General features: G+C 66.5%; 48 protein-coding genes (1 of these 48 running past the window's edge). 18 read left to right on the forward strand and 30 right to left on the reverse strand.

Annotation, left to right across the window (positions count from 1 at the left end; all coding sequences use genetic code 11):
- From J7I85_RS10410 to pgl, 6 genes are all read left to right on the forward strand, one after another.
- Positions 1-520 (forward strand): transketolase C-terminal domain-containing protein (locus tag J7I85_RS10410; protein WP_285289565.1); only part of this gene is annotated, 520 nt, incomplete at its 5' end.
- A 29-nt stretch (positions 521-549) separates the two neighbouring features.
- Positions 550-1,668 (forward strand): transaldolase, encoded by a 1,119-nt coding sequence (gene tal / locus J7I85_RS10415; RefSeq protein ID WP_214851392.1) that lies wholly within the window; start codon positions 550-552, stop codon positions 1,666-1,668.
- A 6-nt stretch (positions 1,669-1,674) separates the two neighbouring features.
- Positions 1,675-3,309: a glucose-6-phosphate isomerase gene (locus J7I85_RS10420; protein WP_214851394.1), complete on the forward strand. Its 1,635-nt coding sequence runs from the start codon at positions 1,675-1,677 to the stop codon at positions 3,307-3,309.
- A gap of 15 nt (positions 3,310-3,324) precedes the next feature.
- Positions 3,325-4,884, forward strand: coding sequence for a glucose-6-phosphate dehydrogenase (gene zwf / locus J7I85_RS10425; protein ID WP_214851396.1), 1,560 nt, complete (start codon positions 3,325-3,327; stop codon positions 4,882-4,884).
- On the forward strand, positions 4,881-5,822 hold the full coding sequence (locus tag J7I85_RS10430; protein ID WP_214851397.1) for a glucose-6-phosphate dehydrogenase assembly protein OpcA: 942 nt from the start codon (positions 4,881-4,883) through the stop codon (positions 5,820-5,822). Before zwf ends, J7I85_RS10430 begins: the two co-directional genes overlap by 4 nt.
- Positions 5,812-6,630 carry a 6-phosphogluconolactonase gene (gene pgl / locus J7I85_RS10435; protein ID WP_214851405.1) on the forward strand — a complete coding sequence of 273 codons (819 nt, stop codon included), beginning with the start codon at positions 5,812-5,814 and terminating at the stop codon, positions 6,628-6,630. The genes J7I85_RS10430 and pgl overlap by 11 nt, the downstream gene beginning before the upstream one ends.
- Here the strand turns inward: pgl and J7I85_RS10440 are convergent.
- The 17 genes from J7I85_RS10440 to J7I85_RS10520 form a co-directional block, all read right to left on the reverse strand.
- Positions 6,601-7,029, reverse strand: coding sequence for an RNA polymerase-binding protein RbpA (locus J7I85_RS10440; RefSeq protein WP_308159446.1), 429 nt, complete (start codon positions 7,027-7,029; stop codon positions 6,601-6,603). The genes pgl and J7I85_RS10440 overlap by 30 nt on opposite strands.
- 102 nt (positions 7,030-7,131) lie before the next feature.
- The gene (secG, locus tag J7I85_RS10445; RefSeq protein ID WP_003805565.1) at positions 7,132-7,389 is read right to left on the reverse strand and encodes a preprotein translocase subunit SecG; all 258 of its coding nucleotides are present in this window, start codon (positions 7,387-7,389) and stop codon (positions 7,132-7,134) included.
- A gap of 49 nt (positions 7,390-7,438) precedes the next feature.
- Positions 7,439-8,254, reverse strand: a complete 816-nt coding sequence (gene tpiA, locus J7I85_RS10450) for a triose-phosphate isomerase (protein ID WP_214851406.1) — start codon at positions 8,252-8,254, stop codon at positions 7,439-7,441.
- A gap of 96 nt (positions 8,255-8,350) precedes the next feature.
- A complete protein-coding gene (pgk, locus tag J7I85_RS10455) occupies positions 8,351-9,577 on the reverse strand; it encodes a phosphoglycerate kinase (protein ID WP_214851408.1) in 1,227 nt (408 codons plus the stop codon).
- 10 nt (positions 9,578-9,587) lie between these two features.
- A complete protein-coding gene (gene gap, locus J7I85_RS10460) occupies positions 9,588-10,598 on the reverse strand; it encodes a type I glyceraldehyde-3-phosphate dehydrogenase (RefSeq protein ID WP_214851416.1) in 1,011 nt (336 codons plus the stop codon).
- A 262-nt stretch (positions 10,599-10,860) separates the two neighbouring features.
- On the reverse strand, positions 10,861-11,484 hold the full coding sequence (locus J7I85_RS10465) for a superoxide dismutase (RefSeq protein ID WP_076803204.1): 624 nt from the start codon (positions 11,482-11,484) through the stop codon (positions 10,861-10,863).
- Between the two features lie 132 nt (positions 11,485-11,616).
- Positions 11,617-12,597 carry a DNA-binding protein WhiA gene (whiA, locus tag J7I85_RS10470; RefSeq protein ID WP_003805560.1) on the reverse strand — a complete coding sequence of 327 codons (981 nt, stop codon included), beginning with the start codon at positions 12,595-12,597 and terminating at the stop codon, positions 11,617-11,619.
- A gap of 10 nt (positions 12,598-12,607) precedes the next feature.
- Entirely contained in the window at positions 12,608-13,621 is a 1,014-nt protein-coding gene (yvcK, locus tag J7I85_RS10475; protein ID WP_214851424.1) for a uridine diphosphate-N-acetylglucosamine-binding protein YvcK, read from the reverse strand.
- Positions 13,621-14,544 (reverse strand): RNase adapter RapZ, encoded by a 924-nt coding sequence (rapZ, locus tag J7I85_RS10480; protein WP_214851427.1) that lies wholly within the window; start codon positions 14,542-14,544, stop codon positions 13,621-13,623. Before rapZ ends, yvcK begins: the two co-directional genes overlap by 1 nt.
- 113 nt (positions 14,545-14,657) lie before the next feature.
- Complete coding sequence (gene uvrC / locus J7I85_RS10485) at positions 14,658-16,751, reverse strand: excinuclease ABC subunit UvrC (protein ID WP_214851429.1); 2,094 nt, start codon at positions 16,749-16,751, stop codon at positions 14,658-14,660.
- 92 nt (positions 16,752-16,843) lie between these two features.
- Complete coding sequence (locus J7I85_RS10490) at positions 16,844-17,512, reverse strand: 1-acyl-sn-glycerol-3-phosphate acyltransferase (RefSeq protein WP_214851431.1); 669 nt, start codon at positions 17,510-17,512, stop codon at positions 16,844-16,846.
- Positions 17,499-18,215 carry an HAD hydrolase-like protein gene (locus J7I85_RS10495; protein WP_214851433.1) on the reverse strand — a complete coding sequence of 239 codons (717 nt, stop codon included), beginning with the start codon at positions 18,213-18,215 and terminating at the stop codon, positions 17,499-17,501. The genes J7I85_RS10490 and J7I85_RS10495 overlap by 14 nt, the downstream gene beginning before the upstream one ends.
- Positions 18,216-18,433: 218 nt before the next feature.
- Entirely contained in the window at positions 18,434-21,358 is a 2,925-nt protein-coding gene (uvrA, locus tag J7I85_RS10500; protein WP_214851435.1) for an excinuclease ABC subunit UvrA, read from the reverse strand.
- Positions 21,359-21,418: 60 nt separating this feature from the next.
- A complete protein-coding gene (locus tag J7I85_RS10505) occupies positions 21,419-21,796 on the reverse strand; it encodes a GntR family transcriptional regulator (RefSeq protein WP_214851437.1) in 378 nt (125 codons plus the stop codon).
- Positions 21,793-23,652, reverse strand: a complete 1,860-nt coding sequence (locus J7I85_RS10510) for an ABC transporter ATP-binding protein (RefSeq protein ID WP_214851627.1) — start codon at positions 23,650-23,652, stop codon at positions 21,793-21,795. Before J7I85_RS10510 ends, J7I85_RS10505 begins: the two co-directional genes overlap by 4 nt.
- A gap of 13 nt (positions 23,653-23,665) precedes the next feature.
- Positions 23,666-25,399, reverse strand: coding sequence for an ABC transporter ATP-binding protein (locus J7I85_RS10515; RefSeq protein ID WP_214851439.1), 1,734 nt, complete (start codon positions 25,397-25,399; stop codon positions 23,666-23,668).
- Between the two features lie 143 nt (positions 25,400-25,542).
- Positions 25,543-26,316 carry a trans-aconitate 2-methyltransferase gene (locus J7I85_RS10520; protein ID WP_214851441.1) on the reverse strand — a complete coding sequence of 258 codons (774 nt, stop codon included), beginning with the start codon at positions 26,314-26,316 and terminating at the stop codon, positions 25,543-25,545.
- Between the two features lie 117 nt (positions 26,317-26,433).
- Between J7I85_RS10520 and J7I85_RS10525 the strand changes: the two genes are divergently transcribed.
- Complete coding sequence (locus J7I85_RS10525; RefSeq protein ID WP_214851451.1) at positions 26,434-28,980, forward strand: RNA helicase; 2,547 nt, start codon at positions 26,434-26,436, stop codon at positions 28,978-28,980.
- Positions 28,981-29,027: 47 nt separating this feature from the next.
- Here J7I85_RS10525 and J7I85_RS10530 read toward each other — a convergent pair whose 3' ends face one another.
- Positions 29,028-29,834: a 4'-phosphopantetheinyl transferase superfamily protein gene (locus J7I85_RS10530; protein ID WP_214851460.1), complete on the reverse strand. Its 807-nt coding sequence runs from the start codon at positions 29,832-29,834 to the stop codon at positions 29,028-29,030.
- Between the two features lie 87 nt (positions 29,835-29,921).
- On the opposite strand from J7I85_RS10530, the gene J7I85_RS10535 reads away from it, so the two are divergent.
- Positions 29,922-30,422, forward strand: a complete 501-nt coding sequence (locus tag J7I85_RS10535) for a GNAT family N-acetyltransferase (protein WP_214851462.1) — start codon at positions 29,922-29,924, stop codon at positions 30,420-30,422.
- The gene (locus J7I85_RS10540; RefSeq protein WP_214851464.1) at positions 30,415-31,770 is read left to right on the forward strand and encodes an alpha/beta fold hydrolase; all 1,356 of its coding nucleotides are present in this window, start codon (positions 30,415-30,417) and stop codon (positions 31,768-31,770) included. The genes J7I85_RS10535 and J7I85_RS10540 overlap by 8 nt, the downstream gene beginning before the upstream one ends.
- An 84-nt stretch (positions 31,771-31,854) precedes the next feature.
- On the opposite strand, the gene J7I85_RS10545 is transcribed toward J7I85_RS10540, so the two are convergent.
- The 3 genes from J7I85_RS10545 to coaE form a co-directional block, all read right to left on the reverse strand.
- Complete coding sequence (locus J7I85_RS10545; protein ID WP_214851466.1) at positions 31,855-32,880, reverse strand: TerC family protein; 1,026 nt, start codon at positions 32,878-32,880, stop codon at positions 31,855-31,857.
- A 233-nt stretch (positions 32,881-33,113) separates the two neighbouring features.
- The gene (gene uvrB / locus J7I85_RS10550; protein WP_214851468.1) at positions 33,114-35,213 is read right to left on the reverse strand and encodes an excinuclease ABC subunit UvrB; all 2,100 of its coding nucleotides are present in this window, start codon (positions 35,211-35,213) and stop codon (positions 33,114-33,116) included.
- A gap of 62 nt (positions 35,214-35,275) precedes the next feature.
- Entirely contained in the window at positions 35,276-36,511 is a 1,236-nt protein-coding gene (gene coaE, locus J7I85_RS10555) for a dephospho-CoA kinase (RefSeq protein ID WP_214851475.1), read from the reverse strand.
- An 88-nt stretch (positions 36,512-36,599) separates the two neighbouring features.
- Between coaE and J7I85_RS10560 the strand changes: the two genes are divergently transcribed.
- Entirely contained in the window at positions 36,600-37,247 is a 648-nt protein-coding gene (locus tag J7I85_RS10560) for a YigZ family protein (protein ID WP_214851629.1), read from the forward strand.
- An 88-nt stretch (positions 37,248-37,335) separates the two neighbouring features.
- The gene (locus tag J7I85_RS10565) at positions 37,336-37,902 is read left to right on the forward strand and encodes a type 1 glutamine amidotransferase domain-containing protein (RefSeq protein WP_214851476.1); all 567 of its coding nucleotides are present in this window, start codon (positions 37,336-37,338) and stop codon (positions 37,900-37,902) included.
- A 109-nt stretch (positions 37,903-38,011) separates the two neighbouring features.
- Here J7I85_RS10565 and rpsA read toward each other — a convergent pair whose 3' ends face one another.
- The 3 genes from rpsA to polA all read right to left on the reverse strand — a co-directional run bounded on the left by rpsA (position 38,012) and on the right by polA (position 43,730).
- A complete protein-coding gene (gene rpsA, locus J7I85_RS10570) occupies positions 38,012-39,487 on the reverse strand; it encodes a 30S ribosomal protein S1 (protein ID WP_214851478.1) in 1,476 nt (491 codons plus the stop codon).
- Between the two features lie 188 nt (positions 39,488-39,675).
- On the reverse strand, positions 39,676-40,962 hold the full coding sequence (locus J7I85_RS10575; protein WP_214851631.1) for a GNAT family N-acetyltransferase: 1,287 nt from the start codon (positions 40,960-40,962) through the stop codon (positions 39,676-39,678).
- Positions 40,963-41,090: 128 nt separating this feature from the next.
- Complete coding sequence (gene polA / locus J7I85_RS10580) at positions 41,091-43,730, reverse strand: DNA polymerase I (RefSeq protein WP_251024217.1); 2,640 nt, start codon at positions 43,728-43,730, stop codon at positions 41,091-41,093.
- 178 nt (positions 43,731-43,908) lie between these two features.
- On the opposite strand from polA, the gene J7I85_RS10585 reads away from it, so the two are divergent.
- Positions 43,909-44,487 carry a hotdog fold thioesterase gene (locus J7I85_RS10585; protein ID WP_308159449.1) on the forward strand — a complete coding sequence of 193 codons (579 nt, stop codon included), beginning with the start codon at positions 43,909-43,911 and terminating at the stop codon, positions 44,485-44,487.
- A gap of 37 nt (positions 44,488-44,524) precedes the next feature.
- On the opposite strand, the gene J7I85_RS10590 is transcribed toward J7I85_RS10585, so the two are convergent.
- From J7I85_RS10590 to J7I85_RS10615, 6 genes are all read right to left on the reverse strand, one after another.
- Positions 44,525-45,073 carry a dihydrofolate reductase family protein gene (locus tag J7I85_RS10590; protein WP_214851482.1) on the reverse strand — a complete coding sequence of 183 codons (549 nt, stop codon included), beginning with the start codon at positions 45,071-45,073 and terminating at the stop codon, positions 44,525-44,527.
- A gap of 89 nt (positions 45,074-45,162) precedes the next feature.
- On the reverse strand, positions 45,163-45,384 hold the full coding sequence (locus J7I85_RS10595) for a hypothetical protein (RefSeq protein ID WP_214851484.1): 222 nt from the start codon (positions 45,382-45,384) through the stop codon (positions 45,163-45,165).
- Complete coding sequence (locus tag J7I85_RS10600) at positions 45,381-46,607, reverse strand: inorganic phosphate transporter (protein ID WP_214851486.1); 1,227 nt, start codon at positions 46,605-46,607, stop codon at positions 45,381-45,383. The genes J7I85_RS10595 and J7I85_RS10600 overlap by 4 nt, the downstream gene beginning before the upstream one ends.
- A gap of 187 nt (positions 46,608-46,794) precedes the next feature.
- Positions 46,795-47,358, reverse strand: coding sequence for an HAD domain-containing protein (locus J7I85_RS10605; protein ID WP_308159450.1), 564 nt, complete (start codon positions 47,356-47,358; stop codon positions 46,795-46,797).
- A gap of 121 nt (positions 47,359-47,479) precedes the next feature.
- Complete coding sequence (locus J7I85_RS10610) at positions 47,480-48,736, reverse strand: FAD-dependent oxidoreductase (protein ID WP_214851496.1); 1,257 nt, start codon at positions 48,734-48,736, stop codon at positions 47,480-47,482.
- On the reverse strand, positions 48,729-50,099 hold the full coding sequence (locus tag J7I85_RS10615) for an aromatic acid/H+ symport family MFS transporter (protein ID WP_214851498.1): 1,371 nt from the start codon (positions 50,097-50,099) through the stop codon (positions 48,729-48,731). The genes J7I85_RS10610 and J7I85_RS10615 overlap by 8 nt, the downstream gene beginning before the upstream one ends.
- Before the next feature lie 48 nt (positions 50,100-50,147).
- On the opposite strand from J7I85_RS10615, the gene J7I85_RS25725 reads away from it, so the two are divergent.
- From J7I85_RS25725 to J7I85_RS10645, 6 genes are all read left to right on the forward strand, one after another.
- Positions 50,148-50,969, forward strand: coding sequence for an IclR family transcriptional regulator (locus tag J7I85_RS25725; RefSeq protein ID WP_214851500.1), 822 nt, complete (start codon positions 50,148-50,150; stop codon positions 50,967-50,969).
- Between the two features lie 132 nt (positions 50,970-51,101).
- Positions 51,102-52,235 carry a cupin domain-containing protein gene (locus J7I85_RS10625; RefSeq protein WP_214851508.1) on the forward strand — a complete coding sequence of 378 codons (1,134 nt, stop codon included), beginning with the start codon at positions 51,102-51,104 and terminating at the stop codon, positions 52,233-52,235.
- Positions 52,232-53,068 carry a fumarylacetoacetate hydrolase family protein gene (locus tag J7I85_RS10630; protein ID WP_214851510.1) on the forward strand — a complete coding sequence of 279 codons (837 nt, stop codon included), beginning with the start codon at positions 52,232-52,234 and terminating at the stop codon, positions 53,066-53,068. The genes J7I85_RS10625 and J7I85_RS10630 overlap by 4 nt, the downstream gene beginning before the upstream one ends.
- Positions 53,068-53,832, forward strand: coding sequence for a maleylpyruvate isomerase family mycothiol-dependent enzyme (locus J7I85_RS10635; protein ID WP_214851512.1), 765 nt, complete (start codon positions 53,068-53,070; stop codon positions 53,830-53,832). The genes J7I85_RS10630 and J7I85_RS10635 overlap by 1 nt, the downstream gene beginning before the upstream one ends.
- Before the next feature lie 68 nt (positions 53,833-53,900).
- Entirely contained in the window at positions 53,901-56,336 is a 2,436-nt protein-coding gene (locus tag J7I85_RS10640) for a phosphoketolase (protein ID WP_214851514.1), read from the forward strand.
- A gap of 95 nt (positions 56,337-56,431) precedes the next feature.
- Positions 56,432-57,671, forward strand: the 5' portion of a protein-coding gene (locus J7I85_RS10645; RefSeq protein WP_214851516.1) for a helix-turn-helix transcriptional regulator. 401 nt of this gene lie beyond the right edge of the window; 1,240 of the gene's 1,641 nt are visible here — the first part of the coding sequence; its start codon is at positions 56,432-56,434; its stop codon lies off the right edge, out of view.

Raw genomic sequence — 57,671 nt, forward strand, 5'->3', positions numbered from 1 at the left:
CCACGAGAACCCGGCCGGCATTGTCCTGACCCGCCAGAACATCCCCACCTACGAGCGTGGCGAGGGCGCGGCCGAGGGTGACACCTTCGGCTCGACCGCAGGCGTCGCCAAGGGCGGATACATCCTGGCTGAGGCGTCCAAGGACGGCAAGACCGTGGACGCGCAGGTCATCCTGATCGGCACCGGCTCGGAAGTGCAGCTGGCCGTCCAGGCCCGCGAAGCACTGCAGGCCGAAGGCATCGCAGCCCGCGTGGTTTCCATGCCGTGTGTCGAGTGGTTCAACAAGCAGGACGCCGCCTACCGCGAGGCAGTCCTGCCTGCAGCGGTCAAGGCCCGCGTTTCAGTTGAAGCCGGCCTGTCGCAGGGCTGGCGCGAGTTCGTCGGCGACGCCGGCCGCTCCGTCAGCCTCGAGCACTACGGCGCATCCGCCGACTACAAGCGCCTGTTCCAGGAATTCGGCATCACGGCAGAGGCTGTTGCCGCCGCCGCCAAGGATTCCCTCGCCGGACTCCAGTCCTGACAGCACCCCACAGTTCAAGGAGATTAGAAATGACTAGCACTCCCACCCAGCAGCTTTCCGACGCCGGAGTTTCCATCTGGCTCGATGACCTCTCCCGGGGCCGTCTGAAGACCGGCACGCTGCAGAAGCTGATCGAAGAGAAGAACGTTGTGGGTGTCACCACGAACCCCAGCATCTTCCACGCCGCCATCACCTCCGGCACGGACTACGACGCCACCATCGCGGCTCAGGCAGCTGCCGGCGCCTCCATCGAAGAGACCATCTTCGAGATCACGACGACGGACGTCGCCGATGCCTGCGACCTCTTCGCCCCGGTCGCTGCGGCGACCAAGGGCGTGGACGGCCGCGTCTCCATCGAGGTGGACCCCCGCCTCGCCTGGGACACCGCAGGCACCATCGCTGAAGCAAAGCACCTTTACAAGAAGGTCAACCGCGACAACGTCCACATCAAGATCCCCGCCACCCTTGAGGGCCTGGAAGCCATCACGGCAACCCTGGCCGAGGGCATCAGCGTCAACGTGACTCTGATCTTCTCGCTGGAACGCTACCGCGCCGTCATCAACGCCTTCCAGAGCGGCCTGGAGCAGGCCAAGGACAACGGCCACGACCTGTCCACGATCCACTCCGTCGCCTCATTCTTCGTCTCCCGCGTGGACACCGAAATCGACAAGCGCCTGGACGCGATCGGCACCGACGAAGCCAGGGCCCTCAAGGGCAAGGCCGGCGTTGCCAACGCTCGCCTCGCCTACCAGGTTTACGAAGAGCTGTTCTCCACCGAGCGCTGGGCCGTGCTCGCCGAAGCCGGCGCGCTGCCGCAGCGTCCGCTCTGGGCTTCCACCGGTGTGAAGGACCCGGCTTACCCCGACACCCTCTACGTCACCGAGCTCGTTGCTCCGCACGTCGTGAACACCATGCCGGAGAAGACCCTGGACGCCACATTCGATCACGGCGTGGTCACGGGCGACACCGTCACCAACGGCTACGATGAAGCGAACGCCACCCTCAACGCCCTTGATGCCCTCGGTGTGTCCTACAACGAGGTGGTTGCCCTGCTGGAATCCGAAGGCCTGGACAAGTTTGTTGCCAGCTGGAAGGAACTCCTGGCAGACGTTGAAGGCGCCCTCGCCACCGCACGGAAGGCTTCCTAACCCAACATGAGCACACTCAGCTACGACGCCACCGGTTCCGCCCGGAAGGCTCTTGAGCAGCACCTGCCCGCCCTCGTGGAAGATCGCGTGGCCACCCGGATCTTCGCCAAGGACCACACCCTGTGGGGTCCCGATGCGGAAGCCGAGTCGGCAATCCGCCTTGGCTGGGTCGAGGCGGCCACCGTCTCCCGGCCCCTGGTGGACGGCATCCTGGAACTCCGCGATGCCCTGAAAGCGGAGGGTGTTACCCGCATTGCCCTCTGCGGCATGGGCGGCTCCTCGCTTGCTCCCGAAGTCATCGCCGGCACCGCTGGCGTCGAGCTGACTGTGCTGGACAGCACCGATCCCGAACAGATCGGTGCTGCCCTCGCGGACCGCCTCGCTGAAACCGCGATCGTGGTTTCCTCGAAATCCGGTTCAACCCTGGAAACCGATTCGCAGCGGCGGATCTTCGAACACGCCTTCACCGAGGCCGGTCTCGATGCGAAGAGCCGGATCATCGTGGTCACGGATCCCGGGTCCCCGCTGGACAAGGCCTCACGCGAGGCCGGCTACCGCGCAGTCTTTAACGCGGACCCGAACGTGGGCGGCCGCTACTCGGCGCTGACGGCCTTCGGGCTCGTCCCGTCCGGCCTGGCCGGCGTGGACATCGCGGCCCTGCTGGACGAGGCTGAAGAAGCCGCAGAGATCCTTAACGAGGACGCTCCCGAGAACATCGGGCTGGTCCTGGGCGCCGCCCTGGGCGGCACCAACCCGCTGCGCGACAAGATCGTCATCGCGGAGGACGGCTCCGGCATCGTGGGATTCGCTGACTGGGCCGAACAGCTCATCGCTGAATCCACGGGCAAGCTCGGCACCGGCGTCCTGCCGGTTGTGGCCGGCCCGGATGCCCCGGAAGTCACTTCCGGCGCTGAAGACATCCTGGTGGTCCGCCTCGTCAGCACGGATACCAACGTCGAACTGGGCGAGAACGAAGTTGCCATTGCCGGCGGCCTCGCCTCGCAGATGATGGTGTGGGAATTCGCCACCGCTGTGGCCGGGCGCCTCCTGGGCATCAACCCGTTTGACCAGCCCGACGTCGAAGCCGCCAAGGTGGCCGCCCGCGGACTGCTGGACGCCCAGCCGGAGCCGACGCCCGCCAATTTCACCGACGGTGCCATCGAGGTGCGCGGTGGCGAGTGGCTCGGCGACGCGACCACCGCAGCAGCCGCGGTCTCTGCACTGCTGGCACAGCTGGGCAGTGACGGGTACCTGAGCGTCCAGGCCTACTTCGACCGCCTGGCCTACGCACAGCTCGAGGGCGTCCGGGACGAACTCGCTGCCGTGAGCGGCCGACCGGTCACCTTCGGCTGGGGGCCCCGCTTCCTCCACTCCACCGGCCAGTTCCACAAGGGCGGCCCCGCCATCGGCGTATTCCTGCAGGTCACTGCGGCGTCGGCCCAGGACCTCGCTATTCCGGAGCGTCCGTTCACCTTCGGTGAGCTGATCGCCGCCCAAGCCGCCGGCGACGCCCAGGTGCTCAGCGAGCACGGCCGGCCCGTCCTGCGCCTGCACCTCACCGACCGCGCAGCGGGTGTCGCCCAGCTGCAGGAGATCGTTTCGTCGCTTGCCGGCAAGGCCGCGTCCGCCACTGAGAGCTAAGGCACTGAATAAACCATGCCAGATACTTTGAATGGCAGAAGGTCAGCGGTCCGGTCCGGGAATCCTTTGCGGGATCCGCGGGACCGGCGGTTGAACCGGATTGCCGGGCCGTCCTCGCTTGTGCTCTTCGGAGTCACGGGGGATCTGGCCCGTAAGAAGCTCATGCCTGCCGTGTATGACCTTGCCAACCGTGGCCTGTTGCCGCCGAGTTTCGCTTTGGTGGGTTTCGGCCGGCGGGACTGGGACAACGAGGATTTCGCGGCGGAGGTGAAGGACGCGGTGAAGTCCTATGCCAGGACGCCGTTTGATGAGGCGGTCTGGAACCAGCTCTCCGAGGGCATCCGCTTCGTGCAGGGCGCGTTCGACGACGATGCCGCGTTTGAGCGGCTCGGCGAGACGATCAGGGAACTCGACGGGAACCGCGGTACCCGCGGGAACCACGCGTTCTACCTCTCGATCCCGCCGAAGGCGTTCGAGCAGGTCTGCCGGCAGCTGTCCAAGCACGGCCTGGCGCAGGCCGAGGGTGAGAAGTGGCGCCGCGTGGTGATCGAGAAGCCGTTCGGGCACGACCTCGAGTCCGCCCGGCAGCTGAACGGCATCGTGGAGTCGGTGTTCCCGCAGGACGCGGTGTTCCGGATCGACCACTACCTGGGCAAGGAAACGGTGCAGAACATCCTGGCGCTGCGGTTCGCGAACCAGCTGTTCGAGCCGCTGTGGAACGCGAACTACGTGGACCACGTGCAGATCACCATGGCCGAGGACATCGGCACCGGCGGCCGGGCCGGGTATTACGACGGTGTGGGCGCGGCCCGGGACGTGATCCAGAACCACCTGCTGCAGCTGCTGGCGTTGACGGCGATGGAGGAGCCGATTTCCTTCAACGCCGATGACCTGCGGGCGGAGAAGGAAAAGGTCCTCGCCGCCGTGAGGCTCCCGGAGGACCTGTCCACGCATTCGGCCCGGGGGCAGTTCGCCGGCGGCTGGCAGGGCGGGGAGCAGGTGCAGGGGTACCTGGAGGAGGAGGGCATCCCGGCCGATTCCACCACCGAAACCTACGCCGCGATCCGGGTGGACATCAACACCCGCCGCTGGAACGGGGTGCCGTTCTACCTGCGCGCCGGGAAACGGCTGGGCCGGCGGGTCACGGAGATCGCGGTGGTGTTCAAGCGGGCACCGAACCTGCTCTTCCGTGACCACGGCGATGATGATTTCGGGCAGAACGCGGTGGTGATCCGGGTCCAGCCCGATGAAGGCGCGACGATCCGGTTCGGGTCCAAGGTCCCCGGCACCCAGATGGAAGTGAGGGACGTGACCATGGACTTCGGCTACGGGCACTCGTTCACCGAGTCCAGCCCCGAAGCCTACGAGCGGCTGATCCTGGACGTGCTCCTGGGTGAGCCGCCGCTGTTCCCGCGGCACGAGGAAGTGGAGCTGTCCTGGAAGATCCTGGACCCCTTCGAAGAGTACTGGGCCGGGCTGGGTGAACAGCCCGAGCCGTACGCGCCCGGCAGCTGGGGCCCGGCCTCGGCCGATGAGCTGCTAGCCCGCGACGGACGCACCTGGAGAAGGCCATGATCGTAGACCTGCCCAACACCACCACCTCCACCGTTTCCAAGAAGATCCAGTCCCTGCGCGAGCAGGGCGGGGTGATCGCGCTCGGCCGGGTCCTGACCCTCGTGGTGGTCACCAAATCCGGGCTCGAGGAAGAAGCGATCGAGGCCGCCAACGAGGCCAGCCGGGAACACCCCTGCCGGATCATCGTGCTCGCCGACGCCGGCTCAGCGGCGCCGAACCGGCTCGACGCGCAGATCCGGGTCGGCGGGGACGCCGGCGCCTCGGAGGTCATCGTGCTGCGCGGTTTCGGGGAACTCGCCGAGGAATCCGAGTCCCTCGTCGCCGCGCTGCTGCTGCCCGACGCCCCGATCGTGGCCTGGTGGCCGCACGGGGCACCCAAGAACGCGTCCGAAACCTCGATCGGACGGATCGCGCACCGCCGGATCACCGACTCGGCGAACGAGGCCGAACCCCAGGTCGCGCTGGAAAACATCCGCAACACCTACAAGGCCGGCGACACCGACCTCGCCTGGACCCGGCTGACGAACTGGCGCATCCAGCTCGCCGCCGTCCTGGACCAGGCCGACACCTCGCCCGTGACCGCCGTCGCGGTCGAAGGCGCCTCGGACTCGCCCAGCACCATCCTGCTCGCAGCCTGGCTGACTCTGTCCCTGGACGCCCCCGTCACGATCGTCGCGGACCCCGCAGGCACCGGCATCCGCCGGGTCCGGCTCACCCGGACCAGCGGCGACGTCCAGCTCTTCCGCCCCGGCCTCTCCATCGCCGAACTCACCCAGCCCGGCCAACCCGCACAACGCATCTCCCTCCCACGACGCAGCCTCCGCGACTGCCTCGCAGAAGAACTCCGCCGCCTCGACCCCGACGAGGTTTTCGGCGAAGTGATTACTATTGGACTGCCACGTACCAATCTAAGGAGTGTCCGTCCCAGTGAGCGCTGAGCCCAGAGTAAGCATCCATCCTGACTCTTCCGTCCTCATGGCCGCTATTGCGGCCCGACTGATCACCAAGCTCGTGGATGTGCAGGACCGATTCGGTGAAGCAACAGTGGTGCTTACCGGCGGCACGGTGGGCATCGGAACGCTGAAGGCAGTAGCCGACTCCCCTGCCGCCCCCGCGGTGGACTGGGCCAAAGTGAACTTCTGGTGGGGCGACGAACGCTTCGTCGGCTCCCAGGACCAGGACCGCAACGCGCTCCAGGCCCAGGAAGCACTCCTGAAGCACATCAACGTTGATCCCGAGCGCGTCCACGTGCCCGGCTCGACGGATGACTTTGAAACGCCGGAACAGGCTGCAGAGGACTACGCACAACGCCTCAGTGATGCGGCAGCGGCCGAGCATGCCGCGGATGCTTCGGACGACCGTCCCGAGGAGCCCGGCCGGCTTCCCCGGTTCGACGTCGTCCTGCTCGGTGTGGGCCCGGACGCGCACGTTGCGTCCCTGTTCCCGGAACAGGGCGGCATCCGCGAGAAGCAACTGACTGTGGTGGGGGTCCGCAACTCCCCCAAGCCGCCGCCCGGGCGCATTTCCCTGACCCTGCCGGCCATCAACACCTCCGCGGAGGTGTGGATGGTGGTCGCAGGCGAGGACAAGGCTGGCGCGGTGGGGCTGGCCCTGGCCGGGGCCAACCCCGTGCAGGTGCCCGCGGCCGGGCCAGCAGGCCGGTCCCGGACGCTGTGGCTAATCGACGAAAACGCAGCCTCGCGCGTGCCCGAGCAGCTAGTCAGGAAGGCGCCGGCTGGCTCTTAGCCGCCGCAACGCTCCAGCCAGGACGTCTTCGGCGTCCTGGCTGGAGCGTCTTTCTTTAACGTAATCCAGATGACTTTTGAAGCCTTCTTCCTGGGCTTCGCCGGGCACCCCGGCACCGGGGTTGCGCGACGACAGCCGACCGCACTGGCGGCAGTCCCACACGTTCGGAATCTGGTCGTCCGGCATCTTAAGAAAAACAGGCCGCGTCTCGTGTCCCATGGCGCACCAATAGGAGACACAAATACGCGGCAGGGGCTCCCCGAGAGGATCATCCCCCTGGTTTTTCAATCCGGCCCCTTGAATGACACCCACGCGGGTGCCGCGGAATCCTGAAGAGGAATGCAATATGGGAACTCCCTCGCTACTAATGGCGGCGCTGCCGTTAGATCCGGTAGCCACAGTCTAGTCCGCAGTTCCGCCTGGCGGCAGGAAAAAGCCCGGCCCAATCAGGAACGGATCCTGATCGGGCCGGGCTTTTCGTGGCACTTGGCTGCGACAGCGTTAGGAGTCAGCCACACCTGTGAAGCGCATCAGGAGGCCAAGGGCGATGATGACGACGCCCCAGGTGACACCGAGGATGATGGTGAACCTGTTGAGGTTGCGCTCAGCGACACCGGACGAGGACAGCCCTGAGCTCATTCCGCCGCCGAACATGTCCGACAGGCCGCCGCCGCGTCCCTTATGGAGCAGGATGAGCAGGGTCAGCAGAAGGCTGGTAATGCCCAGCAGGATCTGCAGAATCACATGAAGAACGTCCACGACGGCCTTTCCAAAGTTGGTGGATGCGGGAGCGTGCCAAATGAACGGACTAGTCCGTTACGAGGTGGCTCTCGAACTTCACAATATTAGCAAACTCAGCGGGATCAAGGCTGGCACCGCCCACCAGCACGCCATCGACGTCGCGTTCCTTGAGGATGGCGGCGGCGTTACTGGCCTTGACCGAACCGCCGTACAGCAGGCGGACCTTGCCGGCCACGTCGGCGTCGAACAGTTCGGTGAGTTCGGCACGGATAGCGGCGCACATTTCCTGGGCGTCCTCCGGGCCTGCCACCTCACCGGTGCCGATAGCCCAGACAGGCTCATAGGCGACGACGAGCTCGGCGGCCTGCTCGGCGGTGAGGCCTTCGACGTTGGCCCGGAGCTGGTCCAGGGTGTGCTGGACGTGGGTGCCGGCCTGGCGGATCTCCAGGCCTTCACCGACGCACAGGACGGGGATGACATTGTGGCGGTAGGCCGCCTTGACCTTGGCATTCAGGACTTCGTCCGACTCAGCGTGGATGGTCCGGCGTTCGCTGTGGCCAACGAGGACGTACTTGCAGCCGAGCTTGTTCAGGAACTGGCCGGAGATGTCGCCGGTGTACGCACCGGAGTCGAACTGGGACAGGTCCTGGCCGCCGTAGGCGATGTCGAGTTCGTCGCCCTGGACGAGGGTCTGCACGCCGCGGAGGTCGGTGAAAGGCGGGAAGACAGCGGCTTCCACGCGGCTGTAGTCGTGCTTGGCGTCGGACAGTGTCCAGGCCAGCTTCTGCAGGAGGGTGATGCCCTGGACGTGGTCCATGTTCATCTTCCAGTTGCCTGCGATCAAAGGCGTGCGGTCAAAGGTGCCGTTGGTTGACGTAGTCACGTGTTCTCCAAAACTGCCGGTCAAATGTGCTGATCATGTGAACAGCCGGCAGGGCGCCTTCGCGGTGCGAAAGGTGCCCTGCCGGCTGGTGTGTCTTTAGCGGTCCAGAACGCTCAGGCCGGGAAGTTCCTTGCCCTCAAGGTATTCCAGGCTGGCGCCGCCGCCGGTGGAAATATGTCCGAACTGGTCATCGGCGAAGCCGAGGGTGCGGACCGCAGCCGCGGAGTCACCACCGCCGACGACGGTGAACGCGTCCGTCTCCGTCAGCGCCTGGGCGATGGCCCGGGTGCCTGCGGAGAAGGCCTCGAACTCGAAGACGCCCATGGGACCGTTCCAGAACACCGTCTTGGCGCCCTTGATCTGCTCGGCGAACGCCCGGGCAGACTCGGGTCCGATGTCCAGGCCGATGCCCTGCGCACCGAAGCTGCTGCCTTCGATGGCCTCGGCGCTGACCGTTTCGTGGTCGGCGTCGGCGGCAAACTTGGCTGCCACCACGACGTCCGTGGGGATCACGAATTCGGTGCCGGCGTCGGCTGCGCGCTTGAGGTAGTCCTGGACGACCGGGATCTGGTCCTCTTCCAGCAGGCTGCCGGCCACCTTGTGGCCCTCGGCTGCCAGGAACGTGAACAGCATGCCGCCGCCGACCAGGATGGTGTCAGCCTTGCCGAGCAGGTTGTCGATGACTGCGAGCTTGTCCGAAACCTTCGAACCGCCGAGGACCACAACGTAGGGACGCTGGGTGTCTGCGGTCAGCTTGCGGAGGACTTCCACCTCGGTGCACACAAGGTCGCCGAGGTACGACGGGAGCCGGGTGGCGACGTCGTAAACGCTGGCGTGCTTACGGTGGACGGCGCCAAAGGCGTCGTTCACAAAAGCACCGTTTTCACCGGTGAGTCCCACCAGTTCGTCGGCGAACGCGCCACGCTCGGCCTCGTCCTTGCTGGTCTCGCGTGCGTCGAACCGCACATTCTCGAGCACCAGCACCTGGCCGTCCTGCAGCGCAGCTGCCTGCTCCTTGGCAGAGGACCCCACCGTGTCCTCCGCGAGGGAGACAGGGAAGGAAGCCAGCTCGGCCAGGCGGGCAACCGCCGGCTTGAGCGAGTACTTGTCTTCAGGGGCGCCCTTGGGGCGGCCGAGGTGGGCTGTTACCAGCACGCGGGCACCGGCGTCCGTGAGCTTTCCCAGCACTGGCAGTGAGGCCCGGATGCGGCCGTCGTCAGTCACTGTAGAGCCGTCGAGCGGCACATTCAGGTCACTTCGTACCAGAATGTACCGCCCGCGGACACCTTCAGCGATCAGTTCGTTGAGGGTGTGAGATGTCATGTAGCTAACCCTAGCCCAGCTTTGCCGCGACAAGCTCCGTGAGGTCCACGAGGCGGTTCGAGTAGCCCCATTCGTTGTCATACCACGAAACAACCTTGACCTGGTTGCCAATAACCTTGGTCAAACCGGAGTCAAAGATGGACGAGGCGGGGTCGCCGACGATGTCCGAGGAGACGATCGGGGCGTCGGTGTAGGTCAGGATGCCCTGCCACTCATCGGACTCTGCAGCCTTCTTGAGCGCGGCGTTGACCTCTTCCACGGTGGTCTCGCGGGAGACCGTGACGGTGAGGTCGGTGGCGGAACCCGTGGGGACCGGAACGCGGATGGCGTAGCCGTCCAGCTTGCCCTTGAGCTCCGGCAGGACCAGGCCGATGGCCTTGGCGGCACCGGTGGAGGTGGGAACCATGTTGATGGCGGCGGCACGTGCACGGCGGAGGTCGTTGTGCGGGCCGTCCTGCAGGTTCTGGTCGGCGGTGTACGCGTGAACAGTGGTCATCAGGCCACGCTCAATGCCGAAGGTGTCGTTGACAACCTTGGCCAGCGGGCCGAGGCAGTTGGTGGTGCAGGAAGCGTTGGAGATGATGTGGTGGTTCTCGGGGTCGTAGAGGCCGTCGTTGACGCCCATCACGATGGTGATGTCCTCGTCCGAGGCGGGGGCGGAGATCAGGACCTTCTTGGCGCCGGCCTCGATGTGCTTCTTGGCGGCAGCTGCCTTGGTGAAGAAACCGGTGGACTCGATGACGATGTCAACGCCCAGCTCCTTCCAGGGGAGGTTGGCGGGGTCGCGCTCGGCCAGGACCTTGATCGCGTTCCCGTTGACGACCAGGTTGCCTTCCTTGACCTCGATGGTTTCGGCCAGGCGTCCGCCTACGGAATCGTACTTGAGCAGGTGGGCCAGCGCCTCGGGGCTGGTGAGGTCGTTGACAGCAACGATCTCAAGGTCCGCACCCTGAGCAAGTGCAGCGCGGAAGTAGTTGCGGCCGATGCGGCCGAAGCCGTTAATACCAATACGGGTGGTCACTTTTTGTCTCCTTTGTGCCTTGGAAGCACAACTAGTTAAGCGGGCGTTCAAGCCAACTAACAGATCCCGCACGCCATTGGGCAGAGATATTTTTCAGATCGGAGGGCGACCAGCCTCATTGCTGAAGGCTAACCGCCTTCCGTGATCCATCTTACGTTTAAGTAGGTCTGCCCCCGCAAGTGCGGGGGCAGACCGTCCAGAATTCGGCCCTAAAGTGGCCGAATGTGAAGTTTGTTACTGCTTTATGTACGCGGGATCACACTTAGAGGGTAATGAGGCCCGTTGCGTTGGCGCGTGCCGCGGCGAAGCGTGCGGACACGTCGGCCCAGTTGACGATGTTCCAGAACGCCTTGACGTAGTCGGCCTTGACGTTGACGTAGTCCAGGTAAAAGGCGTGCTCCCACATGTCCAGCATCAGCAGCGGGGTGGTGCCCAGCGCGACGTTGCCCTGCTGGTCGTAGAGCTGCTCAATGACGAGGTTGCCACCGATGGGCTCGTAGGCCAGGAAGCCCCAGCCGGAACCCTGCAGGCCGAGTGCAGCTGCGGAGAACTGGGCGCGGAAGGCATCGAACGAACCGAAGGCGTCGTCGATGGCGGCGGCGAGCTCACCTTCAGGCTTGTCGCCTCCGTCCGGGGAGAGGTTGTTCCAGAACACGGAGTGGTTGACGTGGCCGCCGGTGTGGAAAGCCAGGTCCTTGGAAAGGCGGTTGATGTTGGCGAAGTCGCCCTTTTCGCGTGCCTCGGCCAGCTGGGCCAGCGCGTTGTTGGCGCCCGTCACGTACGCGGCGTGGTGCTTGCTGTGGTGCAGCTCCATGATCCGTGCAGAGATGTGGGGCTCGAGCGCTGCGTAGTCGTAGCTGAGTTCGGGCAGAACGTACTCGGTCACAAAATCCTCCAATGTCGTGGACAGTTTGTCCGGTTTTGCTAACTCTGGGATTGTGCATCCCGGATGACGGGTCATCCGGAAAACTCCGATGCCGGCAACAGCCGCCACCTGGTCTTGATTCTATGGGCGCCGTTACTCGTCCAGCATTTCCGGCGTCACATTGGCATCCGTGCCCGGGATGCCAAGATCCGAGGCGCGTTTGTCCGCCATGGCCAGCAGCCGGCGGATGCGTCCGGCGATGGCGTCTTTCGTCATGGGCGGATCGGCGAGCCGGCCAAGTTCGTCGAGGCTGGCCTGCTTGTGGGCCACCCGGAGTTCACCCGCATATTTGAGGTGGTCCGGAACGTCGTCGCCGAGGATCTCCAGGGCCCGGTCCACCCGGGCGCCGGCGGCCACGGCGGCTTGCGCGGACCGGCGGAGGTTGGCGTCATCGAAGTTGGCGAGGCGGTTCGCGGTGGCCCGCACTTCCTTGCGCATGCGCCGCTCTTCCCAGACCATGAGTGCGTCGTGGGCGCCCATCCGGGTGAGCAGCGCGGCGATGGTGTCGCCGTCGCGGATCACCACACGGTCCACTCCCCTGACTTCCCGGGCCTTGGCCTGTATCCCCAGCCGCCGGGCCGCGCCGACCAGCGCGAGGGCGGATTCCGGACCAGGGCAGGTGACCTCCATGGACGAGGACCGGCCGGGTTCCGTGAGAGAGCCGTGCGCCAGGAAGGCGCCCCGCCACACCGCCTCGGCGTCAGCGGCTGAGCCGTTGACGACGACGGACGGCAGCCCTCGCACGGGCCGTCCCCGGCCGTCAAGGAGGCCGGTCTGCCGCGCCAGTGCCTCGCCGTCGCGGACGACGCGGACCACGTAACGGCTGCCGCGGCGCAGTCCGCTGCCGGAGACGACGATGATCTCGCTCTGGTGCCCGTAGACCTCGGCTATTGCAGCGCGCAGGCGCCGGGCGGTGGAGGCAAGATCCACCTCGGCCTCGATGACGATCCGGCCCGAGATGATGTGCAGTCCCCCGGCGAAGCGGAGCATGGCCGAGACCTCAGCCTTGCGGACTGATGATTTCTTGATGTCCAGGCGGGAGAGTTCTTCCTTGACTGATGCTGTCAGTGCCATGGCACCTTTCCTAACTATTCCCGAAAATATCCTGGTAGGCCGTAGCCAGCCGCAAGGGGTCGTGGACCGGTCGCCGGCCCGAAGCCCCTACTCTACCCAAGACAACCTCGGCGCCGATCATCCCTGCTGCCCGTTCAAACTCGGCCAGGTCCGAAACGGAGGCCGGGTCCGCGAGCACCACGTCCGCGCTGAACTCGGGCGCGTAGTCGCGCAGGGTGTGAAGGTGGTCGGCGGCGGACATGCCGGAGGTTTCCTTGGTGTCCATGGCGAGGTTCATGGTGAGGCAGCGCTTGGCCGGCGTATCGCAGAGCGCCTGCCGCATTTCCGGAAGCAGCAGATGCGGGAGCACGGAGGTGTACCAGGAGCCGGGGCCCAGCACCACCCAGTCGGCAAGCTCGACGGCGGTCAGGGCCTCAACGCAGGCCGGAGCCTGCTCGGGAAGCAGCCGGACGCTCTCCAGCGAACCCGCAACGGCACAGCGCGCCTGGCCCGTGATGGTGGTGACCGTGCTGCTGCCGTCGGGGGCGGTCACGCGGACATCGCCCTCGATGGTAAGCGGAACGGTGGACATGGGCAGAACCTGTCCGCGGGCGCCGAGCAGCGCACCGGCCCATTTCAGGCCGGCCACCGCATCCCCCAGCAGTTCCCAGAGCGTGACGATCAGCAGGTTGCCCATGGCGTGCTCGTCCAGGGAAGCGCCGCCGCGGGCGGACCGGAACCGGTGCTGCATGACGTCGCGCCAGGTGCGGCCCCAGTCGGTGTCATCGCAGAGGGCGGAAAGGGCCATCCGGAGATCACCGGGCGGAAGGACGCCGTACTCCTCGCGGAGACGGCCGGAGGACCCGCCGTCGTCCGCCACGGTAACCACCGCTGTCAGTTCGGAAGTAAGCAGCCGCAGTGCCGAGAGGGAGGCCGAAAGGCCGTGGCCGCCGCCGAGCGCGACGACGGTGGGTCCCTTGGCCTGTTGGGAACCGGTCAGGCCGGCCGGCGGAATCAGGGGCAGCGGGCCGGTAAGAACGCCCATTACTCGCGGCCCAGGTCCCGGTGCGTCGTGGTCACGGTAACCCGCGGATATTGCGCGAGCCGCTTGGAGAGCTCCATGGCGACCGCCACCGAGCGGTGCTTTCCGCCGGTGCATCCGACGGCGATGGTGGCGTAGTGCTTGTTCTCCCGGCGGTAGCCCTCCATGACAGGTTCCAGGGCGAGGACATACCGTTCCACAAAGTTGGGCACACCCTCGGCCCCAAGGACGTACTCGCTGACGTCCTGGTCAAGGCCAGTGTGCGGCCGGAGCGCTGGCACCCAGTGCGGATTCGGGATGAACCTGACGTCAGCCACATAGTTGGCGTCAACGGGAAGACCGTATTTGAAGCCGAAGCTCATGATGTTCAGGCGGATCGCGATGGGACCGGTTTCGGTGAACAGTTCGGTGATCGCGGTGGCGAGCCCGTGCACGTTCAGGGACGATGTGTCCAAAACGAGGTCCGAGGAGTCGCGCAGCTCCTTGAGGAGCTCACGTTCGGCGGCGATGCCGTCCAGGATCCTGCCGCCGCCCTGCAGCGGGTGCGGGCGCCGGCCCTGTTCGAAGCGGCGGACCAGGACGTCGTCGCTGGCGTCGAGGAACAGCACACGGAAGGTGACGCCGCTGACTTCGAGGGCACGGAGCGCGGCGCGGATGTCGGCGAACAGCGCCTTGCTGCGCACGTCCATCACCACGGCAAGTTTGGGAATGGACTGCGGGGCGTGGGACACGAGTTCAGCCAGAGTCCCCAGCATCTGCGGCGGCAGGTTCTCGACGACGTACCAGCCGTGGTCCTCCAGCGCATCGGAGGCGGTGCTGCGGCCCGCGCCGGACATCCCGGTCACGATGAGCAGCTCCGCTTCGGCGGGCTTGACCGGTGTCAGGCCGTCCTCTTCCGTGCTGGACTCCGCCGTCGACTCTGCCATTGATTCCAGCCTCATTCCTGCTGTTGCTTCCCGCGTGCAGTTTCTGCGCGGGTTGCTGTTTGCGGCACACGCCGATTTCCCGTACTTACCCTAACCAAGTTTCGGGGCGCGGGCTAAGTTTCCAGCACTTCCCCGGTGGTCATGTTGATCGCCGGAACGGACTCGTCCGAGTCACCGCCTGCGCCGCCCGGACTGAAGTGGGTGACGATGGCCGCGGCCAGTGCCGGCCCGACACCCTTGGCCTCGGTCAGTTCCTCCGCCGATGCCGCCTTGATCTTCTTGACGGAGCCAAAGTGGGCGAGCAGGGCCTTCCGCTTGGAATCGCCCAGCCCGGGTACGCCGTCGAGGGCTGAGACGGTCATCGCCTTGCCGCGCTTTTGCCGGTGGAAGGAGATGGCGAAGCGGTGCGCCTCGTCTCGGATGCGCTGCAGCATGTAGAGGCCCTGCGAGGAGCGGGGCAGGATGACCGGAAAGTCGCTGTCCGGCAGCCAGACCTCCTCGAGGCGCTTGGCGAGCCCGACGACGTAGACGTCGTCGACGCCCAGCGCCTCGAGTGCCCGGGCAGCCGCGTTCACCTGGGGCTTGCCGCCGTCCACCACCACGAGGTTGGGCGGGTAGGCGAATTTCGCGCGCGGCGCCGGCGTGGTGGTGTCGGACAGTGCAGCGTCCGCCGTTGCGGCGCCTGGTGCCGCCCCGTTGGCACCGGAACCGGCTGGGGCCGCCCCGTTGGCACCGAAACCGGCCGCGGCCGCCGGGGCCGGGGCCGCCGGCGTCGCAACCAGTTCGGCGGCTTCAACCTGGGCCGTCTTGTCCACGAGGTAGTGCCGGAAGCGCCGCGTCAGGACGTCATGCATGGCGGCGGTATCGTCCGTGGCCGCGGCCCCGGTGATGGAGAACTTACGGTAATCGGATTTCTTGGGCAGCCCGTCCTCCACCACCACCATGGACGCCACCACGTTGGTGCCCTGGACGTGGGAGACGTCGTAGCATTCGATGCGCAACAGCGGAACGGGGAGCTCCAGCGCCTCCTGAAGTTCCTGCAGGGCCTGCGACCGCACGGTCAGGTCGCCGGCCCGGCGGGTTTTGTGGAGCCGGAGTGCGTGTTCGGCATTCTCACGGACCGTGGACATGAGGGCGGCCTTGTCCCCGCGCTGCGGAACGCGAATGTCTACCTTGGCGCCGCGGATGCCGCCGAGCCACACTGCCAGGTCCTGCGCATTGCTCGGCTCGACAGGCACCAGGACCTCGCGGGGAAGCCGGCCCTGGATCTCGGCGTCCTCGCCGTAGACCTGCTGCAGGAGGTGTTCGACGAGGTCGGGGGTGGTGAAGTCCTCCACCTTCTCGACCACCCAGCCGCGCTGGCCGCGGACCCGTCCGCCCCGGACGTGGAACACCTGGACGGCCGCTTCGAGCTCGTCCTCGTGCAGGGCGAAAACGTCGGCGTCCGTGTCCTCGGCGAGCACCACGGCGTTCCGCTCGAAGACCTTCCGGAGGGCGGTGATGTCGTCACGAAGCCTGGCGGCGCGTTCGTAGTCAAGGATGGCGACGGCGGCCCCCATCTCCTTTTCGAGCCGGGCGATGAACCGCTTGGCCTCGCCTCCCATGAAGGCGCAGAAGTCCTCGGCCAGGGCGCGGTGTTCCTCGGGGGTGACGCGCCCGACGCAGGGGGCCGAGCATTTGTCGATGTAGCCCAGCAGGCAGGGCCGGCCGCTGGCCTGGGCACGCTTCAGCACGCCCGCGCTGCAACTCCGTACGGGAAAGACCCGCAGCAGGGTGTCCATGGTCTCCCGGATGGCTCCGGCCGTGTAGGGGCCAAAGTACCGCGTGCCCTTCCGCCGCTCGCCGCGCATGACCTGCACGCGCGGCAGCTTCTCGCCCATGGTGACGGCGAGGTACGGATACGTCTTGTCGTCCCGGAAAACCACGTTGAACCGCGGCTTGAATTCCTTGATCCAGGTGAATTCCAACTGGAGGGATTCCAGCTCGCTGCCCACCACCGTCCACTCGACGCTGCTGGCCGCGTGCACCATGGCGTGGGTCTTGGGCAGCAGCCCTGCCGGGTTCGCGAAGTACGAATTCAGGCGTGACCGGAGGTTCTTGGCCTTGCCGACGTAGATAACCCGCCCATGGGGATCCCTGAACCTGTAAACACCCGGATTGGTCGGAATCTCGCCCGTCTGGGGTCTATAACTTGATGGATCTGCCACGATTCCAGTCTACTGAGCTGAGGGGCTGCGGATTGCCGCCAGCCGTTCCAAGGGAGCGGCTGAAGCGCCGGACCGGCTCGCGGGCGACCGGTCTACTCGATGACCTTGCTCTGGTTGTAGCTGGTGGAGCGTTCCTGGCCGCTGAGTTCGGCGATGGCGTCCATGATCCGGTCGGTCACCTGCCGCCGGGCGGGGAGGGAATGATCCGGGCCGGTCTTGTCGAAGTAGATCGGCTCGCCCACCTTCATGATGAAGTGCTGGGGTTTAACTGCGTTGCGGCCAGCGGGCTGCAGCTTCTCAGTGCCGATCAGTCCCACCGGGATCACCGGGGCGCCGGTGGTGAGGGCCAGCCAGCCGACGCCGGTCCGGCCGCGGTACAGGATTCCGTCGCGGGACCGGGTGCCCTCGGGGTAGATGCCGATGCCCCTGCCGTCCTCGAGGATGTCCAGCAGTGTCCTGAGGGCCTGCACGCTCGCGGCCTGTTCCCCGCGTTCGACCGGAATGGAACCGACTGCCTCGAAGAAGGACTTCATCACGCGGCCCTTGATGCCTTTGGTGGTGAAGTACTCCGCCTTGGCAAAGAACGCGACGGGCCGCGGCATGAGTGCCTGGACAATCACGCTGTCCAGAAAGGAGAGGTGGTTCGGTGCCACAATGAACGGCCCGTCCTTGGGAACATTCTCCAGCCCGATCACCGTGGGCCGGCAGCTGCCGGAGATGAGGGTCCGCGTCGTCCAGCGGACGCCGTCAAACAGCTCCATCGTTGCGCACCTCGCTCAGGGCTGCGGCCCGGACGTTCTCCAGCTCCTCGACTTTGGCACGCAGGCCGGCGGTGTCGTGCACCACCGCCACAGCTCCCGCTGCCTCCAATTCGCCGTCGGGCGCAAAACCCCAGCTGACGCCGATGCAGTCGAGTCCGTTGGCCAACGCTCCGGCCACATCCTGCGCACGGTCGCCCACCATCACGGCGTGCTGCGTGCCGAGGTCCGTCATGGCAGCGGCGATGATGCCGGTCTTGCCGACCGGACCGGCTGCAGCCGCGGTCTCGTCTGCGGCTGACCCCCTGATGGCGCGGAACCGGCCAGCAATCTTGTGGTGTTGAAGCACCAGCTGGGCAAGGCCTTCAGGCTTTTGCGTCGCCACAGCTACGGGCCGCCCTGCTTCCACGTAGCCATCCAGCAGGTCGACGATGCCCGGGTACAGGCGGCTCTGGGAGATGCCGAAGTCCAGGTAATGCATCCGGTACGTCCGAATGACAGCCTTGAGCATGGCTGGCGGAACAGCCGCGACATTCAGCAGGGAGTCGCTCAGCTTGGGACCCACCATCGCGTCTAGAAGGTCCTGGCTCGGGACAGGAAGGCCATGTTCCGTGAGGGCCGCGGCAATTCCGTCTGTTATCCCGCCGGCCGGATCGACAAGAGTGCCGTCCAGGTCGAAGATCACGGGCACTGTTGTTGAAGTCACCGGCTTAGTTTCTCACGATGGCACGCCTGCTCAAACTCGTATGCCCTCCGTGGAATACTTCCGCTCGTAATTGGAGTTTTTGTCCACGTGGCGTGACTTCCGAGGGGTTTAGCGCCCAATATCTGTACAAAAACTCCAATGAAACGCAGACGACGGCGGCCCGCCAGTTAATCTGGCGGGCCGCGTGGTGTGCTGGTTTGGCGTCGTGCCTTGACGCCCTAGCTGAGGATTTCGGCCAGGAACTTCGCGGTGTAGCTTTCCGAGGACTTGGAGACCTGCTCGGGTGTACCGGAGGCAATGATCCGGCCTCCGCCGGAGCCTCCGTCAGGGCCCAGGTCCACGATCCAGTCGGCGCTTTTGATGACGTCGAGGTTGTGCTCGATGGTGATGACCGTATTGCCCTTCTCCACGAGGCCCTGCAGCACCATGAGGAGCTTCCGGATGTCTTCGAAGTGCAGCCCGGTGGTGGGCTCGTCCAAAACGTAGACGCTGCGCCCGTTGGACCGCTTCTGGAGCTCGGCCGCCAGCTTGACGCGCTGCGCCTCGCCACCGGAGAGCGTGGTGGCGGGCTGGCCCAGCCGGACGTATCCGAGGCCCACGTCCACCAGTGTCTTGAGGTGGCGTGCAATCGGCGAGAAAGCGGCGAAGAACTCCGCGCCCTCCTCGATGGGCATGTTCAGCACGTCGGCGATGGTCTTGCCCTTGTAGTGCACCTCGAGGGTCTCGCGGTTGTACCGCGCACCGTGGCAGACCTCGCACGGAACGTAGACGTCCGGCAGGAAGTTCATCTCGATCTTCAGCGTGCCGTCGCCGGAGCAGGCTTCGCAGCGCCCGCCCTTGACGTTGAAGGAGAACCGTCCGGGGAGGTAGCCGCGGACCTTGGCCTCGGTGGTCTCGGCGAAGAGCTTCCGGATGTGATCGAAGACGCCGGTGTACGTGGCCGGGTTGGAGCGCGGCGTGCGGCCGATTGGGCTCTGGTCGACGTGCACCACCTTGTCCAGGTGCTCGAGGCCCTGGATAGAGCGGTGTCGCCCGGCCACCTGTTTGGCGCCGTTGAGCTTGTTGGCCAGCACCTTGTACAGGATCTCGTTGACCAGGGTGGACTTGCCTGAGCCGCTGACGCCGGTCACCGCGGTAAACAGGCCCAGCGGGAAGGCCGCATCAACGTTGACCAGGTTGTTCTCGCGGGCGCCGACCACCTTCAGCTCGCGCTTCTTGTCGTACTTGCGCCGCTTCTTGGGGATGCCGATGCTCTTCCTGCCGGAGAGGTAGTCCCCGGTGAGGGACTTCGTGTTCTCCAGGAGTGCTTTGTAGGACCCGGAGTGGACCACCTGTCCCCCGTGCTCGCCGGCCCCCGGGCCGATGTCCACGATCCAGTCCGCCTCGTGGATGGTGTCTTCGTCGTGTTCGACCACGATAAGGGTGTTGCCCAGGTCCCGGAGCCGGGTCAGGGTTTCGATCAGGCGCCGGTTGTCCCGCTGGTGCAGCCCGATGGAGGGCTCGTCCAGGACGTAGAGGACACCCACGAGGCCCGAGCCGATCTGGGTGGCCAGCCTGATGCGCTGGGCCTCGCCGCCGGAGAGCGTGCCGGAGGGGCGTTCGAGGTTCAGGTACTCCAGCCCCACGTCCAGCAGGAAGGTGAGGCGGGCCTGGATCTCCTTGAGGACCTGATGGGCGATCTGCGCCTCACGGCCGGTCAACACGAGGTTGTCCAGGAATGCCGCGCATTCGCGCATAGGCAGCCGAGCGACGTCGGCGATGGACTTGCCGTTGATCAGGACAGAGAGCGACGCCGGGTTCAGCCGGGCGCCGTTGCAGGCGGGGCAGGGGATCTGCCGCATGTATTCCTCGTAGCGGTCCCTGGCGGAGTCAGACTCGGTTTCCGTGTGCTTGCGGTGCACGTACTGCACCACGCCTTCGAAGCCCGTGCTGTACTTGCGCTCCCTGCCGAACCGGTTGCGGTACTGCACAACAACCTTGTGGTCCTTGCCGTGCAGGACGGTCTGCCGGACGTCTGCGGAAAGGTCCTGCCACGGCGTGGTCATGGAGAATCCGAGCTCCTTGGCGAGCCCCCCGAGCAGCCGGTTCCAGTACTCGGTGGTCGCGGTGCCCAGTGACCACGGCGCGATGGCCCCGTCCTCCAGCGCAAGCTCCGGGTTGGGAATGATCAGTTCCTCGTCGACTTCCAGCCGGGTGCCGATGCCGCTGCAGGCCGAGCAGGCACCGAACGGGTTGTTGAACGAGAAGGACCTGGGCTCGATCTCATCGATGGCCAGAGGATGCTCGTTGGGGCAGGCCAGGTTTTCCGAGAAGGCACGCGTGCGGTGGGGGTCGTCGGCGTCCAGGTCGACGAAGTCGGCCAGGACGCGCCCCTCGGCGAGGCCCAGCGCCGTTTCAATGGAGTCCGTCAGCCGCTGCCGGATGCCCTCCTTGACCACGAGCCGGTCCACCACCACCTCGATGGTGTGCTTGAACTGCTTGCCCAGCTTGGGCGGATCGCTCAGCTGGATGAGGTCCCCGTCCACCCGGGCGCGGGAATAGCCCTTCGCCGTCAGCTCCTTGAAGAGGTCGACGAACTCACCCTTGCGGCCGCGGACCACGGGAGCGAGGATCTGGAAGCGGGTCCCGTCCTCCAGTTCGAGAAGCTGGTCCACGATCTGCTGCGGGGTCTGCTTGATGACCGGTTCACCGCAGACGGGACAGTGCGGACGGCCCACACGCGCCCACAGGAGACGCATGTAGTCGTAAATTTCGGTGATGGTGCCCACGGTGGAGCGCGGGTTCTTGCTCGTGGACTTCTGGTCGATCGAGACCGCAGGCGACAGGCCCTCGATGAAGTCGACGTCGGGCTTGTCCACCTGGCCCAGGAACTGCCGGGCGTAGGCCGAGAGCGATTCGACGTAGCGGCGCTGGCCCTCGGCGAAAATGGTGTCGAAGGCGAGCGAGGACTTTCCGGAGCCGGACAGGCCAGTGAAGACGATCATGGCGTCGCGCGGCAGGTCGAGGTCGACGTTGCGGAGGTTGTGCTCACGGGCGCCCTTGACCACCAGCCGGGAAAGGTCCGGGCGCGCCGGTTTGGCGGGGCTCAGGGGTACGACGGCGGAGGGGGCAACAGCGGTTTCTTCAGCTACGGCTTTAGGCACCCACTAATGCTAGTCGAAAACTTCTTCGAATATCCACGCGGGTGTGCTACGCCACCTTCGCTACTCGGCGTCGTAGGCGGCCGCCAGCAGGTGGACGGCCTGGGCGAATGTTGCGCCCTGTGATTTGGCTGCCGCGGCATAATCTGAGGCTGCCTCGGACAACGCCCCCCAGCGTTCGTCGCGGGCGCAGACCACCGTCCCGTTGCGTCCCTTGGTGGCGACGACGCCAGCAGCTTCGAGCTCCTTGTACGCCCGTGCCACGGTGTGGGGTGCGACGCCGAGGATTCCGGCGAGGCTCCGCACCGCCGGCAGTCGCGTGCCGGGAGCAAGCTTTCCCTGATCCGCCTGCTCGATCACATGCAGCCTCAGCTGCTCGAAGAGGGCCACGGAGCTGCCGGTGTTCGGTTTCCACTGCCCCGGGAAGATATCGGCGGTCACAGGCCTGACTCCCGGTAACGCTGCTGGCCGGCGGCGTGCCTGCCGCCGTGCCGGCGGATGGCACCGAGTTCGCGGTCCACCCCGCGGAACTGGGCCTCATACAGGTGCCTGTAATGGCCGTCCACGGACAGCAGGCTACTGTGCGTCCCCTGTTCAACAATGCGTCCGTGATCCATGACCAGAATTAGATCAGCGTCACGCACGGTGGACAACCTGTGCGCAATGATGAAGCTTGTCTTGCCCTGCCGCAGCCTGTTCATTGCGAGCTTGATCTGCACCTCGGTCCGGGTGTCCACGGAGCTAGTTGCCTCGTCCAGAATAAGGACGCTGCGGTCAGCGAGCCGGGCACGGGCGATGGTGATCAGCTGCCGCTGGCCCTGACTCAGGGTATCGCCGTCGTCTCCCAGGACCGTGGCATATCCCGCCGGCAGCGACCGCACAAAGTGGTCCACGTGGCTGGCCTCGGCGGCCGCCAGGATCCGGTCATCATCAGCCCCCGGGGAGCCGTATTCGATGTTCTCGCGCACGGTGCCGCTGAACAGCCAGACGTTCTGCATGACCACGGCGAAATTGGACCGCAGCGAGTCCACGGGCACCGTGGCGATGTCCGTGCCATCGATCGTGATGCGGCCTGAATCCAGTTCGTAGAAGCGCATGAGGAGATTCACCACCGTGGTCTTACCGGCCCCGGTATGGCCCACGATGGCCACGGTCTGGCCCGGGAGGACGGAGAAGGACAGCCCGCTGACGGCCGGCGCCCCCGGGGTGTATGCGAAGGTGACGTCCTCGAATTCGATCCGGCCGCGCAGGTTTTCCTGGCGGGCCGGAACGCCGTCCTCGCTGGGAATCTCTGGCTCATCCAGGAGGGCGAAGACCCGTTCCGCGGAGGCCGCGCAGGACTGCATGAGGGTAAGCATGCCGCCAATCTGCCCCATAGGTTGGGTGAACAGACGGCTGAACTGGATGAACGCCTGGATGCCGCCGATCGTCATGGCTCCGGCCGCCACCTGCAGGCCGCCCACCACGGCAACGGCCACATAGTTGAGGTTGGCGACGAGGACCATGAGCGGCTGCACGGCTCCGGAGACGAACTGGGCTCGCGCACTGGCACGGGCCAGCCGGTCGTTGCCGCGTCCGAAGATGGCCGACGCGGTGTCCTGTTGCCCGAACGTCCTAATCACCTCGTGTCCGGTGATGCATTCCTCGATGTGGGCGTTCAGCTCGCCGGTGGAGGCCCACTGAGCCGCGAAATAGGCCTGGGACTGGCGCGCCATGTACACCGTTATCAGTGTTGAGACGGGAACGGACACGAGGGCGATGGCCGCCAGCAGCGGCGAGATCCACAGCATCATGGCCAGCGAACCGCACAGCATCAGAACGGACATGATCAGCTGCGTGAGCAGCTGGTTGAGCGCCTGTGAGATGTTGTCGACGTCGTTGGTGGCCCTGCTGAGCACATCTCCCCTGGCCTGCTCCTGGAAGTGTGATGAAGGCAGGCGGTGCAGTTTGTCCTCGACGGCGGCGCGGAGGCCGAAGACAAGCCGCTGCACTGCCTGGGCGGTCAGGGCCCCCTGAACCCAGTTGAAGATTGAGGTGCCGACGTACATCAGCGACACCGCGCCCAGCAGCGCGGCGAGCCTGCCGGCGTCGAGCGTGCCATGCATGAAACCGTCGACGACGACGTCGGTGGCGTCACCGAGGAGCTTGGGAGCAGCCACATTGAGGGCGGCGAAGCCGCAGGTTGCCGCGACGGCCAAGGCCATCCGCCGCCTCGACGGGCGCAGCAAGCCCAGGAGACGTGCGGCCGCCGGCAGGAAGCTGCCGGCCTTGCGTGCGGCTGCGTGTGTGCCCTTCATGGCTGCCCGCTGCTCACGGCTGCTCATCCATGGCCAGCTGGGACTCGGCAATCTCCCGGTAGGTGGGCGATGATCCCAGCAGTTCGGCGTGGGTTCCCTGGGCCACCAGCCGGCCGTCCTCGAGCACCAGGATCCGGTCCGCACCCATGACGGTGGGAATGCGTTCTGCCACCATGAGCACCGTTGCTGCTTCCAGCACGGGCGCCAGGGCCTGCCGGACGGCAGCCTCGGTGGCATAGTCCAGGGCGGAAAAACTGTCATCAAAGAGGTAAAGGTCCGCGGTGCGGAGCATGGCGCGGGCGATGCAGAGACGCTGCCGCTGTCCGCCCGAAAGCCCGGCCCCGCCCTGGGCGACGGCGGCATGGAGGCCGTCCGGGAGCTGGCGGACGAAGTCAGCGGCCTGCGCCAGCCGCAGGGCCTGCCACAGCTCGTCCTCGGTGGCTTCCGGCGCGGCCATCCGCAGGTTGCTCGCCACCGTGCCTGAGAACAGATAGGAGTGCTGCGGCACCACCGAAATACTTTCCCGCAGCCGGTCAGCGGGCAGGGTCCGGACGTCGGCTCCGCCCATCCGGACTTCACCGGACGTGGCGTTCAGGAACCGCGGGAGGAGATTCAGCAGCGTGGTTTTGCCGCTGCCGGTGGCACCGATGATGGCCGTAATGGTGCCGGGGGCGGCAGTGAATGTGATGTCGGCCAGGACCGGGGACTCCGCCCCAGGATAAGCGAACCAGACGTGGCTGAACTCTGCTCCCCCGCCATCCGGGATTGCGGGCTTCGCCGCGGCTGCGTCAGCCAGTGCCGGGGTCACGTCCAGCACGTCCTGGATCCGTTCGGCGCAGACGGCCGCGCGCGGTGCGGTGCTGAAGACGTACATGGCCATCATGATGGCAAGCAGGATCTGCAGGATGTAGGCAATGAAGGCTGTGAGCGCGCCCACCTCCATGTTGCCGCTGCTGATCAGGTGCCCGCCGAACCAGACCACGGCCACCGAGGAGAGGTTCACCACGATCATGATCATCGGAAGCATGCCGGCGACCAGGAGCGCGGACTGAAGGTTGTTCCGGGTCAGCCGCCGGTTCGCTTCCGCGAAACGGGCAGCCTCATGCTTTTGCCGGACGAACCCCCGGATGACGTCGGCACCGATGATCTGTTCGCGGAGGATCCGGGTGATGCCGTCGATGAGTGCCTGCCCCTGCCGGTAGAGCGGGATGAGGCGGCGCACGATCAGGTACATGATGAGCACCAGGAGCGGGACGATGACGATGACGACCGCGGACAGGACCGCATTCTGCTGGACGGCGAGGATAATTCCCCCTACGCCCATGACGGGCGCCGCTGCGAGCATGGTGAAGACCAGGACCGCGAAGGTCTGGATCTGCTGGACGTCATTGGTGGCCCTGGTGACGAGGCTGGGCGCGCCGAACGTCCCGATCTCCTGGGACGACATCGCCTGGACATGGGAGAACAGCTCCCGTCGCAGGCGGTGCCCAATCTTCATGGCGACGTCGGCCCCGAGGTAGCCGGCGCCTAGGGCGGCTGCGGCCTGCACAGCGGTGAGAACCATCATCCAGCCGCCCAGCCCCAGGATCACCCCGGGCTGGTTGGCGAGGATTCCGTCGTCGATGATGCTCGCGTTCAGCGTGGGCAGCAGCAGGCTGCCGGCCGTTTGCACCACCTGCAGCACAATGATCGCCCAGACGGCCCTCCGGTGTTCGCCGAGGAGGCGGAGCATTAGGCCCAACAGCACCGCGCGCCTCCTCTATAGCCAGGGCTGAACGGGGGCCTTCCATGGCGGGTCCCCAACAGCCGCTTGGCCATTGTAAGCCACATCACATCGGACCGGGCGGGAGGTCGGGCGGCTTGTTGCAGGCGGGCGAATTCCATGCTGCCCTAAAGCTTGCGGGCCACCGCGAAGATCCTGCGGAACGGGTAGACCGTTCCGTGGGGCGTTGCCGGGTAAGCCTCGGAAAGCCGGGCGCCGTATTCGGCTTCGAAGCCTGCGGCGTCGTCCGGCGACAGCGCGGCCAGCACGGGCCGCAGGCCGGCGCCGCGCACCCAGTCCAGCACCGGGTTTTCCCCGGTGAGCACCTGCTGGTAGGTGGTTTCCCACGCATCAGCGGTGCACCCGGCGTCGAGCATGATCTCCAGGTACCGTGCGGGGTGCGCCACCGCCTCATCGTGGCGCAGCACGCCGGCGAGCTTGCTGGCCCACTTCGGCGACTCGGCGACATCCCGCATCAGGGTGTGGGACGCGGAGGTGAAGTTGCCCGGCACTTGGATGGCGAACCACGCGCCCGGCTTCAGCGCCTCCAGCCAGGCGGCCAGCAGTTCAGGGTGCCCGGGCACCCACTGCAGCGCTGCGTTGCTCACCACCACGTCAGTGTCCTCGGAAGGCAGCCACGAAGCGATGTCCCCGAGGCTGAACTCCAGTCCCGGGGCGGACTGCCGGTGCTGTTCGGCCGTTGCCAGCATCTCGGCTGAGGAATCCAGGCCCACCACGCGCGCATCAGGCCAGCGTGCCGCGAGCGTGGCGGTAAGGTTTCCGGGGCCGCAGCCCAGGTCAACCACCTGCCGCGGGGTGTCGGCGAGGACGCGGCCGGTCAGGTCAAAGAACGGGCGCTGCCGGTAGTCCCCGAACTGCACGTATTTGGCGGGATCCCACACATGGCCTCCGGTTGTTCGTTGAAGGTTGGTCGTTGAAGTTTTGTCCTGGCAGAGCGAGCCTAGCGCCGGGCCGGCACGAAACCGTTCAGGGACGCGCTGGCACTAAGCTGGAAGGCAATGAAACTCGTTGAACAGCTCCCCGCCCCGTCCGCACGGATCACCACCGGAACCGGCGCGGACCCGGACACGCTGTACGAGCGCTTCGTGGAGTGGACAGAAAGCCGCGGCCTGCAGCTGTACCCGGCCCAGGACGAGGCGATCATGGAGCTGGCCTCCGGCGCCAATGTGATCCTCGCTACGCCCACCGGATCAGGCAAGTCCCTCGTTGCGGTTGCTGCCCACTTCCAGGCGATGGCCCGCGGCGAGCGTAGTTACTACACCGCCCCCATCAAGGCCCTGGTGTCCGAAAAGTTCTTCGCCCTTTGCGAGATCTTCGGGGCGGAGAACGTCGGCATGATCACTGGCGACTCCGGGGTGAACCAGGACGCCCCGATCATCTGCTGCACGGCCGAGATCCTGGCCAACAGCGCGCTGCGCGAAGGTGCGGCGGCCGACCTCGGCGCCGTCATCATGGACGAATTCCATTTTTACTCCGATCCGCAGCGGGGCTGGGCGTGGCAGGTTCCGCTGCTGGAACTTCCGCAGGCACAGTTCCTCCTGATGTCCGCCACGCTGGGCGACGTCAGCCGCTTCGAAGCGGGCATGACCGACCTCACGGGACGGCCGACAACCACCGTAAGCTCGGCCGAGCGGCCGATTCCGCTGCATTACTACTACCGCGAGACGCCGGTGCACGAGACCCTCGAAGAGCTGCTGGGCACCCGGGAAGTGCCGGTCTACGTGGTGCATTTCAGCCAGGCGGAAGCCATCGAGCGCGCCCAGACGCTGATGAGCATCAACGTGTGCACGCGCGAGGAGAAGGACAAGATCGCCGAGCTCATCGCGAACTTCCGCTTCGCAGCCGGCTTCGGAAAGACGCTGAACCGCCTGGTCCGGCACGGCATCGGCGTGCACCACGCGGGCATGCTGCCCAAGTACCGCCGGCTCGTGGAGCAGCTGGCCCAGGCCGGCCTGCTCAAGGTCATTTGCGGTACGGACACGCTGGGCGTCGGCATCAACGTGCCCATCCACACCGTTGCACTCACCGCGCTGAGCAAGTACGACGGCGTGCGCACCCGGCTGCTCAACTCCCGGGAGTTCCACCAGATTGCCGGAAGGGCCGGCCGGGCCGGCTACGACACGGCCGGCACCGTGGTGGTGCAGGCGCCCGAGCACGTGGTGGAGAACGTCAAGGCAATGGCCAAGGCCACCGCAAAGTTCGGTGATGACCAGCGGAAGCTGCGCCAGGTGGTCAAGAAAAAGCCGCCGGAGGGGTTCGTGTCCTGGGGTCAGCCCACCTACAACCGTCTGGTGGAGTCTGTCCCGGAGCCGCTGAATTCCAGCTTCACAGTGACCCATGCCATGCTCATGAACCTCATGGAGCGGCCGGGCGACCCTTTCGCCGCGGCACGCCGGCTCCTCACCGAGAACCATGAAACCCGGCCCTCGCAGCTGAAGCTCATGAAGAAGGCCCTGGGGATCTACCGGGAGCTGCTCGCCGCCGAGGTTGTGGAACGCATCCCGGCGGCAGAGCAGGGGGCAGACGGCCGCACGGTGCGCCTGACCGTCCACCTGCAGCCGAACTTTGCCCTCAACCAGCCGCTGTCCCCGTTTGCGCTGGCCGCGCTGGATCTGATGGATCCCGAGTCGCCGTCCTACGCCGTCGACGTGGTTTCCGTGATTGAAGCCACGCTGGAGAAGCCGCGGCAGATCCTGTCCGCGCAGCAGAAGAAGGCACGCGGCGAGGCGGTGGCGGCCATGAAGGCGGACGGCATCGAGTATGAGCAGCGGATGGCCATGCTCGACGAGGTCACCTATCCCCAGCCGCTCGCGGAAATCCTGGGCGAGGCCTTCGAGGTGTACCGCAAGGCTGCCCCGTGGGTGGGCGACTTTGAACTCGCCCCCAAGTCGATCATCCGGGACATGTATGAGCGCGCGATGAACTTCGGCGAGTTCGTGCAGTTCTACGGCCTGGCCCGCTCCGAGGGCATCGTGCTGCGCTACCTGGCGGACGGCTTCAAGGCACTCCGGCAGACCGTTCCGCAGGATGCCCTGCGGGAGGACCTCGAGGACCTGATCGCCTGGCTGGGCGAGCTGGTGCGGCAGGTGGATTCCAGCCTGCTGGACGAGTGGGAAGAACTGGCCTCCGGTGCCGCCCCGACGCCGCACGACGCTCCGCCGCCCCCGCCGCCGTCGCTCACGTCCAACATCCGGGCTTTCCGGGTGATGGTCCGGAACGAGATGTTCCGGCGCGTCGAACTCTTTGCAGACGAGGACGCCACCGCGCTTGGCGAGCTCGACGGCGACGCCGGCTGGGATGCCGACCGCTGGGAAAACGTCCTGGACGACTACTTCGACGAGCACGACGACATCGGCACCGGCCCCGACGCGCGCGGACCCGGGCTGCTCATCATCACCGAGGAGCCAGGCGTCTGGAAGGTCCGCCAGATCTTCGACGACCCGGCAGGGAACCACGACTGGGGGATCTCGGCCGAGGTGGATCTGGCCGCCTCCGACGAGACCGGCACCGCCGTGGTGCGGGTGACCGGAGCGAACCGGCTCTGACAGGCGGACCGGGCGCTCCGGACCGGGTCAGACCCTCGGTCCGCGAGCTACGGACCAGGCATCCTTTGAAGTGCGATAGCCGCAGTGAAGGAATCCGGCAGCCCCACTGACCCCGGATTCACGGCGTCGACCAGCCACCGATTTCCGCTGCCTTCCGGGCCCCCCGCCAGAGGCACGGCCGAAGGCGCGGCCGGTGCCTGCAGAAAGCCCGGCAGCAATGGAACGGGTCCGGCAACGTCCACCAGACACGGGTCGACGACGGCCAGCCCCCTGCCCAGCGCCTTGAGGACTGCCTCCTTGCGCGTCCACAGGAGTGTCTGGAACCTTGGCCGGAGTGCAGGCTCCACCCTCTGCAGGTGCTGCCGCTCGCGCTCCGAAAGGGCAACCAGCCCGAACCCGTCGAAGCCTGCGGCTGTGCTGTCCTCCAGGTCGACGCCGACTCCCAAGACCCCCGCGTCAGTTGTAGCAGCCAGCAGGCACCAGTCCCCCGCCCGGCTCAGGCTCGCCATAACGGCCGGGCCGGATGGACCGGCCTGGTACCGGGGCGTGCCGTGCACGCGGTCGTCCCTCGTGCACTCTTTGCATACGTAGTCTGCCCGGAGCTCTTCGGCGCCCATCCCTGCAGTTTCGGCGGCGTGGCGCCGCAACGCGATGCGTCCGGCCAGGAACCTGTCCCGCTCAATTCCGGAACCGAACGACGCTGCCCGCTGCCGCTCGCCGTCGTCCAATGTATGGGCCTGCCGGAGGTCGACGCTGGACAGCTTCACGCCAGCCAGAAGGACCCGGTCAGGTCCCGGCACTGCCGCCCTTTCCACAACGCCTCCGGAAGGTTTGCTGCACTGTTGATAGGTCATGGGAATCTACAGCCTATACGCCGGTGGCATCCTGCCCTGCGTGCTGCGGCCTGATCCAGCAAGCCCGGACCCAGTAAGCTCGGACTCATGAGTGTAATCCGTCCCGCCACACCCGCCGACGTTCCCGTTATCCTGCAGTTGATCCACGAGCTGGCTGTCTATGAAAAGGAGCCGGACGCCGTCCGGAACACCCCCGAGATGCTCACCGAGGTGCTTTTCGGCAGCAACCCGCGCGTGTACGCCAACATGGCCGAGAACGAGGCCGGCGACGTGCGTGGCTTCGCGCTCTGGTTCCTGAACTACTCAACGTGGGAGGGCGTGCACGGGATCTACCTGGAGGACCTTTACGTCACCCCGGAGGCGCGCGGCGAGGGCCATGGGAAGGCCCTTTTGCAGCATCTGGCAGCGACCGCCGTCGAACGCGGCTACGCGCGTGTGGAATGGAGCGTCCTGGACTGGAACGAACCGTCCATCAACTTCTACCGGAAGCTCGGGGCGTTCCCGATGGAGGAATGGTCCACGTTCCGGCTGACCGGAACGGCGCTGGCAGAGTTCGGCAGCCGCAGCGAGGCCGGTGTCCATGGCTGAAGCAGCGCTGGACGCCACTGTACATGCGGGCCCGGTTCATACAGTCCGCGCCCGGCATAACTTCCGCGGCATGCGCACGGCAGAACACTACTTCACACTGCCGCTGGACCATTTTGCCGGCCCCGGCGGGGAAGACGCGGCCGAGACCATCACAGTCTTCGCCCGCGAGTACGTGTCCGCCGAGCACACGGAGGCAGAAGCCGCCGAACTGCCATGGCTCCTGTATCTTCAGGGCGGTCCCGGCGGGCGCGGCAACCGCTTCGCGTCGCTGGGCGGCTGGAGCAAGGCAGCCGCCAAGGACTTCCGCATCCTGATGCTGGACCAGCGGGGCACCGGCCTCTCCTCCCCCATTGACCGCAACACCCTGCCCCTGCGCGGGGACGCGGCAGCGCAGGCGAGGTATCTTGAGCACTTCCGGGCCGATTCGATCATTGCGGACGCCGAGCTCATCCGCCAGGCTGTCGGCTCGGAGCCGTGGACTGTTTACGGGCAGAGCTACGGCGGCTTCTGTGCGCTCACGTACCTGTCGTTCGCACCCAACGGCCTGCGCGAGGTGCTGATCACCGGAGGACTCGCCCCGCTGACCGGTACCCCGGAGCGGGTCTACCGCGAGACCTTTAGACGGGTGGCCGCCCGCAACGCGGAGTACTTCGGCTGGTACCCCGAGGACCGGGAAGCTGTAGACCGCATCGCCAATCACCTCCGCAGCACGGCGGAGTACCTCCCGGACGGCTCTCCCCTCACGGTCGAGAGGTTCCAGATGGTGGGGTCCTTCCTCGGCGGGAACACCCGGGTGGACACCCTGCACAACCTGCTGGAGGACGCCTTCGTGGAGACGCCTGACGGTCCGCGGCTCTCGGATCCGTTCCTGGAGCAGGTCCGCCCCTTGGTCTCGCGGGCAGCCAATCCGCTGTACGCGCTGATGCATGAGTCCATCTACGGCCAGAACGCGGCCACGGGCTGGGCGGCCTGGCGGGTTCTCGAGGAGTTCCCCGAGTTCAGCCCGGACGCTGCCGAGCTACTCCTGACCGGCGAGATGGTCTACCCGTGGTACTTCGATCAGGACCCTGCCCTTCGCCCGCTGCAGGAAGTGGCGGAACTGCTGGCGGCCAAGGCTGACTGGAAGCCCTTGTATGATACCGCGCAGCTGGCTGCCAACATCGTGCCCGCGGCGGCCGCCGTCTACCGCGATGACATCTATGTGGACCACGGGCTCTCCATGGAGACCGCCGCCGCCGTCCGCAAGCTGAAGACGTGGGAAACCGGCGAGTTCCACCACGACGGCATCGCGGACGACGGTGAGGCCATCTTCGGCCGCCTGCTCGGCATGGTGCGCTCCGCCCGCTGAAGCCAGCCGGACCCTGCGCAAGACGAAGCAACCCCGGCCACCAGGTGGCCGGGGTTGCTTTCTGCTGGGACTGGCTGCGGAAGCCTAGTCGACGTCGCTCAGGCTCTTCCGGGAGTCCTCCTCGAGGCGGGCATCCAGCTTGGCCTTCTGTGCGCCGGAGCTCACCAGGCTGGCGATCACGGCGATGATGATGGTGCCGATGATGACCGCGAGGGACACGTACGTCGGGATCTCCGGGGCCCATTCGATGTGGTGCCCGCCGTTGATAAACGGCAGTTCGTTGACGTGCATGGCGTGCAGGATCAGCTTCACGCCGATGAACGCCAGGATGATGGACAGTGCGTGCTTCAGGTAGATGAGGCGGTTCATCAGGCCGCCGAGCAGGAAGTACAGCTGCCGCAGGCCCATCAGGGCGAAGATGTTCGCCGTGAAGACGATGAAGGCGCTCTGCGTCAGGCCGAAGATCGCGGGGATGGAATCGACCGCGAAGAGCAGGTCGGTCATGCCGATGGTGATGAAGACGATCACCATGGGGGTGAAGACCTTCTTGCCGTCCACCGTGGTGCGCAGCTTGCCGCCGTCGAACTTCTCGGACATGGGGATGACCTTGCGGAGCTTGCCGATGAGGGCGTTCTCCTGGTCCTCTTCGTCTTCGCCCTCGTCCTGCGCCTGCTTCCAGGCGGTCCAAAGGAGGAAGGCGCCGAAGACGTAGAAGACCCAGCTGAACTGCTCGATCACAATGGCGCCGAGCATGATGAAGATGCCGCGCAGGATCAGGGCGATGATGATGCCCACCATCAGCACTTCCTGCTGGTACTTACGGGGCACGGAGAAGCGGGCCATGATGATGATGAAGACAAACAGGTTGTCGATGCTGAGGCTGTACTCAGTCACCCAGCCGGCCACGAACTGGCTGCCGTACTCGGGTCCCGTGAACATGAACATGGCACCGGCGAACACGAGGGCCAGTGCCACATAGAAGGCCACCCAGAGGCCGGCTTCCTTCATGGAGGGCTCATGCGGACGGCGCACTACCAGAAGCAGGTCCATAAGGAGGATGATGCCGAGGACGACGAACGAGCCGACCTCGAACCAGACGGGAAGTTCCACAAAAATGCCTTTCGCAGGGTACAGAAAACCGGTGTAAGTCTCTCCGGCGAACCTGTGCACTTGGTGCTGATGTGGCTGCCCGCTACGCCCGGCAGGGCATCTGTGCCCTGCGTGTTGACGTTCGTAGCGCTTGGGATACTCCCCTACGTGACCTCAACTTTACCCTAGAGGCGCGGTCCCCCGCGCCATGTGACACCCCGGCGCCACCTGACCCCCGCGCCGCGTGACGGCGGCTAGGCGTGCCCGGCCGACTGCATCTGCCGCAGTTCCTTCTTGAGCTCGGAAACTTCGTCGCGGATCCGGGCGGCGACTTCGAACTGCAGCTCGGCGGCCGCTCCGTGCATCTGCTCGGTCAGCTGCTCGATCAGGCCCACCAGGTCCTCGGCGGGCGCCGCTGCCAGCCCGTCGGCGCGGATGGTGGCCGCCCCCTTGGCGGCGGACTTGCCGCGCTTGGCGCCCTTGGCCAACCGGTTGTTGTTGAGCAGCTCCTGGGTGTCCGCGTCTTCTTTGGCCAGCTGGTCGGTGATGTCGGCGATCTTCTTCCGCAGCGGTTGCGGATCGATTCCGTTTTCCGTGTTGTAGGCCACCTGGATGGCGCGGCGCCGGTTGGTTTCATCGATGGCGTGGGCCATGGAGTCCGTAATGCGGTCCGCGTACATGTGGACCTGGCCCGAGACGTTGCGGGCGGCACGGCCGATGGTCTGGATCAGGGACGTGGACGAACGCAGGAAGCCTTCCTTGTCCGCGTCCAGGATGCTCACCAGGGAGACCTCCGGCAGGTCAAGGCCTTCCCGGAGCAGGTTGATGCCAACCAGGACGTCGAACACACCCATCCGGAGTTCGCGGAGCAGCTCAACGCGACGAAGCGTGTCGACGTCGGAGTGCAGGTACTCCACCTTGATGCCATGGCCCAGGAGGTAGTCGGTGAGGTCCTCCGCCATCCGCTTGGTCAGCGTGGTGACCAGAACGCGTTCATTCTTCTCCGTGCGGGTCTTGATCTCACCCAGCAGGTCGTCGATCTGGCCTTTAGTGGGCTTGACCACCACCTCGGGGTCGATCAGGCCGGTGGGCCGGATGATCTGCTGGACGAAGCCGTCCGCCTTGCCCAATTCGTACTTGCCGGGCGTGGCGGACAAGTAGACGGTCTGGCCTGTTCGCTCCAGGAACTCGTCCCATTTCAACGGACGATTATCCATGGCGGACGGCAGCCGGAAGCCGAAGTCCACAAGGTTCCGCTTGCGGGACATATCGCCCTCGTACATGGCCCCGATCTGCGGGATGGTCACGTGGGATTCGTCCACCACCAGCAGGAAGTCGTCCGGGAAGTAGTCAAGGAGGCAATGCGGGGCGGTTCCGCGGGCGCGGCCGTCAATGTGCGATGAGTAGTTCTCGATGCCGTTGCAGAAACCCATCTGCTGCATCATCTCGAGGTCGTATGTGGTGCGCATCCGCAGCCGCTGGGCTTCCACGAGCTTGTTCTGGCTTTCCAGGACCTGGAGCCGGTCGGCGAGTTCGTCCTCGATCCGCTTGATGGCACGCGCCATCCGCTCGGGTCCGGCCACATAGTGCGAGGCCGGGAACACGTACATCTCCTCTTCGTCCCGGATCACCTCTCCGGTCAGCGGATGCAGGGTATGGATGTTCTCAATCTCATCCCCGAAAAACTCGATCCGGATGGCCAGTTCCTCATACATGGGAATGATTTCCACGGTGTCACCGCGGACCCGGAACGTGCCGCGGTGGAAGTCCATGTCATTGCGGGCGTATTGCATGGAGACAAATTTGCGCAGCAGGTCATCACGGTTCATTTCGGCGCCCTTGCGCAGCGTCACCATGCCGGCGATGTACTCTTCCGGAGTGCCCAGACCGTAGATGCAGGACACGGTTGCCACCACAATCACGTCGCGGCGGGTGAGGAGCGCGTTGGTGGCGGAGTGCCGGAGCCGCTCCACTTCCTCGTTGATGGAGGAGTCCTTCTCGATGAACGTGTCCGTCTGCGCCACGTACGCTTCGGGCTGGTAGTAGTCGTAGTAGGACACGAAGTACTCCACCGCATTGTTCGGCAGGAGTTCGCGGAACTCGTTGGCCAGCTGCGCCGCGAGGGTCTTGTTCTGAACCATCACCAGGGTGGGCCGCTGGACCTGCTCGATCAGCCAGGCCGTGGTGGCGCTCTTGCCGGTACCGGTGGCACCGAGCAGCACCACGTCCTTTTCGCCGTTCCTGATGCGCTCCGTCAGCTCGGCGATGGCCGCCGGCTGGTCACCGGCCGGCTGGAACTCGCTGATGACCTCGAAGGGCGCAACGACGCGGTTGACTTCCTGCGCAAGACTCATGTACCTAATCTACAGGCGGCCACTGACAGGAACTCCTGATTCAGCTTTGGGCTGTACCGGGTTCAGCCGCGGCTCGTGTTGGCGGAGCTGGAAACGTACGACGGCGGCTGCCAGCCGCTGCTTTCGGCCCACCGTTCCATTCCGGGAGCCCCGACGTCGCGGAACCACGCCTCCTTGTCGTCGGCGTAGCCGGACGTGTTGGCGTCGGAGGCATGCAGGGCGGCCAGCCGGCGCTTCTCCGCTGCATATTGCTCCCGTGCGGCCGGAACGGCGCGAAGCCAGTCCCGGAAGCAAAGGGCAAAGCGCCAACCCGCAGAACCGGCCACCCGGACATGGAGATTGACCGGACGCGCGGGATCGGCGTTGCCGTGCAGGCGCTTGGACCAGGCAGCGGGGTCGGGGCGCCCGCGGGGGCTGTCCATCAGGATGCCCGGCCAGAGCGGGAACCCCGCGGCACCAAGCAGGGCCGCAATCCGGTCTGCCGTCATGAGATCAGAGACCGCGAGCTGCAGGTCGATGACGTCCTTCGCCTCGAGCCCGGGGACCGACGTCGACCCGATGTGGTCCACGGCCAGCACGCCCTCCGGGACGGCGGTCTTCAGCCGCTCGGCCAGACAGGCGGCCTGGCGCGGCCAATCGGAGTCCGGTGACGCCAGAACGGGCGCGCCGCTGCGGCCAGCCACCGCGGCCTGGCTGATGTTCCGCGCGAAGGGCACGAGCCGCTCCTCCCACAGCCGGTCCACCGAGGCCAGCAGCTCCTCGCGCGTGCCGGAATTGGGAAGGACCACGTCCGCTGCGGCGAGCCGGTCCTCGCGGGACGCCTGGGCGGCCATCCGTGCACGGGCGTCCGCTTCCGTCATTCCGCGGTGCCCGGTCATGCGCTGCAGCCGGACATCCTCGGGCGCATCCACCACCAGCACGAGGTGAAAGTTCTTCTGCTGTCCGGTTTCCACCAGGAGCGGAATGTCCTGCACCACCACCGCGTCACCCGGCGCGGCCGCAATCACCACCGCGGCGCGTTCGCGCACCAGCGGATGGACGATGCCATTGAGCTCGGCGCGCCGTCCCGGCTCCTGGAACACGATGGCCCCGAGGCGTGGCCGGTCTAGCCGCCCCTCGCCGTCGAGGATCTCCGGGCCGAACGCGGACACGACCGCGGCCAGCCCCGGAGTGCCCGGTTCCACCACTTCACGGGCGATCGCATCGGCATCGACGAGCACTGCCCCCAGTTCTTCCAGGCGCGTTGCCACCAGGGACTTCCCTGAAGCGATGCCGCCCGTCAACCCAATCTTCAGCACTCCCCAAGACTAGACTGAACCGGTGGCAGAAGAGGCAGTTCCAACGCAGACCGAGGCGACACAAAGCAGGCGGTCCGCGTACACCACGCTGGCTGCCGGAGACGGCTTCCGCCATGAGATCGAGATCAAGCGCTCCCGGTTCATCACCGTCCTGCGCCGCGCGGGGACCGAAGAGGATGCCCGCGCGCTGGTGTCTGAACTTCGCCGCGAGTTCCATGACGCCCGGCACCACTGCTCCGCCTTCGTGCTGGGGCCGGACCGGGATATCCAGCGTTCCAGCGACGACGGCGAACCCTCCGGAACCGCCGGGATCCCCATGCTGGAGGCCCTTCTCCGGCGTGAAACCATCCCGGGGGTGACGGATCTCAGCGACGTGAGTGCCGTCGTCGTGCGATACTTCGGCGGGATCCTGCTGGGTGCCGGCGGGCTGGTGCGCGCGTACTCCGATTCAGTCTCGACGGCCTTGGAACTCGCTCCGCTGGTGCGGCGCCGGCGGCTGCGCATCTGTGCCGTGCGGGTACCGCACGCTGCGGCAGGCCGTCTCGAGAACGACCTGCGCAGCGCGGGCTATGCGATGGCGCAGACCGGCTACGAAGCCCAGTCCACGGTGCTGCGCCTCGCGCTGCCGGATGCGCCGGATGACCTGGCGGCGGCGGCCGACCGGCTGGCCGCCATGACCGCCGGAAGTGCGGCCCTCCAGCGCGAGGACACGGAGTGGATTGACGTTCCGCACTGACGGCTGGCCGAAAGAATCATCAGCTTGCTTGTGACTTTCGGCTTTTCTAGGGTGGACCTGTAAGGCACCACACGGAAAAGGAGGACGCATGTCAGAGCACGACATCACCGGCAAGAGGGTCGCCTTCCTGCTGACAGACGGCGTGGAGCAGGTTGAACTGACCAGCCCCTGGGACGCGGTCAAGAACGCCGGCGGCGAGCCTGTCCTGGTGGCTCCGAAGAGCGGAAAGCTCCAGGGTTTTGAGGGCGTCGAGAAAGGCGACACCTTCGACGTCGACCTGACCCTGAAGGAGGCCAACGCGGCTGACTTCCACGCCCTGGTGATTCCGGGCGGGGTGGTGAACGCCGACCACCTCAGGGTAGACAAGGACGCTCAGGCGTTTGCCCGCAGCTTCTTTGAGCAGCACAAGCCGGTAGCGGCCATCTGCCACGGCCCGTGGCTGCTCATCGATGCGGGCGTCGTCAAGGGCAGGAACCTCACCTCCTACCACACGCTGGCCACAGACCTGCGGAATGCGGGCGCCAACTGGAGCGACCAGGAAGTCGTGGTGGACCAGGGCTTCGTGACCAGCAGGAAGCCGGGCGACCTCCCCGCATTCAACAACAAGGTGCTGGAGGAGATCGCCGAGGGCGAGCACGCCGGGCAGACCGCCTGACACTGCCAATTCAGGCATCCGGCGCCACAACCGGCCGGAACGACAAAAGGTGGCCGCCCCCTCTCGGGGACGGCCACCTTTTCAGTGGCAATTAGCTAATGCCGGGCAATTAGTTGCCGGTCAGCTTCTCGCGCAGAGCGGCAAGTGCCTCGTCCGAAGCAAGCGTGCCTGCACCGGAATCGGTGGCAGCCGGCTCGGAGGAGTAGCTGGTGGTGCCGGAGTCGCTCTCACCGGACGTTGCAGCTGCAGCGTCGTCGGCGGCGTGCTGGGTAACCTGCTTCTTGTGTGCTTCCCAGCGGGTCTGGGCGTCAGCGTACTGCTGCTCCCAGGCGGCGCGCTGGTTCTCGTAGCCTTCAAGCCACTCGTTGGACTCCGGGTCGAAGCCCTCCGGGTACTTGTAGTTGCCCTCTTCGTCGTACTCTGCGGCCATGCCGTACAGAGCGGGATCGAACTCGGTGCTGTCGGCGTCAACGCCCTCGTTAGCCTGCTTGAGGGAGAGGGAGATGCGGCGGCGCTCGAGGTCGATGTCGATGACCTTGACGAACAGTTCGTCGCCAACGGAGACAACCTGCTCAGCCAGCTCAACGTGGCGGACAGCCAGTTCGGAGATGTGAACGAGGCCTTCGATGCCGTCTTCGACGCGGACGAACGCACCGAACGGAACGAGCTTGGTGACCTTACCCGGAACAACCTGGCCGAGGGCGTGGGTGCGGGCGAAGGTCTGCCACGGATCTTCCTGCGTAGCCTTGAGCGACAGGGAGACACGCTCGCGGTCCAGATCCACTTCGAGGACCTCGACGGTGACTTCCTGGCCAACCTCGACAACCTCGGACGGGTGGTCGATGTGCTTCCAGGACAGCTCGGAAACGTGAACCAGGCCGTCTACGCCGCCCAGGTCCACGAAGGCACCGAAGTTGACGATGGAGGAAACGACGCCGGGACGGACCTGGCCCTTTTCCAGCTTGTTGAGGAACGTGGAGCGGACCTCGGACTGGGTCTGCTCGAGCCATGCACGGCGGGACAGCACAACGTTGTTGCGGTTCTTGTCCAGCTCGATGATCTTGGCTTCGATCTGCTGACCGATGTACGGAGCCAGGTCGCGCACACGGCGCATCTCGACGAGGGATGCGGGCAGGAAGCCGCGCAGACCGATGTCGAGGATAAGACCACCCTTGACAACCTCGATGACGGTACCGGTGACAACACCGTCTTCTTCCTTGACCTTCTCGATGTCGCCCCAGGCACGCTCGTACTGAGCACGCTTCTTGGAGAGGATCAGGCGGCCTTCTTTGTCTTCCTTGGTGAGCACCAGGGCTTCGACCTGATCGCCAACGGAGACGACGTCTCCGGGGTCAACGTCGTGCTTGATGGAAAGCTCGCGGGAGGGAATGACACCTTCGGTCTTGTAACCGATGTCGAGCAGAACTTCGTCGCGGTCGACCTTGACGACGGTACCTTCGACGAGGTCTCCGTCGTTGAAGTACTTGATAGTGGCGTCGACAGCTGCGAGGAAGTCCTCAGCGGTACCGATGTCGTTGATCGCGACTACGGGGGTACCGGGCTTCTCGGTGGAGGTGATGGTCATGTAGTAGGGGCTCCGTTGTGGATAGTTAGTCGGTCAGGCAAACCGCCGCGCCTGCGTTATGGAACGCAGGCGCAGGTGCGGGCACTCCGCAGGGAAGTGCCTGGTCATCCTGATTTTGTGGATTAAAAAGCGTGCACGTAGTACACGCCCGTTTATTCTAGTGGCAAGCGCCAACCGGGGTCAAAGCGCTAGAAGTGTGTCAGGCAGTGCGGCGGACGTTCGACGGCGAACATGCGGGCGGCGCGGAACGCCGCGCCCGGCGTGTGCTCCAGAATGCGGCCCGACGCCGCCAGGGTCACCGGGCTGACCCCGCCGAGGTAGATCGCGGACAGCGCCGCGACATCCAGCTCGAGGTCCGGCGCGCCGCTGCCTCCGGCCGTGACCGCTGCGCCGCTGCCGTCAACGTCCAAGGTGAAGGTGCCGCCGGTCAGGCCAAGGGAGTCGGCGACTTTCAACACCAGCCGCCCGTCGGCCGGGTAGTGGCGGGCTTCCAGGGCCTGCTTCGCGTCGAGGATCCGCAGCCAGAGCATGTCCCGCGCCGCCGAGGCCTCCACGCAGCGGGCGTCCTCGAGGGCCCACCGCAGCGGGTCGTCCACCGGCGCTTCCTCCCAGGTGACGCGTTCCACCAGGTCGATGGCGGCAAGGTACTGCCATAGCTCGAGGTACGCCGCTCCGGTTGCCGCGACCAGATCCACGACTTCCATGGTGTACGGAGTACTGGACCAGCCGGCGAACCTGTAGGAGACGTAGCCGTCCACGTCTCCGCCGGGCCCGTAGTGCAGCGCCACCTTGACCTTCGGGTCCTCGCCCCCGTCGCGGCTAACGGACCCGGAAGCGAACTGCCGGTAGAACTCATGCCGGCCGATGGATCCGGGCGTGATGCGGTGCAGGCGGCCGAAGACTTCGGGGGCCAGCTCCAGCAGAACCCTGGGGTCGGCCACCTCGACGCTGCCCACCGGAGTGTGGTTGAGCCTGAAGCGCGCCGTGGTATCCACCTTCACGGACTGCTCGGACGTTGCCACGCCAAACCCGAACCGGCCATAGATCGAGGCCTCGGACGCCGTGAGGGCTGCCATCGCAAGGCCTTCCTCCCGGGCCAGGGCGAGGTCCTCCCCCATCATGCGGCGCAGCAGGCCGCGGCGCCGGTGCGAGGTGCGGACCGTCACGGCGGTCACCAGCCGGGCGTCCAGCAACCGGCCAAAACCGATGTTCAGTGTCTTGGTCATGGTCCCGAAGGTGGCAACGGGCACGTCGGCTCCGAGCGAGTGACAGGCAACCGTTCCTGCCTGGTACACGCCGGTCATGACGCGCCGGTCCGTGCGCTGCAGCTCAATGCTCTTGTCCACGCGCTCGTCGCTGCGGCGGGCATCGTGGAACCCGAAGGCTACCGCCTGCATCCACGCAACCGACTCCGCATACGCAGGATCATCCTTGGCCGCCGCTTGGAACCGGCGGATTTCATAGTCCACGCTCAGATTAGACACAACGCCGAGCCTAGCCAATGGTCCCGCCGGCCCGCCATAGGAAACGCCGCCCGCCCGCCACCGGCACGCTGAAGTGCCGGCGGCGGGACGGGAAACACGGGCGACTCAAGCCGGGGTGGCTAGTGGCCGGCGTCGTACCAGCTGGTGCCGACGCCGATCTGGACTTCCAGCGGAACGCTGAGTTCCGCAGCGGCGGCCATCTGCTCCGTGACGAGCTTTTCGACTGCCTCCCGTTCGCCGTTGGCCACTTCCAGCACCAGTTCGTCGTGGACCTGCAGCAGCATGCGTGACTTGAGGCCCTGTGCGGCCAGTTCCGCGTGCACGCCCAGCATGGCGCGCTTGATGATGTCCGCCGCGGAGCCCTGGATTGGCGAGTTCAGGGCGATGCGTTCGGCGTTCTCCCGCAGCTGCCGGTCCGTGCTGGTGAGGTCCGGCAGGTAGCGGCGCCGGCCCTCGATCGTGGCGGTGAAGCCGTCCACCCTTGCCTGGTCCACCACGCCGCGGAGGTAGTCCCGCACGGCACCGAACCGGTCGAAATAGTCCTTCATGAGGTTCCTGGCCTCGTCCACCGAGATCTCAAGCTGCTTGGACAGCCCGAAGGACGTCAGCCCGTAGGCCAGGCCGTAGGACATGGCCTTGACCTTGGAGCGCATCGCGCTGGTGACCTCCGCCGGCGGCACGTGGAAGATGGACGAGCCGACGAAGCGGTGCAGGTCCTCCCCCTCGCGGTAGGCCTCGATCAGGCCGGCGTCCCCGGACAGGTGCGCCATGATGCGCATCTCGATCTGCGAGTAGTCCGCGGACAGCAGGCACTCGTAGCCGTCGCTGACCACGAAGATGCCGCGCACGCGGCGGCCCTCCTCGCTGCGGATCGGGATGTTCTGCAGGTTGGGGTTGTTGGACGAGATGCGCCCGGTGGCGGCCACGTTCTGTGCGTAGGTGGTGTGGATGCGCCCGTCCTCCGCCACAGACTTCTTCAGCGTTTCCACCATCTGCCGCAGCTTCGCCGACTCACGGTGGGCCATGAGCTGGACCAGGAATTCATGCCCGGTCTTCTCCAGCAGGTTCTTCAGCGATGCGGCGTCCGTGGTGTAGCCGGACTTGATCTTCTTGGTCTTGGGCAGTTGCAGCTCCTCGAAGAGGACCGTCTGCAGCTGCTTCGGCGAACCGAGGTTCACCTCGTGGCCGATTGCGGCGAACGCCCGTTCCTGGGCGTCGTCGATCACCCTGGCCAGATCCGCCAGCTGTTCGTCCATCAGCTCCATGGAGACGGCGATGCCGGTCCTCTCCATGTCAGCGAGCACGCGGGCCACCGGCAGCTCCAGCGTGGCCAGCAGGTCCTCGGCCTTGCGGTCCTTCAGTTCCGATTCGAAGAACCGGCTCAGTTTATGGACCACGGCGGCAACCTGGACCAGCGCGCCGGACACCGCGGCGTTGTCGTCGTCGAACGACAGCTCCAGCTGGCCGGCCTTGGCGGCCTCGGGCGTGATGTGGATGTTCAGGTGGAACTGGGCCAGTTCTGCCAGTTCATAGGTGCGGCGGTCGGGCTGGATGAGGTAGCCGGAAATGGAGGTGTCATCCACCACGCCCTCCAGGTCAAAGCCACGGTTGGCCAGCGCCTTCAGCGCCGCCTTGTAGCCGTGCATCACCTTCGGGGATTCCCCGTCCCGGAGCCACTGGGCCAGCACGTTTTCCGCGTCGGCGTCCAGCGCGGTGAGGTCCACGTAGGCGGCGGCATCGTCCCGCACGATGGCGACGGCATCCGCGTCCTCGCCGATCCGGCCCTGCAGCACATCCACAGCGAGGGCGGGCCGGTGTCCTGCCCCTGCCGCGAGGAAGGCCCCGAGCGCATCCGAGTCCGTGATCATGGCGAAGTCCCTGGTCTCCAGGGGCTCGCGCTCCGGCGCAGGCGCCTCGCTCGCGTACAGATCAAAGAGCCGGGTGCGGATGGTCTTGAATTCGAGCTCGTCGAAGAGCTCCTCGACAGCCTTCTGGTCCGGCCGCGGATCAGCCAGCTCGTCCAGCGTCACCGGGAGGTCAAGGTCGGTGTGGAGCTGGTTCAGCTTGCGGTTGCGCTTGACCGCGTCCACGTTGTCCCGCAGCGCGTCCCCCACCTTCCCGCCGATGGCATCGAGGTGTTCCAGCACGCCTTCGAGGCCGCCGTAGAGATTGATCCACTTGGCGGCCGTCTTGGGTCCGACACCGGGGACGCCCGGCAGGTTGTCAGCGGTCTCCCCCACCAGGGCGGCGAGGTCCGAATACCGGGAGGGGCTGACGAAGTACTTCGCCTCGATGGCGGCGGCGTCCATGCGCGGGATGTCGCTGACGCCCTTCCTCGGGTAAAGCACGAACACGTTGTCCGTGATGAGCTGGAAGGCGTCACGGTCGCCGGACACGAGCAGGACCTCGTAACCGGCCTTTTCCCCCATGGCTGCGAGCGTGGCCAGGATGTCGTCCGCCTCGTAACCGGGCATCTTGATGGTCTTGATGCCCCACGCGCCCATGACCTGGTCGATGAGGTCGATCTGGCCGCTCATTTCGCGGGGCGTCTCGTTGCGGCCGCCCTTGTAGTCGCTGTACTCGGCCTTGCGGTGGGTGGTGTCGTCCGAGACGTCGAAGGCGACCGCGACGTGGGTGGGCTTTTGTTCCTTGATCAGGTTGATGAGCATGGACGTGAAGCCGTGGATCGCGTTGGTGTGCTGGCCCCGGGCGGTGGAGAACTTGTCGGCCGGGAGGGCAAAGAAGGCCCGGAAGGCCATGGAGTGCCCGTCCAGCACCAGAAGCCGGGGCTGCTCCGTCAGGGGAACTACGGGGGCCTCGGTGGCCGACACCGACGGGGCGTCAGGCGAGGACACCGCGATGTCCTGAAGGGTCTGGGTTGTGGACGGAATTGGGGCCGGTTTGGTTGTTTCACTCACAGGTGCCAGCCTAGTTGCCATGATGGACAATTTCACGCCCAGCCCTGCCGGTGAGGCCAGTCCCACAGAGGCAAGCGCGGCGGCGGAAGCACGCTCTGCCGTCGAAACGCCTGCCGCGGTTGAGGCGCCCGACGCGGTGGAAGCCGCGGCCGAAGCCGACTTCAGGGAAGAGCTGTCTGAGGCGGGCGTCCCCGAACACCTGCACGACTGGCTCGCCGAGTACGGCATCGGCGCCCTCGTGGTGAAGATGGGGATCCGGTTCCTGGAGATGAGCCCTGAACGGTGCGTTGCCACGATGCCGGTGGAGGGGAACACGCAGGTGGCCGGGATCCTGCACGGCGGCGCGCACGTGGTGCTGGCCGAGACCCTGGGATCGTTTGCCGCCGGGATGCACGCCGGTCCCGGCCGCCAGGCGCTGGGCATCGAGGTCGGCGCCACGCACCACCGTGCCGTTTCGGCGGGCACGGTGACCGGAACGTGCACGGCCATCCACCTGGGCCGCACGCTGACCACGCACGAAATCGTGATGACCGACGAGCAGGGGCGCCGGCTGTCCACGGCGCGCATCACCAACCTCATCCGTGACATCGGCCGGTAGGCCGTCCGCTGAGCAGCGCCGGTAGCGGCAGAAGAAGCTAGCGCCCGGGCCAGCGGTACCGGAGCTCCACGATCCCCCGCCCCTGGGGACGCGCCTCCTGCAACTCAAGTGGCGCCGTCGGGCCCTGGACGAGGGGAAGCAGCCGCTTTCCCGCGCCGAGCACCACGGGAATGATCGATACGATCAGCTCGTCCAGAAGGCCGGCGCCGGCGAACTGGGCGGCGAGGTCGCCGCCGCCCACGACCCAGATGTTTTTGCCGGCGGTGTCGCGCCAGAGGTCGTCAATGAATTCGGTCACCTCGCCGCGGACGAACGTGATGTCGGCCCCCGGTGGGGCGCTGAACTCGTGGTGCGTGAAGATCCAGCAGGGTGTGCCGGGGTAGGGCCAGTTGCCGGGTTCGTGCTCCATCAGCCACTCGTAGGTGGTCCCGCCCATGACGATGCAGCCGACGCCGGACATGAAGGCGTCGTAGCTTTCCTTGCCGCCTTCGAAGCCGTCGAACTGCAGCAGCCAGGCAAGATCGTCGTCTGCCGTGGCAATGAAGCCGTCGAGGGAGGACGCAACGTAATACTGGACACTGGCCATGGGCCCAGCCTAGCCACTCCGGTTCAGCGTTCCCAGAGCGGCACAGGGCGGCGCCGTTCCACAGGCGGTCCGTCGCCGGACGGGCCCGGTTAGCCGCTGAAGTACGGAATGATCAGGTAAAGCCCGAACAGCACGGCGATGCCACTTAGCCCGAAGCATGCATAGGCGAGGTACCGGACCCATCCGGGCGCAGCCACCTGGCGGTCACCGGCGATGGCCGTAAGCCGAACGCCGAGGGAATAGAGGACCACAAGGGTCACAGCGGCTACCAGCGTGGCGCCGGCTACGGTGAGGAGTTCCAACCACTTCATCGCTGCGGGTCCTTCGGGTTGTTCTTGGCGCGCTCGGCGGCGCGTGCCCTGGCGAGGGCCTTCTTCTTGGCCCAGCGGACTGCCTGCCCGGCCTCTTCGACCTCCACGGCGTTGTGATGGCCCACCTCGGATTTTCGGGATACCAGGAACATGTACAGCACGGCCCCGGTGCCGGCGACGGCTGCGATCACCACACCGACGATCCCGGTCTTGACCAGCAGCGCCGTCAAGGCACCAACGATGCCGGCGGCCGGCAGCGTGAAGAGCCAGCCGAGGGCGATCCGTCCCACCATGCCCCAGCGAACGGTCGTGCCCCGGCGGCCCATGCCGGAGCCGATCACGGATCCGGAGGCCACCTGCGTGGTGGACAGGGCAAAGCCCAGGTGCGAGGACGCAAGAATGGCGGACGCGGTGCTCGATTCGGCCGCAAAGCCCTGGGCGGGCTTCACCTCGGTGAGTCCGGCACCCATGGTCCTGATGATTCGCCAGCCACCGGCGTAGGTTCCGATGGCAATGGCCAACGCGCAGGCCGCGATCACCCAGAGCTGCGGACCCGAACCGGGCTCCTGCGTTCCGGCCGAGATCAGCACAAGGGTGATAATGCCCATGGTCTTCTGGGCGTCGTTCGTACCGTGGGCCAGCGCCACCAGGCTGGACGTGAAGATCTGGCCGGTCCGGAAGCCGCCGCGCTTCTGCGTAAGCTTGCTGCCCGTCTCCGGATCATGCCGTGACGTGAGTGCGTAGGCGATGCGGGTGCAGATGTAGGCCACAAGTCCGGCAATGACGGGGGCGAAGACAGCGGGAAGAATGACTTTTTGCAGCAGTGTTTCCAGATTGACGGAGTGGAAGCCGATGCCGGCGATCGCCGCGCCGATTAGACCTCCGAAGAGCGCATGGGATGAGCTGGACGGCAGACCCTTCAGCCACGTGATCATGTTCCACAGGACGGCGCCCATGAGGCCGGCGAAAATTATGTCCGGAGTGATCTGTATTCCGCCGGACCCTTCGCGGATGATACCGCCCGAGACCGTTTTGGCAACTTCCGTGGACAGAAAGGCGCCAACCAGGTTCAGGACCGCGGCTAGTGCAACCGCAGTCTTGGGCTTGATGGCACCGGTGGCAATGGGCGTGGCCATCGCGTTTGCGGTGTCATGGAACCCGTTCGTGAAGTCGAAAAATAGTGCCAGCGCAATGACCAGCGCCACCATGAAGGTGATGTCCACCTGTTGCCCAATCTGCAGAGTCTACGTACAGCAGTTCCACTTCCCCTGCCTGCACTGCACAGCATAGTTCACCCGCTGTTTAAGAAAACGTCTGGGGGTGGGGTAGCGGAGTTGCAGAGCGGGCTTGAAACCTTATCGATGGTACGCGTCCTGCAGACGAGGTCAAACCTGCAAGGCCCAGACTCTGTCACACCTGCCGGTCCGGGGGCCGGGAGAAGGCGCGGATGGCCTCCAGATGACGCGGCGACAGTCCGGTCCGGGGGTCCGGCGAGACCAGCAAGGCACGGCGGCCAAGGATCCGCGCCCAAGCCTGGGCACGGCCCTCGAAGGCGAGCTGGTCGTCCACCCAGATGATCCGCTCCGGCGTGTTCCTGCCCACATCCGCCTGGATGGCTTCCAGCTTCCACCATTCCGCGCCGCTTCCCGCCCCGTCCGCGGTAAGCACCGGCCACGAGCTTCCCTCCAGTCCGGTGACCGGGCAGAGTACGGCGGGCGCCAGCTCCTCCCAGCTGGTGAGCCAGACGCAGCGGAGTCCGGGCCGCAGTGACAGCCGGTTCAGGGCCGCCACCAGCTCCGCCGCGTAGGCAACTTCCAGCATCCCGGCGTAGGCGTAACGCCAGGCCGAGCCCCACGGCGTAGTGCCCGTGGGGCCGAACGGGCAGACCACGCCGTCGACATCCAGGTAGAGGGTCACCCTGTTCCCGGTGCCTCCACTCAGCGCGGTGTCTTCATTCCGCGCGGCATTTCCCACGGCATTCCTCCAACGCCTGCAACCGGCGCTGAACCTAACGCTACGGAACGCCCGCAGGGCGGGGCAATGCCCCCAGACTCCAGGCTCTGCTAGGACGCCGCTGCGCTACAGCGCCGCCCGGTTACGCCGGAACCTTCGCCCCCACGGTCGACGCCGGCACGGCAGCGGCGGGCACGCCGTCGCCGTCCTGGCCGTACAGCCAGTCGTTGTACTGGAAGTCGTTGTCCTTCCGGCTCTTGAAGAGCAGGTTGCGCAGGGTGCGTGCCAGCCCCGAGACGTGCCAGGTCTCGCCCCAGATCCGCGCGGTGCGCTGGACCCGGGCGGTGCGGCCTGCGCGGAGGTTGTTGAATTCCTGGATTGCATCGTCCCAGGCTGCCGGGTTGACGCCGTCCGGGGTGAACACAGTGCCGTTGCTGACGTCCTGCAGCGCGGCTGCGTCCTCCAGAGCCTGGCAGGCCCCCTGGGCGAGGTACTGGAGCATCGGATGCGCCGCGTCGCCCATCAGCACCATCCGGCCGGCGACCCAGCTTTCGATCGGGTCGCGGTCGTACATGGGCCAGCGCATGCTGGTACCCAGGTTCTTCAGCGCTTCCTGGACGGCGGGGACGCAATCCTTGTACGCGGCCTCCAGCTCGTCCACTCCCCCGTACTGCTCTTCGCCGCGTTCGAAGGAGGGTGATTTGAAGACGGCCACAGTGTTCAGCAGCTCGCCTTTGCGCAGCGGATACTGCACGAGGTGGCAGTCCGGTCCGAGGTAGACGATAACGTCCTCCAGGTCGGCCTTGGGAGTATTTTCGGTGATCGGCACGGTGCCGCGGTAGGCAACGTAGGCCGATGAGACCGGTTCGTCGCTGGCCACGAGCGGACGCAGGGTGGACTTGAGTCCGTCGGCACCGATCACGACGTCGGCCTCGTAGTCCACGCCGGCGGCGGTGTGGGCCACGCCGCGGCCGTTCACGGTTTCAACGCTCTCGACCATGACGTCGTTGACAAGCTTGACCCCCGCCGCCTCACAGCCTTCGAGGAGGACCCGGTGCAGATCGCTGCGGTGGATCACGACGTACGGCGCACCGTAGCGTTCGGCGAATTCCCCGCCAAGGGACTGCCGGGTGAGTTCCTCGCCGGTGACGGCATCGCGGAACACCAGGTGCTTGGGCTGGACACCTATCTCAAGCGCCTTTTCCAGCAGGCCCCAGCGCCGGAGGACGCGGGCGGCGTTGGGGGCCATCTGCAGCCCCGCGCCGACCTCACCGAATTCAGGGGCCCGCTCCACGAGGGTGACGTTGGCGCCGTTTTCACGCAGCGCGAGGGCGCCGGCCAATCCGGCCATTCCCCCTCCGATGACGAGGACATCGGTGGACGAGGCGTGCTCAGACATTGTTTGCTCCTGTTGGTGAGGGGGAAATTGAGAGTTTTGACTTGAGTTTGAGACCGACGGCGGCCAGCAGGACCGCGGCGATGGCGGCTGCACGGGCGAAGGCCAGGAAATTGGAATTGACGCCCAAACCGGCGGCAAGCAGTAGGCCGCCCACCTGCGGTGCGGCGACGGCGCCGATCCGGCCCGTCCCCAGAGCCCAGCCCAGCGCGGTCCCCCGCAGATGCCCGGGATAGTGGCTCGCGACGGCGGCGATGATGAGGCACTGCGTGCCATGCGTGCCGACGCCGGCAAGGACCAGCATGCAGTAGACGACGCCGACGGGGGGCCCGGTCACGAGGACCACGAGCGCTCCGGCAGCGACGGCGGCAGCGGCGATCGCCGTCGGAACCGGACCGAAGCGGGTCCCGGCCCAGGCCGTGATGACCGAGCCGGCCACCGCCCCGAGATTGAGGGCCAGGGCGAAAGTCAGGGCGGAGCCCAGGTTGTAACCGGCCAGTTGCATGAGGTTGGGCAGCCAGGTGCCCAACCCGTACCAGGCAAAGAGCGTGGCAATCGTGGCCACGGCGAACAGCACGCTGGCTCCCAGGTAGGGGGCACGGAGCAGCGATTTGAAGCCGGATGGTTCCTTGACCGTGCCGCCACTGCCGGCTGCCTTTCCGGTCGCGTTGCGGGCCGCCTTGGCTGCGGCAACATCCATGGCGCTTAGCGGGGCCAGCGTCTCCGGAAGGTATTTCAGGCCGAGCGGCACCACGACTACCAGGGCAAGCACGGCCACCAGGAACATTGACTCCCAGCCGAAGGCGGGGATTATCTGAATGCCGACGAGGGCTGCGATGGATCCGCCGATCGGGACGCCGGACATCATCAGGGTGGCGACTGTGGACCGCCATTTGGCGGGCACCAGCTCGGCAACGAGGGCGTTCGCTGACGGCACCAGGCCGCCGAGCCCGATGCCGGCGAGGAGCCGCAGGGATCCGAAGGCGGCGGCATTGGGAGCGAAGGCACAAAGGATGGTGAAGATCGAGAAAATGATGGCGCAACCCAGGATGGTGCGGCGGCGACCCCAGGAGTCGGCCATTCGGCCGGCAAAGATCGCCCCGATCATCATGCCGACGAAGGCCATGGATCCGATGGTTCCGGCGGTGGCCTTGCTCAGTCCCCAGCCGGTCTCGGAGATCAGGGAGGACTGGACGGTGCCGTAGACGATGAGGTCGTAACCGTCGAAGACCACCAGGAGCCAGCAGACGAGAACAGCCGCTGCCGAGCTTTTGGAGAACCTCGGTGGGGGCTCATTCGCGGCAGTGCGGGCGGGAGCCCCCTGGGAGGACCCGTGCGGCGCTGCGGCGGGAAGTGTGTGATTCATCCCACTACTGTCAGCGCCATGGCAGGGCAGCCGCCATAGAATTCTGATGTGCAGAACATCTCATCATCCCATTCGTCCCGGAAGCCGGTGCAGAAGCGGCCCACCTATTCCATCGAGGCAGTGGACAACGCGCTGCAACTCCTGCAGCTGCTCCGGGACGGTGGCGCGCTGAGGCTCAAGGACGCAGCCGGGGAGCTGGGGGTGGCCCCGTCCACTGCCCACCGGCTCCTGGCGATGCTGGTCTACCGGGGGTTCGCCGTGCAGGATGAAAACCGCCGCTACGTGCCGGGTCCTGCAATGGGGGTCGGGCCTGCCGGGCTGAGCTGGACCAGGCTGCTCCGCGGGCTCGCCCAGCCGCACATGGAGCTGCTGTCCGCGCAACTCAACGAGACCGTCAACCTCATGGTCCGGGTGGGCACGAAGGTGCGGTTCCTGGCCACGGTGGAGGGAAACAACGTGTTGCGGGTTGGTGACCGGCAGGGGACGGTGATGCCGGCCAATAAGACCTCCGGAGGCAAAGCCATGCTCGCCGAACTTGAAACCCCGATGATCGAACAGCTCTTCCGCAGCAACAATGCCGAAATTGGCGGGGACACGATTCCCGCGGCGGACTACCCGGTGTTCCTGCGCGAGCTTGAATCCATCCGCAGCAACGGTTTCGCGGCTAACTTTGAGGGCACGGAGGAGGGCGTGAGCGCCCTCGGCATCGCCCTGCACAACCGGCACGGCCAGGTGGTCGGAGCGCTCAGCGTCGCCACTCCCGCGACGCGGTTCCGCAGGTTGTTCGACGCCGGACTCGTGCCCGCCCTGCGGGAAACCTGCCGGCAGCTGGAGATCGATATCGCGGCCAATCCGGCCGAGCCGGACTGAGGCCCCGGAAGTCCGGACCCAGTCGTCCCACACTAACAATTCTGACCAGCAGAATATGCTGGGGATCACATAGCTCCATCCGTAGGGTCGAACTACGCCAACGAACTGTTCTGACCTATCGAGGAGGCCCGCGTGACCATCAGCGCCGAGAACACGACCCATGAATCAGTGGCCGCCGCCCATGAGGCCCCGGAACCGACACCGGAGGAGGCCGTGCAACTGGAGCAGCTGTACCGCGACTTCGAGCAGGAGAACCTCATCCCGCTCTGGACCGAGATCGGTGACCTGATGCCGATGGTTCCTTCGCCCAAAGCCCGGCCCCATGTGTGGCGCTGGGACGACCTCTACCCCTTGGCTGCCCGCGCCGGTGACCTGGTTCCCGTAGGGCGGGGCGGTGAGCGGCGGGCCATAGCCCTCGCCAACCCGGGGCTGGGTGGCACGCCCTATGCGACACCGACGCTCTGGGCGGCCATCCAGTACCTGGGTGCCCGCGAGACCGCACCGGAGCACCGCCACTCGCAGAACGCCTTCCGGTTCGTCGTCGAAGGCGAAGGCGTCTGGACCGTAGTGAACGGGGACCCGGTGGCGATGCGCCGCGGTGACTTCCTGCTGACGCCCGGCTGGAACTTCCACGGCCACCACAACGACACCGACCAGCCGATGGCGTGGATCGACGGCCTGGACATCCCGTTCGTGCACTACGCCGACGCCGGGTTCTTCGAATTCGGAACCGAGCGTGTCACCGACGAGGCCACCCCGGACATCTCCCGCTCCGAGCGGCTCTGGGCCCACCCCGGGCTGCGCCCGCTCTCCGGCTTGGACAACACCACCAACTCCCCCATCGCCGCTTACCGGTGGGAACACACCGACCGGGCACTGCGCGAGCAGCTGCTGTTGGAGGATGAGGGCCACCCGGCCACCGTCAGCCAGGGCCACGCCGCGATCCGCTACACCAACCCCACCACCGGCGGGGACGTGATGCCCACCATCCGCGCCGAGTTCCACCGGCTCCGCGCCGGCGCCACTACCGAAGCCGTCCGCGAGGTCGGCTCCAGCGTGTGGCAGGTCTTCGAAGGCACCGGCAGCGTGCTGCTCAACGGCGAACGCAAGGAACTCGCCAAGGGCGACCTGTTCGTGGTCCCGTCCTGGACCGAGTGGTCCCTGCAGGCGGAAACAGAATTCGATCTGTTCCGCTTCAGCGACGCCCCCATTTTCGAACGCCTGAACTTCAACCGCACTTACACCGAAGGACGCAAGAACGCATGAGACTCCTCACCCTCCGCCTCTCCAATGGGGAAAAAACAGAAACCGTGGCTGTCCGCCAGGACGGCGAGACCCTGATCGAGATCGACGGCTTCACCGACGTCGGCGAACTCCTCCGCAGCGAAGACTGGGAGACCACGGCTCGGGCGGCCAACGGCGCAACCCACGCGCTCGACGGCGCCGACCTCGCCGCCGTCGTGCCCTCCCCGGGGAAAATCATCTGCGTGGGCCACAACTACCGCAACCACATCAAGGAGATGGGCCGGGAAATCCCGGAGCACCCCACCCTGTTCGCCAAGTACACCGAATCCCTGATCGGCCCGAATGATGACCTTGCGCTGCCGCAGGAATCCGACACCGTGGACTGGGAAGCCGAACTCGCCGTCGTCATCGGCAAGAAGGGCCGGCGGATCAGCGAAGCAGACGCCGCGAGCCACATCGCCGGCTACTCCGTCCTGAACGACGTCAGCATGCGCGACTACCAGTTCCGCACCATCCAGTGGCTACAGGGCAAGACCTGGGAAAAATCCACCCCATTCGGCCCCGCCCTGGTCACTCAGGACGAGTTCAGCGCCGGGCCGCTGATGACCTCGGCCGTGGACGGCGAGATCCAGCAGAGCACCCCCACCGGCGACCTCGTGTTCACGCCCGAATTCCTGGTCTCCTACATCTCCACCATCATCACGCTGAACCCCGGAGACGTGATCGCCACCGGCACCCCCGGCGGTGTGGGCCACGCGCAGGACCCCAAGCGCTACCTGCAGGAAGGCCAGGTCTTGGTCACCACCATCGAAGGTTTAGGCCGGCTGAGCAACCGCGTGGTCAAGGAAGCCTGATGGCAACCCGCCACGACCTCGCCACCGACCCGGGCCTGCAGGAAGAACTCCTGCAGGCCCGGCGGGGCACTGCATTCTTCGCCCGCAAACTTAACGAACTCAGCGACGGCGAGCTCGACGGCGGCTCCCTCCTTCCGGACTGGACGCGCCGGCACGTCGTGGCCCACGTCGGCTACAACGCACGGGCCATCGCCCGGCTGGTGGAGTGGGCGGCCACCGGGGTCGAAACGCCCATGTACCCCTCGGTGGCGGTTCGGGACCACGAAATCAACTTCGGCGCCACCCTGTCCCCGATCGCATTGCGGAACCTCTTCGACCACTCCGCCGTGCACCTCAGCGTCGAATGGCGCGACCTGCCGGACCGGGACTGGGCCAACGAAGTCAAGACCATCCAGGGCCGCACCGTCCCGGCCTCCGAAACCGTCTGGATGCGCACCCGCGAAGTCTGGATCCACGCCGTCGACCTCGGAAACGGTGCCAGCTTCGCCGACATCCCCGCGCCCGTCCTGGAACGGCTGCTGCGGGACATCACCTCGGCCTGGCACACCCGCGGCACAGATGCCGGGCTGGCGGTCAGGGTGACGGGCACGGACCTGGTGTTTGGCGATATTGCTGCGGAGGATCCCGTCACTGTCGGCGGCCCGCTCGCCGGCGTGGCTGCCTGGGCCGCCGGACGGACAGCCGAAGCGGGCTGCTCCGGCGTCACCGCGGCCCGCGGGGCAGACGTTCTGTCCGACGTTCCTCCTGCCCCGAAGTGGATCTGAGGGCGGCCAAAACGCCGGGGTAGACTGTGCCCGTCAGCGCTGGAGCGGGATCCGACGGAAGGCAATCCATGGGCATGGCCGGGGCAAACGGGGCAATTTCGGACGACGAACTGGACCTCCTCCACCGCTACTGGAACGCGGCGAACTACCTGACGGTGGCCCAGATCTACCTCCAGGACAATGCACTGCTGCGGGAGCCGCTGCGGCCGGAGCACATCAAGCCGAGGCTGCTGGGGCACTGGGGCACCGGGCCCGGGCTATCGCTGATCTACGCCCACCTGAACCGGCTGATCAGGAATACATCTGCCGAGGTCCTCTTCATTGCCGGCCCGGGCCACGGCGGACCTTCGGTGGTGGCGAACGTCTATCTCGAGGGCAGCTACTCCGAGATCTACCCTGAGATCAGCCGCGACGCCGCCGGGCTGCGCCGGCTGGCACGGCAGTTTTCGACGCCGGGCGGTGTGGGCAGCCACGTGGGTCCCGCCACTCCCGGGTCCATCCACGAAGGCGGCGAGCTGGGCTACTCGCTGATGCACGCCACCGGCGCGGTGATGGACAACCCGGGCCTGATCGCCGCCTGCGTGGTGGGCGACGGCGAGGCCGAGACCGGACCGCTCGCCGCCTCCTGGACGGCGCCGTTCTTCCTCAACGCGGCGCGGGACGGCGCAGTCCTGCCCATCCTGCACCTGAACGGGGCCAAAATTTCCGGGCCTACAGTCCTGGGACGCCGCCCCGACGCGGACGTCGAGGCACTGCTAAGCGCCAACGGGTGGGAACCCGTGACGGTGTCCGGCGACCAGCCCGAGAAGGTCCACCGGGCCCTGGCCGCCGCCCTGGACCAGGCGTATGGCACCATCCGGGACATCCAGCAGGCCGCCCGGGGCGCCGGTTCCGGCGCTTCCGGCTCCGGCAGTACTCGCACGACGGCGGCGCGCTGGCCGGCGATCATCCTGCGGACCCCCAAGGGCTGGACCGGACCGGGGTCCGTGGACGGCAGTCCGGTGGAAGGCACGTTCCGTGCGCACCAGGTTCCCCTGTCCGGTGTCAGGGACAATCCGGAGCACCTGGCGCTTCTGGAGCAATGGATGCGCTCCTACCAGCCCGAGTCCCTGTTCGACGACGACGGCCGGCTCCTGCCCGAACTGGCCGCTTTGGCGCCCGAAGGCAGGCTCCGGATGGGGGCTGCGCCGTGGGCCAACGGCCAGCCGTCCGTCCCGCTGGACATTCCGGACCTCGAGCAGTACGCCGTCGACCCCGGCCAGCCCGGTGCGACCAGCATCGAAACCACCAAGGCGCTGGGCGAGCTGTTCCGCGACCTCTACACCGGAACGGAGGACAACCCGCGGTTCCGGCTGTTCTGCCCGGATGAAACCAACAGCAACAGGCTGGGCGCCGTGTTCGAGGCCACCGACCGCTGCCTCATGCTGGCGGGGACCTACGGGAGCGGCGGGGATACCGGCGGGGACGACCATGTGTCGGCGGACGGCCGCGTCATGGAGGTGCTCTCCGAGCACCTGTGCCAGGGCTGGCTGGAAGGCTACCTGCTGACCGGACGGCACGGGTTCTTCGCCAGCTACGAGGCCTTCGCCATGGTCAGCGCCTCCATGACCGTCCAGCACGCCAAGTGGCTGCAGCACGCCCGGGATCTGGAATGGCGCTCGCCGGTGCCCAGCCTGAACATCCTGCTGACCTCCACCTGCTGGCGCAACGATCACAACGGTTTCAGCCACCAGGGCCCGGGCCTGATCGACACCGTGCTGTCCCTTTCCGGCGAGGTGACGAGAATCTACCTGCCGCCGGACACCAACACGCTGCTGGCGGCTGCAGAACACGCCCTGCTCAGCAAGGACTACGTGAACCTTGTCGTCGTCGACAAGCAGTCCCACCCCCAGTACCTGACCCTGGCGGAAGCCCGCGCGCATGCAGAAGCCGGAGCCTCCCGCTGGGAGTGGGCCGGCAACGAGGACGGCAGCAGCACAGAACCGGACGTCGTCCTCGCCTGCGCCGGCGACGTCCCCACCGAGGAGGCACTTGCGGCTGCCTGGCTGCTGCAGCGCCACGTTCCCGATGCCACCGTGCGCGTGGTGAACGTCATGGACGCCATGGTTCTTCCGCCGCGCGACGTGCACCCGCACGGGCTCGACGACGGGACGTTCACTTCGCTGTTCACGGACACCTGCGAGGTGGTGGTGGCATGGCACGGCTACGCCCGCTCCTTCCACCAGCTCCTGCACGGCCGGCCGAACCCGGACCGGTTCCACGTTCGCGGCTACAGCCAGCAGGGCACCACCACCACGCCGTTCGACATGGTGGTGGTCAACCGGATGAGCCGTTACCACCTGGCGCTGGAGGCACTCCGCCGGATGCCGCGGCAGTTCGACGGCGCGGAGTCCCTGGCCGAGCACTGCCACGGGCAGCTGGACGCCCACGCCGCCTACATCCGCGAGCACTTCGAGGACCTGCCCGGCATCCGCGAGTGGGTATGGTCGCCGCCTGGTTCCTGAACGGCCAGGTTTTGAGCCCCGTCCACGCAGCCATCCCCGCGGTTTCCAGCATCAGGGCACGGCAGTAGTCTGGATGCATCATCGGGGAAGATCGCATGCCTGAACTCGACCAATTGATCCTGAATGCCCGCGAAGCTTATGACCGCCGGGACTGGGCCGGCGCACGGCGCGGCTTCGGCGCCGCGCGACTGCAGGCGCCGCTTGACGCGCCGGACCTCGATGCGCTGGCGAGTTCGGCCTGGTGGCTGGGCGACACATCCGGGGCGCTGGCCACGGCCGAAGAACTGTACCGCCGGCTGGCGGGCGACGGGGACCGGACCGGTGCCGCGATGGCCGCGCTCAACCTGTCCCTCCGCTGGGGCACCCGGGGCGACCTCGCCGTGGCTTCCGGATGGCTGAACCGCGCACGGCGCATGCTGGAGGGGCTCCCGGAAGGCCCGCCCAGCGGCTATTTGCTCTACCTCGAGGCGGGCATGACCATGGACGTCGAGGGCGATCCGGCACCCGCCCGGACGGCTGCGGCAACGGTCGAAGCCCTCGCCGACCGCTTCGGGGATCCGGCACTGGCGTGCTTTGCCAGAGTCTTGTTCGGCCTGGCGCTGGTCCGGGAGGGACAGACCGAGGCAGGATTCGGAGACCTCGACGAGGCCATGCTTCCTGTCCTCGCCGGTGAGGTTCCGCAGGAGTGGGCCGGCGACATCTACTGCACGGTGACCCATCTCTGCCACGTGCTGGGCGACTTTTCCCGGATGCGGTCCTGGACCACGGCCATGGAGCGGTGGACCGCGGGACAATCCCGCACATTCGTCTACGCCGATGTGACCCGGGTCCACGAGCTCCAACTCCTTAGTGCAGAGGGCAACTGGGATGCCGCGGAGCAGGAACTCTTGCCCCTCAGTGACAGGCTGGCCCAGGCCCACGGCTGGATGGCTGGCGCCGGCTACTACGAGCTCGGCGAGATCCGCCGTCTGCGGGGCGACCCGGCCGGCGCCCTCGATGCATACGCCCGGGCGCGGGACGTCGGCGTCGAACCTCAACCGGGTGAGGCCCGGCTGCACCTCGCCGCCGGTGAGCGCGGCCTGGCGCTGGAGCAGCTGCGGGTGGCCCTGGCCGTAAGCGGACCGCTCGATAAAGCCCGGCTGCTGCTTGCCGCCACCGAGCTGGCAGCGGCGTCCGGGCAGGAGGACCTCGCCACAACATGCTGCGCCGAGTTGGAGCAGACGGCGGCCCGCTATTCCTCCCCTGGACTGCGGGCGTGGGCAGCTCAGGCCCGGGGTGTTGTCCTGCTGGGAGCGGGCCAGACAGCGGAAGCCCTGGCCGCCTTCGAAGCGGCAG

It is taken from the genome of Arthrobacter sp. ISL-65 (genome assembly GCF_018613795.1).
Classification (GTDB): domain Bacteria; phylum Actinomycetota; class Actinomycetes; order Actinomycetales; family Micrococcaceae; genus Arthrobacter.

Bases quoted from the DNA above. Each gene is read 5' to 3' on its own strand.
- tal (WP_214851392.1), top strand. From the start codon at position 550: ATGACTAGCACTCCCACCCAGCAGCTTTCCGACGCCGGAGTTTCCATC.
- J7I85_RS10420 (WP_214851394.1), top strand. From the start codon at position 1,675: ATGAGCACACTCAGCTACGACGCCACCGGTTCCGCCCGGAAGGCTCTT.
- zwf (WP_214851396.1), top strand. From the start codon at position 3,325: ATGCCAGATACTTTGAATGGCAGAAGGTCAGCGGTCCGGTCCGGGAAT.
- J7I85_RS10430 (WP_214851397.1), top strand. From the start codon at position 4,881: ATGATCGTAGACCTGCCCAACACCACCACCTCCACCGTTTCCAAGAAG.
- pgk (WP_214851408.1), bottom strand. From the start codon at position 9,577: ATGACATCTCACACCCTCAACGAACTGATCGCTGAAGGTGTCCGCGGG.
- whiA (WP_003805560.1), bottom strand. From the start codon at position 12,597: ATGGCACTGACAGCATCAGTCAAGGAAGAACTCTCCCGCCTGGACATC.
- yvcK (WP_214851424.1), bottom strand. From the start codon at position 13,621: ATGGGCGTTCTTACCGGCCCGCTGCCCCTGATTCCGCCGGCCGGCCTG.
- rapZ (WP_214851427.1), bottom strand. From the start codon at position 14,544: ATGGCAGAGTCGACGGCGGAGTCCAGCACGGAAGAGGACGGCCTGACA.
- J7I85_RS10490 (WP_214851431.1), bottom strand. From the start codon at position 17,512: ATGGAGCTGTTTGACGGCGTCCGCTGGACGACGCGGACCCTCATCTCC.
- J7I85_RS10510 (WP_214851627.1), bottom strand. From the start codon at position 23,652: ATGAAGGGCACACACGCAGCCGCACGCAAGGCCGGCAGCTTCCTGCCG.
- J7I85_RS10525 (WP_214851451.1), top strand. From the start codon at position 26,434: ATGAAACTCGTTGAACAGCTCCCCGCCCCGTCCGCACGGATCACCACC.
- J7I85_RS10530 (WP_214851460.1), bottom strand. From the start codon at position 29,834: ATGACCTATCAACAGTGCAGCAAACCTTCCGGAGGCGTTGTGGAAAGG.
- J7I85_RS10535 (WP_214851462.1), top strand. From the start codon at position 29,922: ATGAGTGTAATCCGTCCCGCCACACCCGCCGACGTTCCCGTTATCCTG.
- J7I85_RS10540 (WP_214851464.1), top strand. From the start codon at position 30,415: ATGGCTGAAGCAGCGCTGGACGCCACTGTACATGCGGGCCCGGTTCAT.
- uvrB (WP_214851468.1), bottom strand. From the start codon at position 35,213: ATGAGTCTTGCGCAGGAAGTCAACCGCGTCGTTGCGCCCTTCGAGGTC.
- J7I85_RS10565 (WP_214851476.1), top strand. From the start codon at position 37,336: ATGTCAGAGCACGACATCACCGGCAAGAGGGTCGCCTTCCTGCTGACA.
- rpsA (WP_214851478.1), bottom strand. From the start codon at position 39,487: ATGACCATCACCTCCACCGAGAAGCCCGGTACCCCCGTAGTCGCGATC.
- polA (WP_251024217.1), bottom strand. From the start codon at position 43,730: ATGGCCTTCCGGGCCTTCTTTGCCCTCCCGGCCGACAAGTTCTCCACC.
- J7I85_RS10585 (WP_308159449.1), top strand. From the start codon at position 43,909: ATGATGGACAATTTCACGCCCAGCCCTGCCGGTGAGGCCAGTCCCACA.
- J7I85_RS10590 (WP_214851482.1), bottom strand. From the start codon at position 45,073: ATGGCCAGTGTCCAGTATTACGTTGCGTCCTCCCTCGACGGCTTCATT.
- J7I85_RS10595 (WP_214851484.1), bottom strand. From the start codon at position 45,384: ATGAAGTGGTTGGAACTCCTCACCGTAGCCGGCGCCACGCTGGTAGCC.
- J7I85_RS10610 (WP_214851496.1), bottom strand. From the start codon at position 48,736: ATGTCTGAGCACGCCTCGTCCACCGATGTCCTCGTCATCGGAGGGGGA.
- J7I85_RS10615 (WP_214851498.1), bottom strand. From the start codon at position 50,099: ATGAATCACACACTTCCCGCCGCAGCGCCGCACGGGTCCTCCCAGGGG.
- J7I85_RS10630 (WP_214851510.1), top strand. From the start codon at position 52,232: ATGAGACTCCTCACCCTCCGCCTCTCCAATGGGGAAAAAACAGAAACC.
- J7I85_RS10635 (WP_214851512.1), top strand. From the start codon at position 53,068: ATGGCAACCCGCCACGACCTCGCCACCGACCCGGGCCTGCAGGAAGAA.
- J7I85_RS10640 (WP_214851514.1), top strand. From the start codon at position 53,901: ATGGGCATGGCCGGGGCAAACGGGGCAATTTCGGACGACGAACTGGAC.